The sequence below is a fragment of the Rhodococcus sp. NPDC057529 genome (genome assembly GCF_042802055.1).
Taxonomy (GTDB): Bacteria; Actinomycetota; Actinomycetes; order Mycobacteriales; family Mycobacteriaceae; genus Rhodococcus_F.
In genome coordinates this window covers 103,922-160,568 of the sequence record NZ_JBHVEY010000018.1, presented here as the reverse complement: position 1 = coordinate 160,568, position 56,647 = coordinate 103,922, and the positions used below count along the sequence as shown (strand labels likewise).

Annotated in this window: 53 protein-coding genes (1 of these 53 only partly in view); 37 read left to right on the top strand and 16 right to left on the bottom strand. The window is 69.5% G+C overall.

What is annotated here, in order from left to right:
• Positions 1-447, bottom strand: the start of a protein-coding gene (locus ACFU5V_RS30590) for a TIGR03619 family F420-dependent LLM class oxidoreductase (RefSeq protein WP_378703577.1). The gene continues 450 nt to the left of window position 1, outside the view; the window shows 447 of its 897 coding nt (coding positions 1-447); it begins with the start codon at positions 445-447; its stop codon lies beyond the left edge, outside the window.
• A gap of 201 nt (positions 448-648) precedes the next feature.
• Between ACFU5V_RS30590 and ACFU5V_RS30585 the strand changes: the two genes are divergently transcribed.
• Complete coding sequence (locus ACFU5V_RS30585; protein WP_378433047.1) at positions 649-1,542, top strand: IclR family transcriptional regulator; 894 nt, start codon at positions 649-651, stop codon at positions 1,540-1,542.
• A gap of 33 nt (positions 1,543-1,575) precedes the next feature.
• Here ACFU5V_RS30585 and ACFU5V_RS30580 read toward each other — a convergent pair whose 3' ends face one another.
• A complete protein-coding gene (locus tag ACFU5V_RS30580) occupies positions 1,576-2,112 on the bottom strand; it encodes a flavin reductase family protein (RefSeq protein ID WP_378703576.1) in 537 nt (178 codons plus the stop codon).
• A gap of 196 nt (positions 2,113-2,308) precedes the next feature.
• Here ACFU5V_RS30580 and ACFU5V_RS30575 point away from each other — a divergent pair, with 196 nt between their 5' ends.
• From ACFU5V_RS30575 to ACFU5V_RS30525, 11 genes are all read left to right on the top strand, one after another.
• The gene (locus ACFU5V_RS30575; protein WP_378703575.1) at positions 2,309-3,184 is read left to right on the top strand and encodes an alpha/beta fold hydrolase; all 876 of its coding nucleotides are present in this window, start codon (positions 2,309-2,311) and stop codon (positions 3,182-3,184) included.
• Positions 3,181-4,893 (top strand): FAD-binding protein, encoded by a 1,713-nt coding sequence (locus ACFU5V_RS30570; RefSeq protein WP_378703573.1) that lies wholly within the window; start codon positions 3,181-3,183, stop codon positions 4,891-4,893. Before ACFU5V_RS30575 ends, ACFU5V_RS30570 begins: the two co-directional genes overlap by 4 nt.
• A complete protein-coding gene (locus ACFU5V_RS30565) occupies positions 4,893-5,678 on the top strand; it encodes a 2-keto-4-pentenoate hydratase (protein ID WP_378703572.1) in 786 nt (261 codons plus the stop codon). Before ACFU5V_RS30570 ends, ACFU5V_RS30565 begins: the two co-directional genes overlap by 1 nt.
• Positions 5,679-5,685: 7 nt before the next feature.
• Positions 5,686-6,591 carry an acetaldehyde dehydrogenase (acetylating) gene (locus ACFU5V_RS30560; RefSeq protein ID WP_208613740.1) on the top strand — a complete coding sequence of 302 codons (906 nt, stop codon included), beginning with the start codon at positions 5,686-5,688 and terminating at the stop codon, positions 6,589-6,591.
• A gap of 38 nt (positions 6,592-6,629) precedes the next feature.
• Positions 6,630-7,688, top strand: coding sequence for a 4-hydroxy-2-oxovalerate aldolase (gene dmpG / locus ACFU5V_RS30555; RefSeq protein ID WP_378703570.1), 1,059 nt, complete (start codon positions 6,630-6,632; stop codon positions 7,686-7,688).
• A 40-nt stretch (positions 7,689-7,728) separates the two neighbouring features.
• On the top strand, positions 7,729-8,907 hold the full coding sequence (locus ACFU5V_RS30550; RefSeq protein ID WP_378437814.1) for an acyl-CoA dehydrogenase family protein: 1,179 nt from the start codon (positions 7,729-7,731) through the stop codon (positions 8,905-8,907).
• Between the two features lie 87 nt (positions 8,908-8,994).
• Positions 8,995-9,906 carry a biphenyl-2,3-diol 1,2-dioxygenase gene (gene bphC / locus ACFU5V_RS30545; protein WP_378703569.1) on the top strand — a complete coding sequence of 304 codons (912 nt, stop codon included), beginning with the start codon at positions 8,995-8,997 and terminating at the stop codon, positions 9,904-9,906.
• On the top strand, positions 9,903-11,054 hold the full coding sequence (locus ACFU5V_RS30540; protein WP_378437810.1) for an alpha/beta hydrolase family protein: 1,152 nt from the start codon (positions 9,903-9,905) through the stop codon (positions 11,052-11,054). The genes bphC and ACFU5V_RS30540 overlap by 4 nt, the downstream gene beginning before the upstream one ends.
• A 57-nt stretch (positions 11,055-11,111) precedes the next feature.
• On the top strand, positions 11,112-11,459 hold the full coding sequence (locus tag ACFU5V_RS30535; RefSeq protein ID WP_378703567.1) for a PEP-utilizing enzyme: 348 nt from the start codon (positions 11,112-11,114) through the stop codon (positions 11,457-11,459).
• Positions 11,459-12,058, top strand: coding sequence for a hypothetical protein (locus ACFU5V_RS30530; protein ID WP_378703566.1), 600 nt, complete (start codon positions 11,459-11,461; stop codon positions 12,056-12,058). The genes ACFU5V_RS30535 and ACFU5V_RS30530 overlap by 1 nt, the downstream gene beginning before the upstream one ends.
• Before the next feature lie 18 nt (positions 12,059-12,076).
• Entirely contained in the window at positions 12,077-12,913 is an 837-nt protein-coding gene (locus tag ACFU5V_RS30525) for a DUF427 domain-containing protein (protein ID WP_378437806.1), read from the top strand.
• On the opposite strand, the gene ACFU5V_RS30520 is transcribed toward ACFU5V_RS30525, so the two are convergent.
• Together ACFU5V_RS30520 and ACFU5V_RS30515 are read right to left on the bottom strand one after the other, a co-directional pair.
• On the bottom strand, positions 12,910-14,145 hold the full coding sequence (locus tag ACFU5V_RS30520; protein WP_378437827.1) for a low temperature requirement protein A: 1,236 nt from the start codon (positions 14,143-14,145) through the stop codon (positions 12,910-12,912). The genes ACFU5V_RS30525 and ACFU5V_RS30520 overlap by 4 nt on opposite strands.
• 70 nt (positions 14,146-14,215) lie before the next feature.
• Positions 14,216-15,031, bottom strand: a complete 816-nt coding sequence (locus ACFU5V_RS30515; protein ID WP_378437804.1) for an alpha/beta fold hydrolase — start codon at positions 15,029-15,031, stop codon at positions 14,216-14,218.
• A 231-nt stretch (positions 15,032-15,262) separates the two neighbouring features.
• Here ACFU5V_RS30515 and ACFU5V_RS30510 point away from each other — a divergent pair, with 231 nt between their 5' ends.
• Positions 15,263-16,048 (top strand): oxidoreductase, encoded by a 786-nt coding sequence (locus ACFU5V_RS30510; RefSeq protein ID WP_378703565.1) that lies wholly within the window; start codon positions 15,263-15,265, stop codon positions 16,046-16,048.
• Between the two features lie 11 nt (positions 16,049-16,059).
• Here the strand turns inward: ACFU5V_RS30510 and ACFU5V_RS30505 are convergent, their stop codons facing one another.
• Genes ACFU5V_RS30505 through ACFU5V_RS30495 form a run of 3 tightly spaced genes read right to left on the bottom strand, consistent with a single transcriptional unit; the run spans position 16,060 to position 18,270 of the window.
• A complete protein-coding gene (locus ACFU5V_RS30505) occupies positions 16,060-16,851 on the bottom strand; it encodes an SDR family NAD(P)-dependent oxidoreductase (protein ID WP_378703563.1) in 792 nt (263 codons plus the stop codon).
• A gap of 23 nt (positions 16,852-16,874) precedes the next feature.
• The gene (locus ACFU5V_RS30500) at positions 16,875-17,129 is read right to left on the bottom strand and encodes a hypothetical protein (RefSeq protein WP_378437043.1); all 255 of its coding nucleotides are present in this window, start codon (positions 17,127-17,129) and stop codon (positions 16,875-16,877) included.
• A complete protein-coding gene (locus ACFU5V_RS30495) occupies positions 17,107-18,270 on the bottom strand; it encodes a Rieske 2Fe-2S domain-containing protein (RefSeq protein WP_378437044.1) in 1,164 nt (387 codons plus the stop codon). The genes ACFU5V_RS30500 and ACFU5V_RS30495 overlap by 23 nt, the downstream gene beginning before the upstream one ends.
• 166 nt (positions 18,271-18,436) lie before the next feature.
• Here ACFU5V_RS30495 and hsaA point away from each other — a divergent pair, with 166 nt between their 5' ends.
• Positions 18,437-19,603: a 3-hydroxy-9,10-secoandrosta-1,3,5(10)-triene-9,17-dione monooxygenase oxygenase subunit gene (hsaA, locus tag ACFU5V_RS30490; protein ID WP_378703562.1), complete on the top strand. Its 1,167-nt coding sequence runs from the start codon at positions 18,437-18,439 to the stop codon at positions 19,601-19,603.
• Here the strand turns inward: hsaA and ACFU5V_RS30485 are convergent, their stop codons facing one another.
• A complete protein-coding gene (locus ACFU5V_RS30485) occupies positions 19,604-21,142 on the bottom strand; it encodes an FAD-dependent oxidoreductase (protein ID WP_378703561.1) in 1,539 nt (512 codons plus the stop codon). It lies immediately after the preceding gene.
• A 183-nt stretch (positions 21,143-21,325) separates the two neighbouring features.
• On the opposite strand from ACFU5V_RS30485, the gene ACFU5V_RS30480 reads away from it, so the two are divergent.
• From ACFU5V_RS30480 to ACFU5V_RS30455, 6 genes are all read left to right on the top strand, one after another.
• Positions 21,326-21,937 carry a TetR family transcriptional regulator gene (locus tag ACFU5V_RS30480; RefSeq protein WP_072940808.1) on the top strand — a complete coding sequence of 204 codons (612 nt, stop codon included), beginning with the start codon at positions 21,326-21,328 and terminating at the stop codon, positions 21,935-21,937.
• 185 nt (positions 21,938-22,122) lie between these two features.
• Positions 22,123-23,286, top strand: coding sequence for a steroid 3-ketoacyl-CoA thiolase (locus ACFU5V_RS30475; protein WP_378703560.1), 1,164 nt, complete (start codon positions 22,123-22,125; stop codon positions 23,284-23,286).
• A 23-nt stretch (positions 23,287-23,309) separates the two neighbouring features.
• On the top strand, positions 23,310-25,511 hold the full coding sequence (locus tag ACFU5V_RS30470) for an acyl-CoA dehydrogenase (RefSeq protein ID WP_378703559.1): 2,202 nt from the start codon (positions 23,310-23,312) through the stop codon (positions 25,509-25,511).
• Between the two features lies 1 nt (position 25,512).
• A complete protein-coding gene (locus tag ACFU5V_RS30465) occupies positions 25,513-26,385 on the top strand; it encodes a MaoC/PaaZ C-terminal domain-containing protein (protein ID WP_378703558.1) in 873 nt (290 codons plus the stop codon).
• The gene (locus ACFU5V_RS30460; RefSeq protein WP_378703557.1) at positions 26,382-27,032 is read left to right on the top strand and encodes a PaaI family thioesterase; all 651 of its coding nucleotides are present in this window, start codon (positions 26,382-26,384) and stop codon (positions 27,030-27,032) included. Before ACFU5V_RS30465 ends, ACFU5V_RS30460 begins: the two co-directional genes overlap by 4 nt.
• Before the next feature lie 20 nt (positions 27,033-27,052).
• Positions 27,053-27,868, top strand: a complete 816-nt coding sequence (locus tag ACFU5V_RS30455) for a mycofactocin-coupled SDR family oxidoreductase (RefSeq protein WP_378703555.1) — start codon at positions 27,053-27,055, stop codon at positions 27,866-27,868.
• Between the two features lie 72 nt (positions 27,869-27,940).
• Here the strand turns inward: ACFU5V_RS30455 and ACFU5V_RS30450 are convergent, their stop codons facing one another.
• Positions 27,941-29,602, bottom strand: coding sequence for a class I adenylate-forming enzyme family protein (locus ACFU5V_RS30450; RefSeq protein WP_378703554.1), 1,662 nt, complete (start codon positions 29,600-29,602; stop codon positions 27,941-27,943).
• Positions 29,603-29,756: 154 nt separating this feature from the next.
• Here ACFU5V_RS30450 and ACFU5V_RS30445 point away from each other — a divergent pair, with 154 nt between their 5' ends.
• From ACFU5V_RS30445 to ACFU5V_RS30435, 3 genes are read left to right on the top strand one after another with little or no spacing between them, the layout of a single operon-like run.
• Positions 29,757-30,950 carry an NADH:flavin oxidoreductase gene (locus tag ACFU5V_RS30445; RefSeq protein ID WP_378703553.1) on the top strand — a complete coding sequence of 398 codons (1,194 nt, stop codon included), beginning with the start codon at positions 29,757-29,759 and terminating at the stop codon, positions 30,948-30,950.
• A 26-nt stretch (positions 30,951-30,976) separates the two neighbouring features.
• Positions 30,977-32,644 (top strand): AMP-binding protein, encoded by a 1,668-nt coding sequence (locus ACFU5V_RS30440; RefSeq protein ID WP_378703607.1) that lies wholly within the window; start codon positions 30,977-30,979, stop codon positions 32,642-32,644.
• A gap of 13 nt (positions 32,645-32,657) precedes the next feature.
• Complete coding sequence (locus ACFU5V_RS30435) at positions 32,658-33,545, top strand: LLM class F420-dependent oxidoreductase (protein ID WP_378703551.1); 888 nt, start codon at positions 32,658-32,660, stop codon at positions 33,543-33,545.
• Here ACFU5V_RS30435 and ACFU5V_RS30430 read toward each other — a convergent pair.
• Complete coding sequence (locus ACFU5V_RS30430) at positions 33,529-33,969, bottom strand: nuclear transport factor 2 family protein (RefSeq protein WP_378703549.1); 441 nt, start codon at positions 33,967-33,969, stop codon at positions 33,529-33,531. The two genes, ACFU5V_RS30435 and ACFU5V_RS30430, sit on opposite strands and share 17 nt — an antisense overlap.
• Before the next feature lie 139 nt (positions 33,970-34,108).
• On the opposite strand from ACFU5V_RS30430, the gene ACFU5V_RS30425 reads away from it, so the two are divergent.
• The 6 genes from ACFU5V_RS30425 to ACFU5V_RS30400 are packed head-to-tail and all read left to right on the top strand — an operon-like array spanning position 34,109 to position 39,737.
• On the top strand, positions 34,109-35,275 hold the full coding sequence (locus tag ACFU5V_RS30425; protein ID WP_378703547.1) for an acyl-CoA dehydrogenase family protein: 1,167 nt from the start codon (positions 34,109-34,111) through the stop codon (positions 35,273-35,275).
• Complete coding sequence (locus tag ACFU5V_RS30420) at positions 35,272-36,207, top strand: bifunctional MaoC family dehydratase N-terminal/OB-fold nucleic acid binding domain-containing protein (protein WP_378703545.1); 936 nt, start codon at positions 35,272-35,274, stop codon at positions 36,205-36,207. The genes ACFU5V_RS30425 and ACFU5V_RS30420 overlap by 4 nt, the downstream gene beginning before the upstream one ends.
• On the top strand, positions 36,207-37,319 hold the full coding sequence (locus ACFU5V_RS30415; RefSeq protein WP_378703544.1) for an acyl-CoA dehydrogenase family protein: 1,113 nt from the start codon (positions 36,207-36,209) through the stop codon (positions 37,317-37,319). The genes ACFU5V_RS30420 and ACFU5V_RS30415 overlap by 1 nt, the downstream gene beginning before the upstream one ends.
• A complete protein-coding gene (locus tag ACFU5V_RS30410) occupies positions 37,316-37,747 on the top strand; it encodes a MaoC family dehydratase (protein WP_378703542.1) in 432 nt (143 codons plus the stop codon). The genes ACFU5V_RS30415 and ACFU5V_RS30410 overlap by 4 nt, the downstream gene beginning before the upstream one ends.
• The gene (locus ACFU5V_RS30405) at positions 37,744-38,922 is read left to right on the top strand and encodes a lipid-transfer protein (RefSeq protein WP_378703541.1); all 1,179 of its coding nucleotides are present in this window, start codon (positions 37,744-37,746) and stop codon (positions 38,920-38,922) included. Before ACFU5V_RS30410 ends, ACFU5V_RS30405 begins: the two co-directional genes overlap by 4 nt.
• Before the next feature lie 2 nt (positions 38,923-38,924).
• Positions 38,925-39,737 carry a MaoC/PaaZ C-terminal domain-containing protein gene (locus ACFU5V_RS30400; protein WP_378703539.1) on the top strand — a complete coding sequence of 271 codons (813 nt, stop codon included), beginning with the start codon at positions 38,925-38,927 and terminating at the stop codon, positions 39,735-39,737.
• A gap of 76 nt (positions 39,738-39,813) precedes the next feature.
• Here the strand turns inward: ACFU5V_RS30400 and ACFU5V_RS30395 are convergent, their stop codons facing one another.
• On the bottom strand, positions 39,814-40,587 hold the full coding sequence (locus ACFU5V_RS30395; RefSeq protein ID WP_378703538.1) for an SDR family oxidoreductase: 774 nt from the start codon (positions 40,585-40,587) through the stop codon (positions 39,814-39,816).
• Positions 40,588-40,701: 114 nt separating this feature from the next.
• Here ACFU5V_RS30395 and ACFU5V_RS30390 point away from each other — a divergent pair, with 114 nt between their 5' ends.
• Together ACFU5V_RS30390 and ACFU5V_RS30385 are read left to right on the top strand one after the other, a co-directional pair.
• On the top strand, positions 40,702-41,463 hold the full coding sequence (locus tag ACFU5V_RS30390) for an SDR family NAD(P)-dependent oxidoreductase (protein WP_378703536.1): 762 nt from the start codon (positions 40,702-40,704) through the stop codon (positions 41,461-41,463).
• Positions 41,464-41,569: 106 nt separating this feature from the next.
• Complete coding sequence (locus tag ACFU5V_RS30385) at positions 41,570-42,619, top strand: 2Fe-2S iron-sulfur cluster-binding protein (RefSeq protein ID WP_378703534.1); 1,050 nt, start codon at positions 41,570-41,572, stop codon at positions 42,617-42,619.
• A gap of 10 nt (positions 42,620-42,629) precedes the next feature.
• On the opposite strand, the gene ACFU5V_RS30380 is transcribed toward ACFU5V_RS30385, so the two are convergent.
• The 3 genes from ACFU5V_RS30380 to ACFU5V_RS30370 are packed head-to-tail and all read right to left on the bottom strand — an operon-like array spanning position 42,630 to position 47,808.
• Entirely contained in the window at positions 42,630-43,499 is an 870-nt protein-coding gene (locus ACFU5V_RS30380; RefSeq protein WP_378441180.1) for a class II glutamine amidotransferase, read from the bottom strand.
• Between the two features lie 24 nt (positions 43,500-43,523).
• Positions 43,524-44,252 carry a flavodoxin family protein gene (locus tag ACFU5V_RS30375; protein WP_378703532.1) on the bottom strand — a complete coding sequence of 243 codons (729 nt, stop codon included), beginning with the start codon at positions 44,250-44,252 and terminating at the stop codon, positions 43,524-43,526.
• Positions 44,253-44,310: 58 nt separating this feature from the next.
• Positions 44,311-47,808: a protein kinase gene (locus tag ACFU5V_RS30370; protein WP_378703606.1), complete on the bottom strand. Its 3,498-nt coding sequence runs from the start codon at positions 47,806-47,808 to the stop codon at positions 44,311-44,313.
• A 103-nt stretch (positions 47,809-47,911) separates the two neighbouring features.
• Between ACFU5V_RS30370 and ACFU5V_RS30365 the strand changes: the two genes are divergently transcribed.
• The 3 genes from ACFU5V_RS30365 to ACFU5V_RS30355 all read left to right on the top strand — a co-directional run bounded on the left by ACFU5V_RS30365 (position 47,912) and on the right by ACFU5V_RS30355 (position 50,781).
• The gene (locus ACFU5V_RS30365) at positions 47,912-48,619 is read left to right on the top strand and encodes a nitroreductase (protein ID WP_378441943.1); all 708 of its coding nucleotides are present in this window, start codon (positions 47,912-47,914) and stop codon (positions 48,617-48,619) included.
• Position 48,620: 1 nt separating this feature from the next.
• Positions 48,621-49,763, top strand: a complete 1,143-nt coding sequence (locus ACFU5V_RS30360; protein ID WP_378441941.1) for a class I SAM-dependent methyltransferase — start codon at positions 48,621-48,623, stop codon at positions 49,761-49,763.
• A gap of 163 nt (positions 49,764-49,926) precedes the next feature.
• Positions 49,927-50,781: a Bax inhibitor-1/YccA family protein gene (locus tag ACFU5V_RS30355; protein ID WP_378703530.1), complete on the top strand. Its 855-nt coding sequence runs from the start codon at positions 49,927-49,929 to the stop codon at positions 50,779-50,781.
• A gap of 68 nt (positions 50,782-50,849) precedes the next feature.
• Here ACFU5V_RS30355 and ACFU5V_RS30350 read toward each other — a convergent pair whose 3' ends face one another.
• Both ACFU5V_RS30350 and ACFU5V_RS30345 read right to left on the bottom strand, forming a co-directional pair.
• Positions 50,850-52,067 carry an acetyl-CoA C-acetyltransferase gene (locus ACFU5V_RS30350; RefSeq protein ID WP_378437133.1) on the bottom strand — a complete coding sequence of 406 codons (1,218 nt, stop codon included), beginning with the start codon at positions 52,065-52,067 and terminating at the stop codon, positions 50,850-50,852.
• A gap of 107 nt (positions 52,068-52,174) precedes the next feature.
• Positions 52,175-53,197: an SGNH/GDSL hydrolase family protein gene (locus tag ACFU5V_RS30345; RefSeq protein ID WP_378703528.1), complete on the bottom strand. Its 1,023-nt coding sequence runs from the start codon at positions 53,195-53,197 to the stop codon at positions 52,175-52,177.
• Between the two features lie 135 nt (positions 53,198-53,332).
• On the opposite strand from ACFU5V_RS30345, the gene ACFU5V_RS30340 reads away from it, so the two are divergent.
• The 3 genes from ACFU5V_RS30340 (at position 53,333) to ACFU5V_RS30330 (ending at position 56,550) form a co-directional block, all read left to right on the top strand.
• The gene (locus ACFU5V_RS30340; protein WP_005255744.1) at positions 53,333-54,718 is read left to right on the top strand and encodes a cystathionine beta-synthase; all 1,386 of its coding nucleotides are present in this window, start codon (positions 53,333-53,335) and stop codon (positions 54,716-54,718) included.
• A 104-nt stretch (positions 54,719-54,822) separates the two neighbouring features.
• Complete coding sequence (locus ACFU5V_RS30335; RefSeq protein ID WP_378703527.1) at positions 54,823-55,356, top strand: hypothetical protein; 534 nt, start codon at positions 54,823-54,825, stop codon at positions 55,354-55,356.
• Positions 55,357-55,377: 21 nt separating this feature from the next.
• Positions 55,378-56,550 (top strand): cystathionine gamma-synthase, encoded by a 1,173-nt coding sequence (locus ACFU5V_RS30330; protein ID WP_378703525.1) that lies wholly within the window; start codon positions 55,378-55,380, stop codon positions 56,548-56,550.
• The last annotated feature ends 97 nt before the right edge of the window (positions 56,551-56,647 follow it).

Here is a 56,647-nt window from a genome sequence, read left to right as displayed (position 1 = left end):
CGCCCGGAGCGCCGCGAGGGCGTCGTCGGCGCGGGCGCCGCGGTCGTCGAAGTGGGCGCCGAGCAGGTCGAATTCCTCGCGCAGGCTGCCCACGCCCAGCCCCAGCACGAGCCGGCCGCCGCTGACGACGTCGAGCGTGCCGTAGCGTTTCGCGATCTCGAGCGGGTGGTGATAACCGAGCACCAGGACCTGGGTGGCCAGGCGGATGCCGGTGGTCTGTGCGGCGAGGAACCCGAGGGTCGCGAGCGGGTCCCAGTAGGTGCCGCCGCGCTCGACCGCGACGTCGGTGGGGACGGCGACGTGCTCGCTGCACGTGAGGTGGTGGTAGCCGAGGCGGTCGGCCGTGCGGGCGATCGCGGTCAACTCCGCGATGCCGGCGCCGAGTTCCCAGTCCGCGCGGACGGCGGGGTGCGCGATGACGATGGGCGGGGCGATTCCTATGTGCATCAGTTGGTTACTCCGCTGTCGGGGTTCGGTCTGTCGTCACCGTTGTAGTGGAGGCACCCGCGGGGTGCGCGGACATTCCCGGTGACCGGACGCGGCGGTTGTCCGATTCCTTCCCCGCGGCGGGCGCGGCTGGTACATTTTAAGAATTCATTTCAGTTTTTGTCGGACGTATGCGTGTGACCAGGATATTTGGAGGCGTCGATGACTGTCGTCGATTCGGATGATGCACTGTCGGTACCCGCTGCGAAGAAGGATCTACCGCCGTCGATGGTCGAGCGGATGACGCTGATCCTCGACGCGTTCGACGGCCGCACGTCGCGCCTGACCCTCGAGGAGGTGGCGTGCCGCACCCGGCTGCCACGGTCCACGGTTCACCGCATCCTCGACCAACTGGTTCGCCTCGACTGGGTCGACCACGCCAGCTTCGGCTACTGCCTCGGGCGGCGGGCGATGGGACTCGGCGGCGGCGACAACGGACACGGTCAGGTTCGGGCCGCGGCCGCGCCGCTGCTGCACGAACTGCACATGCAGACCGGAATGGTCGTGCACCTGGCCGTGCTGGACGGCGCGGAGAGCGTGTACCTGGACAAGGTGGGCGGGCGGATGGCCGCGAGCCTACCGTCGCGGGTGGGTGGGCGCGTGCCCGCCTACACGACGGCGGGCGGCAAGGCGATGCTCGCGTGGGTCGACCCGGAACAGGTCGATGGCATGTACGGGCCGCGGCTCAGCCGGAGCACCGACCGCACGATCACCGAACTGTCCACACTGCACCAGGAACTCAACCGGATCCGGCAGCGCCGCGGTCTCGCCTTCGAGCGCGGGGAGGCGGTGCGCGGAATCGGATGCGTCGGTGTCGCGGTCCGCAGCGCCGACGGGCCGGTCGCCGGCATCTCGCTGTGCGGAGACGCGCGCACCGTCCAACTCGAGCGCGTCGCCCCGCTCGTCGTCGACGCCGCCCGGGAAGTCACCCGGACGCTGCACCCCGAACTGGGAACGCCCCGCCGCGGCCGCCGGACCCCGGAGATCCCGGACAGCTCGTGGTCGACCGAGACCCTCGACCAGCTGCTCGCGGTGCAGTCGGGGCAATGGCTGTAGCGCCCGTGCGTGCGTGACGAGTCCCTGGACTCTTTACGCACGCACGGGGCGCGGGGCGGCATCGAGGCCGAAACCGCCCCGGAAGAACACCATCGGCCGCTCCTCACACACCGATTCCAGTTCCCGGACACGTCCGATCACGACGTCGTGATCGCCGGCGGTGTGCACGGACTGCACGTCCGCGTGCACGCGCAGAAGGACCCCCGGCAGCGACGGCGTCGACCACCGCGACGGCTCCCACGCGAGCCCGTCGAACTTGGCGCCCCGGCTCGACCCGAACCGGGCGCAGAGGTCCGTCTGGTCCTCGTGCAGCACGTTGATCGTGAACCGCCCCGACCGCCGGATGCGCGGCCATGCCCGGCCGCGGTGATCGGCGCAGAACAGGATCAGCGGCGGCTCCAGAGACACCGACGCGAACGACTGGCATGTGAAACCCACCGGGCCCTCCGTGTCGAGTCCCGTCACGACCGTGACCCCGCTGGCGAATTGTCCTAGGGCTCGGCGCATCTCGTCCGGTGGCGGTGCGTCCGGGTGTGCCGCGGGCTTGCTTCCGGCCGGCTCGGTTGCCATCAGACCGCCTCCGATTGCTCTTGCGTCGCCGACCGATTCGGCGATCGACCCCGAGGCTAGGGACGCCCCGAACGGTCACGAGATTCCGTCTCGGTCAGTGGAAGTCCTCGCCCGGACGGTGCCGGGGCGGGGCGGTGTCTCGCTGACCGGGATCGCTCCTGTCCGAGCCGGGAACACGCTGGCAACGTGATCGAGCATGACGACTGACTCGAGTTACGAGGGCACCCTGAAGGAGCTGAAGACCGACCTCGGCGTGCTTCGCTACCACGAGGCCGGCGACGGCCCGCCACTTCTGCTGCTGCACGGCTCCGGCCCCGGCGTGACGGGATGGCGCAACTTCCGCGGCAACCTCGGCGTCTTCGCCGAGCACTTCCGCACCTTCGTCCTGGAGTTCCCGGGATTCGGGGTCAGCGACGACTTCGGCGGTCATCCGATGCTCACCGCGGGCGACGCGGTGCTCCGTTTCCTCGACGGGCTCGGACTCGACGAGGTGGCGATGCTCGGAAACTCGATGGGCGGCATCGTCGCCACCCAGTTCGCGATCGCACACCCCGACCGGGTTTCCAAGCTGATCACCATCGGCGGCGTCGGCAGGAACCTCTTCAGCCCCGGCCCCGGCGAGGGCATCAATCTCCTGATGGAGTTCACGGACGACCCCACCCGGGAACGACTGATCGCGTGGCTGCACTCGATGGTGTTCGACCCCGCGATGGTCACCGAGGAACTGATCGAGGAACGCTGGACGCAGGCCACCGACCCCGAGACCCTCGCCAGCGCCCGCAAGATGTACAGCAAGGCCGCGTTCGAGGCCGGCGCCAAGGCCGCACTCGAATCCGACGCCACCCCGTACTGGGCCCAGCTGCACAAGGTGACGGCGCCGACGCTGCTCACCTGGGGCCGCGACGACCGGGTCAGCCCGCTGGACATGGCGATCATCCCGATGCGGTCGATCCCGCGGGCGGAACTGCACGTGTTCCCGAACTGCGGGCACTGGGCGATGATCGAGCAGAAGACGGCGTTCGAGAGCGCCGTCCTCGCGTTCCTCCTCCGCAAGGACGGCAGCGGACGATGAGCGCCGCCGCAGAAACCTTCGACACCACGGTCGATTTCCTCGTCGTCGGCAGCGGTGGCGGCGGCATGGCCGCGGCGATCACCGCGGCCCACCGCGGGATCGACACCCTCGTCATCGACAAGGGTGCGACGTTCGGCGGATCCACCGCCATCTCCGGCGGCGGCATCTGGATACCCAACGCCCCGACACTGCGGGAGAAGGGTGTGATCGACTCGAGGGAGTCGATCCGCCGCTACCTCGACATCATCACCGAGGGCACCGTCGCCGCCGACCGGCTCGACGCGTTCGTCGACAAGGGGCCCGAGCTGATGGAACTCCTCGACCGCAGCCCGCACATGAAGCTGTACTGGGTGAAGGGCTACTCCGACTACCACCCGGAATACGAGGGCGGGCGGCCGCTCGGGCGCACCATCGAATGCATCCCGTTCGACACCCGGGCGCTGAAGGAGGACGAGCAGTTCCAGCGCCCCAACAGCATGAAGGGTCCGCTGGGCCTGTGGGTCACCTCGAAGGACTACCACGACCTCGCGATGGTCAAGCGTACGTGGAAGGGCCGCAAGGCGTCGCTGGTGGCGGCGTGGCGGGTGGCGTCCAACATGGTCCGCCGACGCCACATGGCGACCGGCGGACGCGCACTGGTGGCGCGGATGCGGATGATCCTCAAGGACGCCGGGGTGCCGCTGTGGCTGAAGACGTCGATGACGGAACTGATCGTCGACGGCACCGGCGCGGTCGTGGGTGTGCTCGCCGAGCGCGACGGACAGACGGTCCGGATCGGCGCCCGCCGCGGCGTGCTGCTCGCGACCGGCGGGTTCGACCACAACCAGGACATGCGGGCCAAGTACCTGCCCCGGCACGGCGTTCCGGACGTCAGCGCCGGCGCCCGTGAGAACACCGGCGACGGCATCGTCGCCGGCCAGAAGCTCGGCGCCGCAGTCGACCTCATGGACGACGCCTGGTGGATGCCGTCGGTGCTGCACCCGATGGGCGCTGTGATCCCGCTCGTCTCGGAGCGGTGCATTCCGCCGTCCGTCATCGTGAACGGCCGCGGCGAACGCTTCACCAACGAGTCGTCGCCGTACGTGAACTTCGTCCACGACCAACTCGACGGCGGCCACGTCCCGGCGTGGTTCGTCATGGACACCAAGGCGAAGTCGCGGTACCCGTTCGCGCAGGTGCTGCCGGGTGTGCCGTTCCCGCAGGGGTTCTACGACTCCGGAGTCGTGCACAAGGCCGACACGTTGCGTGACCTCGCGGAGAAGATCGGCGTCCGAGCCGACACCCTCGTCGCCACCGTCGACCGGTTCAACGGCTTCGCCCGCAGCGGCACCGACGAGGACTTCGGCCGCGGCGACAGCGCGTACGACCGGTACTACGGCGACCCGACGATGAAGAACCCGTGCCTCGACGAGATCACGCAGGGGCCGTTCTACGCGATCCGCTGCGAGGCAGGCGACCTGGGCACGAAGGGCGGACTCGTCACCGACGCCGACGCCCGGGTGCTCCGCGCGGACGGGACCGTCATCGACGGCCTGTACGCCACCGGCAACACGTCGGCATCGGTGATGGGCAACGAATACGCAGGCGCGGGCGCGACCATCGGTCCCGCCATGGTGTTCGGCTACATCGCCGCGCAGCACGTCGCCCACGTGAGTGGCAAAGAGTCCCGGAACACACGACAGCACTCACGTGCGGGAGAGGTGGCGTGATGCTGAGCGACGCGCAGCGACTGTCCGCCGCCCACCTCCTGCGGAACGCCGAACAGAACCGCGCCCCCATCGATCCGCTGACCACCGTGTTCCCGGGCATCGACGTCGTCGACGCCTACGAGATCGCGCTGCTCAACATCCGGGCACGGCTGGCGGCGGGGGAGACGGTGTACGGCCACAAAGTCGGACTGTCCTCCGAGGTCATGCAGAAGATGATGGGCGTCGACGAACCCGACTACGGACATCTGCTGTCGAGCATGGTGTACGCAGAGGGGACGCCGATCGACACCGCGCGGTTCTGCTACCCGCGCATCGAGGTGGAGATCGGGTACGTCCTCGGCGAAACACTGCCGGGCGAGGGGTGCACCGAGGCCGACGTGCTCGCGGCCACCGAATACATCGTTCCCAGTATCGAACTGATCGACTCCCGCATCACGGACTGGAAGATCGGGCTCGCCGACACCATCGCCGACAACGCGTCCTCGGCCGGAGTGATCCTCGGCGCCGGACGGGTGGAACCGGCGAACGTCGACATCGGAGCGATCTCCGCGGTGCTCTACCAGGGCGAGGACGAGATCGCGCGGGGCGAGGCGTCGGCGGTGCTCGGCAATCCCACGAAGGCCGTGGCCTGGCTGGCGCGGAAGGTCGCGAGCTTCGGAGTGCGGCTCGAGGCCGGGCACGTGATCCTGCCCGGCTCCTGCACCCGCGCGATCGACGCCCGCCCCGGCGACGTGTTCCGCGCCGACTTCAGTGACATCGGTTCCGTATCAGTAGAATTCAAGTAAGGCGACAATTGTGACCAAGGCTCTCGCCGCGATCGTCGGATCCGGCAACATCGGCACCGACCTGATGTACAAACTCCTCCGCTCGGAGATCATCGAGCCCCGCTGGATGATCGGCGTCGACCCCGACAGCGAGGGACTGAAGCGCGCCGCCGACCGGGGTGTGATCGCCAGCGCCGAGGGCGTCGACTGGCTGCTCGCCCAGGACGAGCGCCCCGACATCGTCTTCGAGGCCACCTCGGCCTACGTGCACCGGGCGAACGCGCCCCGCTACCGGGAACTCGGCATCCAGGCCGTCGACCTCACCCCCGCCGCGCTCGGACCCGCGGTCGTGCCCGCCGTGAACATGGGCGAGCACCGCACCGCTCCGAACGTCAACCTCATCACGTGCGGCGGCCAGGCGACCATCCCCATGGTCCATGCCGTCTCGCGGATCACCGACGTCGCGTACGCCGAGATCGTCGCCAGCGTGGCCTCGCCGTCCGCGGGCCCGGGTACCCGCGCGAACATCGACGAGTTCACGATCACCACGAGCCGCGGCATCGAGACGATCGGCGGGGCGAAGAAGGGCAAGGCGATCATCATCCTGAACCCGGCCGAACCGCCGATGTTCATGAAGGACACCGTGTTCTGCTCCATTCCCGCCGACGCCGACCGCGGCGCCATCACCGCGTCCATCCACGACGTCGCGGCATCCGTGCAGGCGTACGTCCCCGGATACCGTCTGCGCGCCGAACCGCAATTCGACGACCCGACGCCGATCAGTGGAGGACTGGCCCGCGTCGGCATCTTCCTCGAGGTCGAGGGCGCCGGGGACTTCCTGCCGCCATACTCCGGCAACCTCGACATCATGACCGCCGCCGCCACCAAGGTCGGCGAGAGCTTCGCGACGCAGATCCTCGGCGCAAGCGTCTGAGCGCGTCCGCCCCACATTCACTCTTCGAAGGACTACCGATGCCTTACAGTGCCGAACTCGACATCCGGGTGACGGACTCGTCGCTGCGCGACGGCTCCCACGCCAAGCGACACCAGTTCACCGTCGACCACGTCCGCTCGATCGTCGGGGCTCTCGACGCCGCCGGGGTCCCGGTCATCGAGGTCACGCACGGCGACGGACTCGGCGGTTCCTCGTTCAACTACGGCTTCAGCCACACCCCGGAACAGGAACTGATCAAGGCCGCGGTGGAGACGGCGGAACGGGCGAGGATCGCGTTCCTCATGCTCCCCGGACTGGGTGTCCAGTCCGACATCCGGGAGGCCGCGGACAACGGCGCGAGCATCTGCCGCATCGCCACGCACTGCACCGAAGCCGACATCTCCGTGCAACATTTCGGGCTCGCCCGCGAACTCGGGCTGGAGACGGTCGGGTTCCTGATGATGTCCCATAGCCAGCCGCCGGAGGTTCTCGCGCAGCAGGCGCGGATCATGGCGGATGCCGGCTGCCAGTGCGTGTACGTGGTGGACTCGGCCGGAGCGCTGATCCTGAACGCCGTCAGCGACCGTGTGTCCGCCTTGGTGACCGAACTCGGCGACGACGCGCAGGTCGGTTTCCACGGGCACGAGAACCTCGGCCTCGGTGTCGCCAACTCGGTGCTTGCCGTCGAGGCGGGCGCCTTGCAGATCGACGGCTCCACCCGGCGTTTCGGCGCCGGCGCGGGCAACACCCCGGTCGAGGCGTTCGCGGCAGTCGCCGAGAAGCTCGGAATCCGCACCGGCATCGACACTCTGAAGATCATCGACGCCGCCGAGGACGTCGTCCGGCCGATCATGGACGGCGACTGCCTGCTCGACCGGCTGTCGCTGACCATGGGCTACGCGGGCGTGTACTCCAGCTTCCTCAAGCACGCCGACTCCCACGCCCGCCGGTACGGCGTGTCCGGTGCGGAAATCCTCATCGAGGCCGGCAGGCGCAAGCTCGTCGGCGGTCAGGAAGACCAGCTGATCGAGATCGCCCTCGGACTCGCAGGCCGGAAGTCCGCGAGTTCCGCAGTCGCCGAGAAGAAGTCCGCCTAGGCGTTCCGCCGGGTACCGACACCAGAAAGCCGAGATCATCATGGGCCAGGTTCTTGACAGGATCGAACAGTACGCGGACGAGATCCGCGCGGAGGGCGTCGAGGGCGACAAGCTGATGCGCCTGTCGGACACGTCCGCGAAGAGGCTGCGCGACTCCGGGGTGATGCGGATGCTGCAGCCCAAGGAGTACGGCGGATACGAATCGCATCCGCGTGAATTCGCGGAGACCGCGATGGGCATCGGCGCCATCGACGGAGCCGCGGGCTGGGTCAGCGGCATCGTCGGCGTCCACCCGTGGGAGCTGGCGTTCTTCGACCGCACCGCGCAGGACGAGGTGTGGGGCGAGGACTCCGACATGTGGATGGCGTCGCCGTACGCCCCGATGGGGGTGGCCGTGCCCGTGGACGGCGGCTACGTCCTCAACGGACGGTGGTCGTTCTCCTCGGGCACCGACCACTGCGGGTGGGTCATGATCGGCGCCGCCGTCGGCGACCAGGACGGCAACCGGGTGATGCCCCCGAAGATCCTGCACGTGCTGCTGCCGCGCTCGGACTACGACATCGACCAGGACAGCTGGAACGTCGTCGGACTACGCGGCACCGGGTCCAAGGACCTGATCGTCAAGGACGCATTCATCCCGCAGCACCGGACGCTGCAGGCCGACAAGGTCTTCGACGGTTCCGCGCCGAAGGAGTTCGGCCGCACCCAGACGCTCTACAACTTCCCGTTCTCGTGCATCTTCCCGCTCGGCATCACGTCCTCGCTCATCGGCATCGCCGAGGGCGCGCTGGCCTGCCACCTCAACGCGCAACGCGAACGCGTCACCGTCTCCGGCACCCCGATCAAGGACGACCCCTACGTGCTGTTCGCGATCGGCGAGGCGGCCGCGGAGATCGCGGCGTCGCGGGCGGCGATCCTGGAGACGGTCGACCGGTTCTGGGACATGACCGAGAAGGGGCAGGACATCTCGTTCGAACTCCGCTCCATCGGTCGGCGCACCCAGACGGCCGCCGCCTGGCGGGCGGTGCGCGCCGTGGACGAGATCTTCGCGCGCTCCGGCGGCGGTGCGCTCCAACTGAAGACGCCCATGCAGCGTTTCTGGCGGGACGCCCACGCCGGCCTGTCCCACGCCATCCACGTGCCGGGATCGATCTTCCACTCGTCGGCCCTCACCCAGCTCGGTGGCGAACCCCAGGGCATCCACCGCTCCATGATCTAGGCGCTTCGCGCCCGTGAGTGGTTAAGGAGTCCAGGGACTCGTCAACCACGCACGGGCGGCGGAGCCGCCTCCAGGAAAGGACTTCACATGACCGACATCCGAGGGCTCGGCTATCTGCGGATCCAGACGAAGGACGTGCCACGCTGGCGGGAGCTGGTGGTGGACGGGCTGGGCATGGCCGAGGGGTCGGGCCCCGAGCCCGGCGGCCTGTACCTGCGCGTCGACGAGCGGCGGTCACGGCTGATCGTCCTGCCCGGCGACACGGACAAGGCGCTCGCCGTGGGGTGGGAGGTGCGCGACCAGTTCGCACTCCAGCGAGTGCGGGAGCAGGTGGAGAAGTCGGGCGTCGCGGTCGACGTCCTGTCCGAGGAGGAGTCGCGCTACCGCGACGCCGAACAGGTGATCGCGTTCGACGATCCGTCCGGCACCCGGGTGGAGGTGTTCTTCGGGCCGGTGCTCGACCACAGTCCCGTCGTCACCCCGCACGGAGGCCGCTTCGTCACCGGCGCGCAGGGGCTGGGCCACGTGGTCCTCCCGACGCCGGCGTTCGAGGAGGCCTACACGTTCTACACCGAGATGCTCGGGTTCCTGCCCCGCGGCGCGATCCGCCTCGGACCGGCCGACGCCCCGGGACCGGCCCGCCGCGTGCGGTTCATGGGCGTCAACCAGCGCCATCACAGCCTCGCGTTGTGCCCCGCACCGCACAGCGGCGAACCCGGGATGGTGCACCTGATGACGGAGGTCGACTCCCTCGACGCCGTCGGGCAGGCCCTCGACCGGCTCGGCACGCTCGGCTTCTCCATCTCGTCGACCCTCGGCCGTCACACCAACGACCGCATGGTGTCGTTCTACGTGCGCGCCCCCGGCGGCTGGGACCTCGAATTCGGCACGGAGGGCATGCTCGTCGACGAGGCGCACTACACCGCCGAGGAGATCACCGCGGACAGTTACTGGGGCCACGACTGGTCGGGTTCCGAGCCGCTGGCGGCGTTCTCATGACGGTCTCGCGCGCCCGGATCGGCGCGGTGGCCGCGCTCGTCCTCCTCGGTGGAAGTGCCTGTTCCAGTGCGGCTTCCGAGACTGTCACCGACACGTCGCCCCGGCCGGGTCAGCTACTCTCGTCCCGCGCCGTCGATGACGGTCCGGCATTGCCGAGCGCCGCGCGGACCGAGGTGATCACCTATGCGTCGCAGGACGGCAACGGTGACCCGGTCGTGGTGTCGGGCACCGTGGCGATTCCCCGCACGCCGGCACCCGACGGCGGGTATCCGGTGATCAGCTGGGCGCACGGCACCACCGGCGTCGCGGACGCTTGCGCCCCGTCCGCGGATTTCGCGGGCGGCCCCGCCCACAGTTACCTCTCCGGGGTCAATGCGTCCCTCGACGACTGGGTGGCGAAGGGGTACGCGGTGGTGAGCACGGACTACCAGGGTCTGGGGACGCCGGGAATCCATCCGTACATCAACGGTGACACGGAGGTGAACGCCGTCGTGGACATCGTTCGCGCCGCCCGCGACGTGGATCCGGCGGTCGGCTCGACGTGGTTCGTGATCGGGCACAGCCAGGGTGGGCAGGCGGCGCTGTTCACCGCCGCGCAGGCAGGGGAGCGCGCCCCGGAACTCGACCTCGGAGGTGCCGTGGCGATCGCCCCGGGCAGCGGACTCGACCAGACGCCGCAGTACTTCCGCTCGGGTGTGCCGGGTATCGAAGCGGCCGAGGCGTTCCTCCCGCTGATCCTCCTCGGCGCGCAGGCCGCCGATCCCGCGATCGACCCGTCGGCGTTGCTGACGGAGCAGGCGCAACCGCTGCTCACGGCGGCGCGGACCGGGTGCATCGACGACATCCGGAAGGTGCCGCCCATGCCCGCGGGTCAGGTCTTCCGCCCCGACGCCGACCTGGGGCCGCTGACGGAGTACCTGGGCCGCCAGGAGCCGTCGAGGGTTCACGTGCAGGTCCCGACGCTGGTCGCGCAGAGTTCCGGTGACGTGGTGGTGAGCAAACCGTCGACGGATCTGATGGTGAAGACGTTGCAGGACAACGGGAACGAACTCACGTATCGGACGTACGAGGGTGCGGACCATCGCGGGACGATCGGGGCGTCGCAGCAGGACGCGCAGGATTTCGTCGCCGGCATTCTTGCTCGCTGAGAATGCACCCGTCAACTGTGTGTTGACAACAGGCCGTTGATGGCTTGAAGTGGTCGGGTGAATTACGGTAACACCCTGCTGACGGGCGTCGCAGCCAGCCCGGGAACCGCCGTCGGTCCTGCGCGGATCATCGTCGGCCTGGACCACTTCGCTCGCTTCCGCCCGGGCGACGTCCTCGTCTGCCGTACGACGTCGCCGGCCTGGACCCCGCTGCTGGCATGCGCCTGTGCCGTGGTCACCGAGACCGGCGGGGTGCTGGCGCACGCCGCGATCGTGGCCCGCGAGTTCGGCATCCCCGCCGTCCTGGCCGCGCCGATGGCCATGACCACCCTGACCGACGGCCTGCTGGTCCGCGTGGACGGCACGCACGGGCACGTCGCGGTTCCGAACGCCGGGAGGAACTGATGCCGCACCGCACTCCGACGGACATTCTGGTGTTGCATTCCGTGCGGATCCTGGGCTACGCCGAGACCGCGCGCATCGCCGCCCGTTTCGACCTGCCTGTCGAGGAGACCGTCGAGCACCTGCTCGATGCCCAGGCCCGTGGGTGGGTCACCCGCACCACCTTCGCCGAGGACAGCGGTTGGTCCCTGACCGATCTCGGGAAGGTGCACGGCGAAAGGCTGCTCGCCGCCGACCTCGACCGGTGCGGGAGTCGGACCGTGGTGGTGCAGGTCCACCGGGAGTTCCTGCCGCACAACGTCGCCGTCGCGGACGCGTGCACCGCCTGGCAGTTGGCCGAGCTGGGTATCGGCGAGGCCACCGTGACCCTCGACGAGACCACCACCCGCCTGGGAATCGCGGCGGACGCCCTGGCCGGATTCGAGGCGCGCCTGGTCGCGGGCACGGACCGATTCGCCGGCTACCACCAGCGGTTCGCCGGCGCCGTCGAGCGGGCGAGCACCGATCCGGTCTGGATCAGCGCGACCGACCGCGACTCCTGCCACCGCGTCTGGTTCGAGTTCCACGAGGACCTCATCGCGTCCCTCGGCCTCGCCCGGTAAGAGGCCTACTCTCAACTCATGGGCCTGCGACTGCGCGACACCGTCGGACGTCAGCTACGCGAGCTGCGCTACGAGCCGACGGCGAAGCGGATCCGTGCCGAGCTGAACGGGACCACGGTGGTCGACAGTGACCGTGCGGTCCTGGTCTGGGAACCACGGCGCGTCGTTCCCACCTACGCGGTGCCGGCGGAGGACATCGACGCGGAGTTGTCGCCGGAGCCACCGGGTTCGGTGCAGGCCGAGGGCGACGTCGGCTTCGCCCTGCCGGACGTGACGACGATGCCGGTGCTCGATCCCCGGATACCGTTCTCGGTGCACAGTGCGGAGGGCGAGCCCGTCGCGATCCGTATCGACGGAGCACGGTACGCCCTGGGGTTCCGGCCCGTCGACGCAGACCTGGCCGGATACGTGGTTCTCGACTTCGACGGCTTCGACCGCTGGCTGGAGGAGGACGACGAGATCGTCGGCCATCCGCACGACCCGTTCCAGCGCATCGATGTTCGCCGCACGTCCCGCCACATCCGGATGTCGCTGGGCGACACCCTCCTCGCCGACACTCGGCGTGCGAAAATGCTGTTCGAAACGCTGCTTCCGGTGCGGTACTACCTGCCGCCCGACGACGTCGTCGCGGAACTGCAACCGAGTGCGACGACGACGTACTGCGCCTACAAGGGCAAGGCCGCCTACCGGTCCGCGGTCACCGCCGGCGGCGTGCTCCACGACATCGCGTGGCGATACGACGAGCCCCTCGTCGACGCGTCGGAAGTCCGGGGACTCGTGGCGTTCTTCGACGAGCGGCTCGATCTGGTCGTCGACGGTGTGGCCCGGCCGCGGCCGGAAACGCCCTGGTCCTAGTACTCCTCGCGGGCGCCGGGATCGGCGCGCCCGAGTGCGATCGCGAGTGCCCGGGCCTCGTGAGCATGCCCGAGCAACTCGTATCCGACGACGGTGACGACCGGTGCCAGCATCACCACGATCAGGCACCACGCCATCGACACACCCTGCGCCGCCAGCACGAGTGCGAGCGCGATCGTCGCCGCGGTCAGGACGAGGAGCAGGATGTGGAACGGGTCGGGAACCCGCAGCAGATACGTGTACAGCAGGTACACGGCCGCGAGGTAGATCGCGACGGGGACGGCGACGGAGACCACCGTCGCGGTCGCGCCGATGTGGGAGGCGTGTTCGATGTAGTACGCCGCCACGTGCAACCCGGCCCCCACGGCGGCCAGTGCGGCGAAGACCACGATGTGGCTGTACCCCCAGACGAACGAGCGGCGGCGATACACCGCGAGCACCTCGGCCGACGGCAGAGTGTAGTACACCCACCACAATCCGAACGTGAGTCCGATGCCCGCGACGGCGACGAGTACCGCGTCGAGCGACCACCCCTGGTGTTCGACGACGGCGGACAGTGAGGCGACCGTGCCGATCACACCCTCGCCGAGCGTGATGATCACGAGCAGGCCGTGACGCTCGACGATGTGGTGTGCGTGCCAGGGTGTTCCGCCCTTGTACCGTTCGGCGATGACGGGGCTGCTCATCTCGACGAGGATGAGGACGGCGCCGAGGCCGAACGCGTACTCGACGGTGAGGGGTGCGATCGCCAGCGTCACCCAGCCGATCTGTGCGAGAACGAGCGCCGTGGCGTACGTCAGCGACGCCGAGCGGTGGTCGGGGTCGTGTCTGGCGGCGCGCAACCACTGGAACACCATGGCGACCCGCATGACGATGTACCCGGACACCATGACGGTGTTGTCGAGTTCGACTCCGCGGTCGATGGATGCGAACATCTGCGGCATGCCGAGCGCCAGGACGATGACGCCGATCATCTGGACCATGGTGGTGACGCGGTAGATCCAGTCGTCGGTGTCGTAGGCCGAGGCGAACCAGGAGAAGTTGATCCAGGCCCAGATGATCGAGAACATCGCGAACGAGAAACCCGCCAGCCCGGCGCCGACGTGTCCTTCGGCGAGGAGGTGGGCGAACTGATTGCCTGCGACACCGAACGCGACGACGAACGTCAGGTCGAACAGCAACTCCAACGGCGTTGCCGCACGGTGTTCCTCGTCCGGGTCGCGTCCAACCATCTTCTGGACGCGGTGGGCGAGGCTCCCGCCGTTCGATGCCGATTCTTCGGGCGCGTTCACGGCTGCGCCGTTACGGCGTCGCCTGGTCTGCCTGCACCACGAGGTCGGCGACAGCGACGGGCTGGGACACCAGGACGGCGTGCGACGCGGGGATCTCCGTGATCTGCGCCCCCGCCCGGGTGGCCATGAACCGCTCGGACGCCGCCGGAATCACCAGATCGTTCTGAGCGACCATGGCCCAGCTGGGAGTCGACGCCCACGACGGCGCACCGCTGGGTTCGAGGTTCGCGACCAGCGCGGCGGACCGCTGGTGCGCGAGCATGTCGGCGGCCGTCGCGTCGGACACGTCCGGCGCGAACACCCGATGGAAGTCGGCCGGGTTGATGTAGCCGTCGAGGTTTCTGCCCGCGATCCCGGTGGGATCGTTCTCGACGACCTTCACCTGCAGCACCGGCGGCAGCAGCTGGCTGCCGGGGAACCGGATCGGGTCGAGGTTCAGCATCACCGGCTCGCCCTGCGCCGGGGCGAATGCCGCCACGTAGACGAGGGCCTCGACGTTCGGCGAGTGCACATTGGTGATGACGGCGCCGCCGTACGAGTGACCGACGAGCACCACCGGTCCCGGGATGTCCGCGAGCACCTTCTCGATGGCGGCGGAATCGTACGCCGGTCCGCGTAGCGGGTTGTCCGGGACGACGACGTCGTACCCGCGACCACGCAGGTCCGCGGCCACCGCGTCCCAACTGGTCGTGTCGGCGAACGCGCCGTGGACCAGCACCACCGTCGGCAGATCCTGGGCGAGGGCCGGTCCGGCCCCGACGGTGAGCGTGCCGGCCGCGGCGATCGCGCACGCGGCGACGGCGGTTCGAAGTCGAAGAAGTCGCATCACTCGTCTCCCGGATCGGGGCGGAACACAGTGGTCAGGGGCGAAGGGGACTGTGCGGCAGGAGCAGTCGTGCGACGAGTAGCAGTGTCGTACGACGGACGACGCCGTGGCCTGGCCCTTCGTCGCTGAGATTACTCGCCCGCAGCGCGGTCGGCATCATTTCGGCTAGCGTGAGCGGAGGGGGACATTCCGCTCGTCCATGCACGCTCCGCCGTCGTCAGGAGGAACCCCGTGGATCTCGCATTGCGCGGCACCGTCGCCGTGGTCACCGGAGCCAGCAAGGGTATCGGGCTCGCCATCACCCGGGCACTCGCCGCGGAAGGTGCCTTCGTGGTGGCGGGGGCGCGTTCGCCCGGCCCGGAACTGGAAGAACTGGTCCACAGCGGAAACGTGGAGGCGGTGAGCGTCGACCTGTCGACCCCCACCGGCCCGGGCGAACTCGTTGCCGCCGCCGCTGCCCGTGGCAGACTCGGCGTCGTCGTCAACAACGTCGGCGCCGCCCACCCCAGGCTGACCGGGTTCCTCGACGTGACCGACGACGACTGGATCACGACGATGAATCTCAACCTGATGTCGGCGGTGCGGACGATCCGGGCCGCGCTGCCCGCGATGATCGCCGCGGGCCGGGGCAGCATCGTGACCACGAGTTCGGTCAACAGTTTCCTGCCCGACCCCACCGTCATCGACTACTGCGCGTCCAAGGCCGCGCTCACCAACTTCTCGAAAGCTCTGTCGAAAGAGATGGGACCGTTGGGCGTTCGGGTGAACACCGTCAGCCCCGGCCCGGTGTCGACCGCCCTGTGGCTCGGTGACGACGGGGTGGCCGCGACGGTGGCGCGCGCGGCGGGCGGCGACGCGGAGTCGGTGGCGGAGAATGTCGCGAAACAGGCGGTCACGGGCCGGTTCACCCGCCCGGACGAGGTGGCGGATCTGGTCGTGTTCCTCGCGAGCGACCGGGCGGGCAACGTGACGGGATCCGATTTCGTGATCGACGGCGGACTCGTCACCACCCTCTGACCGCCCGCGGACTACCGGCGACCCAGAAGTTTCCGCATGCCCTCGGCCGCGCCGCGCACGAGTGCGTCGCGGGGGAACCCGCTGCGCTTCTGCGCCGCGTCGTAGTTGCCGCCGGCCACCCAGACCGGGCCGTCGGCGAGGTGCGCGAGTCCCTCCCGGGCAACGTCTTCGGGCTCGGCGACCTTCATCCCCGGCAGATCGAAGTTCAGGCCTGCCCGGACCATTGCCGGCGTGCGGGTGACGCCGAGAACGAGTTCGACCACGTGAACCCCGAACGGCGCCAGTTCGAGCCAGAGGCTTTCCGCGAAGATCCGGCCGAATGCCTTCGATGCGGCGTAGATGCTCTGGTCTTCCGACCCCAGATAGCCGGCCAGCGAACCGACCAGCACGACCGCGCCCCGGCCGCGGTCCTTCATCCTCGCGCCGAAGTGCTGCGACAGGTGCAGTTGAGAGGTGATGTTCAGGTCGATGACTCGCTGGAAGCCGGCGAGGTCTCCGCTGACGAATTCGTGCCCGTAGCTGTTGGCTCCGGCGTTGAAGATCAGCAGCCCGACCTCGACGTCGTCGGTGGCCGTGCGGATCCGGTCGAGGGCGTCCCGGTCGAGGAGATCGAGCGCGAGGGTGCGCACCAGGACGCCGTGCGCGCGCACCTTGCCGGCGGTCTCCTCGAGGGGGCCGGGCTTGCGGGCGATCAGCACGAGGTTGATTCCCGCTCGGCCGAGTTCCTCCGCGAAGCTCGCTCCCACGCCCTCGGAGCCGCCTGCGATCACCGCCCACGGTCCGTAGTGATCGATGTCGATCATGATGTGTCCCTTCGGGAATGGTGTCAGTGGACAACGACGGGAGTCGGTACGGGGTCGGGATCGCGCACCGGGACGGCACCCGCCTGCGCGGCCCGGGCGATCGACGCGGTCAGCGCCGCGCACCCTTCCCGGGGAGCGCCGGGGCGTCCCGGTCCGGAGCCGCCGATCTCACGGCACCGGGAGCGGGCCGCGTCGTCCCACTGAATGGAGGTGTGCTCCCAGCTGTTCTTCCGGACCAGGACCCGCGCGCCGCACTCAGTGCACTGCAGCGGCTGCATCGGCTGCGCGCGCCTTCCGTGCGAGGTTCTCGTCCACTTCCCGCTTCCACGATTCCACGGGCCGGGTGGTGTCGAGTTCGAACTCGAACCGCTCGGTCATCTGCGGGGTCACCGCGGCGACGTCGACGTAGAACTGCTCGTACCACCGCCGCAGCTGGTAGACCGGACCGTCCTCCTCGCACAGCAGCGGATTCTCGATGCGGGTCTTGTTCTTCCAGATCTCGATGTCCTGTTCGAAGCCCTTCGCGATGAACGTGCCGAAATTCTTCGCCATCGCGGTGGCCGCGTCGCCGTCGAGTTCCTGGGACTTCTTGACGATGATGCCGTACTGCAGCACGAACTTGTCGGCGCTGACGGGGTAGTGGCAGTTGATCAGCACGGAGTCGACGTCGTGCGTTTCGTACCGGTACGTCAGGTCGTCGACCATGAACGACGGTCCGAAATAGGTCGCGTCCGAGCGGCTTCCGACCATCTTCGGCTGACCGGACGCGTGCGGGCGCATGTCCTCACGGGCCTGCCCGCGCATGAACTGGCTGGCGACGTGGCCCTCGAAGACGTTCTTGAAGTAGGTGGGGAACGAGAAGTGCACGTAGAAGAAGTGCGCCATGTCGACGATGTTGTCGACCACCTCGCGGCAGTTCGTGTCGACGGTGGTGCGGTACCAGACCCAGTCCGTCCACTCGTCGTCGAGGGCGCCCTCGATGCGGGGAATCGTGACGTCGGCGGGCGGCGGATTGCCTTCCGGATCGTTCCACACGAACAGCATCCCGTCCTGGTCGAGCGCGTGCCACGACCGGGTCCGCGCGAGCGGCGGCACCCGGCGCGCGTACGGAATCTTCTTGCACCGGCCGTTGCTTCCCCACCGCCAGTCGTGGAACGGGCACGCCACTTCGTCGCCCTTCACGGTGCCCTGGCTCAGATCGCCGCCCATGTGCCGGCAGTAGCCGTCGAGCACGGCGAGGTCGCCGGCACTGTCGGCGAAGACGACGAGTTTGGTGCCGAACGCCTCGACGGAGTGCGGCTTGCCGTCCCGGAAGGCCTCGGACAATCCGATGCAGTGCCATCCACGGGCGAATCGGGTGGGCGCTGCGCCGGCGTCGATCTCGCGTACCTCGACTGTCTCGGACTGTTGGGTGGTCACGATGCGTCCCGTCCTCTCCTGGGCTTGTGCGGTGCCCTGCACGCTAAGTGAGCGTGAACGGCCCGCATCGCGTGGTCCCACTGGACGGGACCGCGCGGGCGGCGGCGTTTCCCGTTGAGCGAGATGCATATCCACGCGCGGGTGCGATCGCCCTACCCTCCGACAGATGACGAACGAGGTCCTCAGATCGGTCCGCGGGCTGCTGCCGACGATCGCGGAGTGCGCGGACAAGGTCGACGAGTCGCGGCGGGTGTCCGAGCAGGTGATCCGTGAACTCGGCGACACGGGATTGTTCAAGATGCTGCAGCCCCGGCGGTACGGCGGCACAGAGAGCAATCCGGTGCACTTCTACGAGGTGGTGCGCGCCGTGTCCGGGGTGTGCGGCTCGACGGGCTGGCTGGCGTCCGTGCTCGGGGTGCACCCCTGGCATCTGGCCCTGTTCGACGACCGGGCGCAACGCGACGTGTGGGGCCACGACGATTCGGTGCTCGTGTCGTCGGCCTACGCACCCGTCGGGCGGCTCGTCCCGGTCGACGGCGGCTACCGGCTGACGGGGGAGTGGGGCTTCTCCTCGGGCTGCGAGCACGCGTCGTGGGCGCTGCTCGGCGCGATGGTCGTCGGAACCCAGGGCCGCCCGGTCGATTTCGTGACCGCGCTGGTGCCGCGGTCGGACTACCGCATCCACGACGTGTGGGACGTGGTGGGGATGCGCGGCACCGCCAGCAACGAGATCAGCGCCCGGGACGTGTTCGTTCCCGATTACCGGATCAAGAGGAACTACGAGACGGCGCAACTGCGCGGACCCGGGCAGAAGGTGAACCGCGGACCCCTGTACCGGCTGCCGTTCGCCACCCTCTTCACCACTGCCGTCGCGGCGCCCGGGGTCGGCATCGTCGCAGGATGCTACGAGCGGTATCTCACGGTCATGCGGGACCGGGTGCGGCTCAGCCTCGGTGGCGGCCGATTCGTCGACGACCAGTTCGCCCAGGTCGCGGTCGCCCGGGCGGCGTCCGAGATCGATGCCGCAATCCTGCAGATGGATCGCAACGTGCGGGAACTGTGGGAGTTGGCCGAGGCCGGTGAGGAACTCCCCATGGGCCTGCGCCTGCGGGTGCGCCGCGATCAGGTTCGCGCCACCGAGCGTGCCCTCGAGGCGATCGACCTGCTGGTCAAGACGGCCGGCGGGAGTTCGCTGTTCCGCGGCAACGCGATCGAACGGTCGTGGCGCGACGCCCACGCGGGCAGCGCGCACGTGGCCAACGAGCCCGAACGCGCCCTCGCCCTGTTCGGCAGGGGTGCGTTCGGGCTCCCGGTGGAGGACAACCTCGTGTAGTCAGCCCCGCATGTGCTGAACTGCCCGGTAGGAGAACACCATCGCAGTGCCGAGCGGCACGCCGGGACCCGGGTAGAACCGGCCGCTGAGCGATGCACTGGTGTTGCCCGCCGCGTACAGCCCGTCGATGGGGGAGCCGTCGGCGCGCAGGACGCGGGCGTCGGCGTCGGTCCGGACGCCGCCCTTGGTGCCGAGGTCGCTGAGCACGATGCGGGCCGCATGGAACGGGCCCTGCGACACCGGGCTCAGCGCCGGGTTGGGCGGGGCGTCCGCACCCGTGCCGGGCGGGCAGAAGAAGTTGTCGTACGGATCCTCTCCCCGGTGGAACGCCTCGTCGACGCCGTGCTTGGCGAAGTCGTTGAATTGTTCGACGGTGCGGCGCAGAGCGTCTGCGGGAACGCCGATCTTCTCCGCGAGCTCCTCGACCGTGTCCGCCGACACCCAAGTGCCCGCCGCGTGATGCTTCTCGGCGGAGATCTGCGGAATGGAGATGGCAGGCAACACGGGCCCGCCCTCCTTCGAATCGAAGACGAGGTAGGACGCGGCGCTGCCGTGTTCGATCATCGCGCGGCCGAACTGGTCGTACGGCAGCGACTCGTTGAGGTACCGCTCTCCGGACGTGTCGACCAGAATTCCGCCGCGCACACCCACCATGAAAGCGCCGGAGCCGTCCGGAAGTTCGACGCCGGGGCACCACCACGCCTCGTCGAGCAGCGCGGTGTCCGCGCCGACCTCCACCGCCGCCTGCAGGAGGTCACCGGTGTTCGCGCCGCGCGGGCCCATGCTCCACTCCGCCCGGCCGGGCGTTCCGTTCTCGGTGCGCAGGGCCGCGCTGCCCTCGATGCCGCCCGCCGCGAGCAGCACGCCGCGCGTCGCCCGGATGCGGAACGTCTCACCGGCCGCGTCCGTCGCCAGGACTCCGACGACCCGGCCGTCCTCGACGATGAGCGAGCGGGCCGCGGTCTCCGTGCGCAGTTCCGCGTGCCCGGTGCCGTACAGGGCCATGAGGAGACGGCCGATCAGGGCACGGCCCCCGTTCAGCGTTCCCTCGGGATGCGGTTCGCCGGCCCGGTCGACGTCGGCCTCCGGCCGGATGACCTCACGAAGTTCCCCGACCTCGTCGCCCGGCAGGTCGAGCGGGTTGATCGCGCGACCGTAGTCCATGCGGCCGGGCGCCTTGTAGTAGTCGGGGAATGCGCGCCACTCGAACTCGATGTGGGGATCGCGTTCGAGGAGGTCGACGACCTCGGGGGCGGTGCTGACGTACGCCTCCTGGCGGTCGATCTCCTCGTCTCCCACCACCGCGCGCAGGTACGTGCGCGCCTTGTCCGTGGAGTCGCCGATCCCGGCGCGCTCCTGCACCGCGGTGCCCGGCAGCCACACCGCGGCCCCCGAGTACGCGGACGTGCCGCCGAACAGTGGGGTCTTCTCGAGGACGAGGGTGCGCAAACCCTGCGAAGCGGCCGTGTACGCGCCGGTCAGGGCGCCGCCCCCCGAACCGACCACCAGCACGTCGCACTCGGTTGTCCAGTCCTGCATCGTCGTTTCCTCCGTTGATGGTCTGTGGTGACTGACGGTCCAGTCGCGGGGTTCACGCAATCGCATCCGGGCGGCGTGCGGCACGTGCGGTCCCACTCACCGGACGAAATTCGAAGCTTTGCCGATCCGGTGCGAGAATCGACACCGGATCCGGGGCTGTTGCGGAGTGAAGGGGGATCGAGGGTGCCGAGAATCGCCGAAGTGCGGGACGCTGCCGAACCGAGTTCGGAGGAACAGCGGGCCCGCCACGTCCGCATGCTCGAGGCCGCCGTCGAACTGGCGACCGAGAAGGAACTCGCCCGCGTCCAGATGCACGAGGTGGCCAAACGCGCCGGCGTCGCGATCGGGACGCTGTACCGCTACTTTCCGTCGAAGACGCACCTGTTCGTCGCGGTGATGGTCGATCAGATCGACCGGATGGGTGCCGGTTTCAAGAAGAGCGCGCCGCCGGGGGAATCGCCGCAGGACGCGGTGTACAACGTGCTCGTCCGGGCCACCCGCGGTCTGCTGCGCCGCCCGGCGCTGTCCACGGCGATGATCCAGTCCACGAGCACCGCCAACGTGGCGTCCGTGCCGGACGCGGGGAAGGTCGACCGCGCGTTCCGGCAGATCATGCTGGACGCCGCCGGGATCGAACACCCGACGGAGGAGGATCTGACGGCGTTGCGCCTGCTGGTGCAGTTGTGGTTCGGCGTGATCCAGTCCTGCCTCAACGGCCGGGTCACCATCCCCGACGCCGAATCGGACATCCGCAAGGCGTGCGACCTGCTGCTGGTCGGTCTGTCGCACCGCTGACCGGTTGCCAGGCCGGGGCCGCCTCCCCGGCGCCCCCGAAGTGACATTCATTCCTGACTGCTGAGTCGAGTCGGAATCCGTCCTTCGCATGACTAAGGGCATCGCTGTCTTCCAAGAAATAGAATAAATTCCAAAAATGAGCCGCGGACGTGTCCGCGAGCCAGAAGAACCCAAGGGAGCGGAACATGGGCAACGCCGTCATCGTCGACGCGGCACGGACACCGATCGGGCGCCGGCGCGGCGCGCTGTCCGGACTGCACCCGGCCGAACTGCTCGGCGCCGCGCAGCGGGGCGTCCTCGAACGGGCCGGTGTCGCCCCGCAGGACGTCGGGCAGATCGTCGGCGGATGCGTCACCCAGGCCGGCGAGCAGTCCAACAACGTGACCCGGCAGGCGTGGCTGCACGCCGGACTGCCGTACACGACGGCGGCCACGTCGATCGACTGCGCCTGCGGATCGTCCCAGCAGGCCGTACACGTCGTGGCGGGTCTCATCGCGTCCGGCCAGATCTCCGCCGGAATCGGGTGCGGTGTCGAGGCGATGAGCCGGGTGTTCCTCGGCCAGGCCGCCACGCCGGAGACGGGCAACCCGTACCCCGGCGACTGGTCGATCGACATGGGCGACCAGTTCACCTCCGCCCAGCGGATCGCCGACCTGCGCGGGATCAAGCGCGGCGACGTCGACGCCCTCGGCCTCGAATCGCAACGACGCGCCGCACAGGCCTGGGCGGAAGGACGATTCGACCGCGAGATCGTGCCGGTCACCGCCCCCGTCGTGGACAAGGCGGGCACACCCACCGGTGAATCCGCGGTCGTCACCCGGGACGGCGGGCTGCGGGAGACGACGGCCGACGCCCTGGCCGCACTGAAGCCGGTGATCGACGGCCACATCCACACCGCGGGCAACTCGTCCCAGATCAGCGACGGCGCCGCCGCGGTCCTGCTCATGGACGAGGATCGTGCCCGCGAACTCGGACTTCGGCCGCGGGCGAGGATCGTCGCGTCCGGCATGGTCGGCTCCGACCCCTACTACCACCTCGACGGACCGATCGACTCGACACGGATGGTCCTCGATCGCGCCGGAATGGCGCTGGGCGACATCGATCTCGTCGAGATCAACGAGGCGTTCGCGTCCGTCGTGCTGTCGTGGGCGCAGGTACACGGCGCCGACCTGTCGAAGGTCAACGTCAACGGCGGCGCCATCGCCCTCGGACATCCGGTGGGCTCCACCGGGGCCCGGCTGATCACCACCGCCCTGCACGAACTGGAACGCTCCGACAACGAAACCGCACTCGTCACGATGTGCGCCGGCGGGGCGCTGTCCACCGCCACCATCATCGAACGCATCTGAACCCCCGAACGATCGAGGCCGACATGACAATGGGATTGACCGAAGAAGAGCGCGACCTGCGCGACTCGGTGCGAGGCTGGGCCACGCGGACCGTGACCCCGGCCGTGCTCCGGCAGGCCGTCGAGGCCAAGACCGAGCAGCGACCGCTGTTCTGGAAGTCGTTGGCGGAACTGGGCGTACTGGGATTGCACCTGCCGGAGGACGTGGGCGGTGCGGGCTGCGGGCTGGTGGGCCTGGCCGTGGTCACCGAGGAACTCGGCCGGGTCCTGCTGCCCGGGCCGTTCCTGCCGACCGTGCTGCTCGGCGCCGTCCTGCACGAGTCCGGCCGCACGGGTGAGCTGTCCGGACTGGCCGACGGTACGACACTCGGCGCGGTGGCGCTGCAGCCGGGTTCGCTGCGCCTCGCCCGGGACGGCGGAACGGTGACCCTGGACGGCGAGTCGGGGTACGTCCTCGGCGGGCAGGTGGGAGACCTGTTCCTGCTCGCGGCCGCGGACGGCGACGACACCGTGTTCGTGGCGCTCACCCGCGACCGGCTCGACGTGACCGACCTGCCCAGCCACGACGTGGTGCGCCGCAACGCGACCGCGGCGGTGACCGGCCTCGAGATCACCGAGGCCGACGTCCTGCGGATCGATGCGCAGCGCGTCCTCGACTTGGCCGCGACGTTGTTCGCCGCGGAGGCGTCGGGCGTCGCCGACTGGGCCGTGACCACCGCCGCCGACTACGCCAGGGTGCGTCGGCAGTTCGGCCGTCCCATCGGCCAGTTCCAGGGCGTGAAGCACCGGGTGGCGCGGATGCTCGGCCTCGCGGAGCAGGCCCGCGTCTGCGCGTGGGACGCCGCCCGCGCGATGAGTCCCGGAACAGGTACGGCGGAGGCGTCACTCGCCGCCGCGGTCGCCGGCGCCACCGGACCCGACGCGGCGTTCTCCGTGACCAAGGACTGCATCCAGGTGCTCGGGGGCATCGGCTACACCTGGGAACACGACGCGCACCTGTACCTGCGCCGCGCGCAGTCGCTGCGGATCCTGCTGGGATCCACCGCATTCTGGCGGCGGCGCGTCGCCCGCGCGACGCTGGGCGGTGCCCGCCGGGTGCTCGGCGTCGATCTGCCGCCGGAGGCCGCGGGCATCCGAGCGGGCGTCCGCGCGGAACTCGCGGCCGCCGCGTCGATGGGCGAGACGGAACGCAGAACGCACCTCGCCGAGAAGGGGTACACCGCACCGCACCTGCCCGCACCGTGGGGCAGGGGAGCGGGTGCCGTGGAACAGCTCGTGATCGCCGAGGAACTGCGCACGGCCGCGCTGAAGCCGCACGACATGATCATCGGCAACTGGGTGGTGCCCACGCTCATCGCGCACGGCAGCGCAGTCCAGTTGCAGCGCTTCGTTCCGCCGTCGCTGCGCGGCGACCTCGTCTGGTGCCAGCTGTTCTCCGAACCCGGCGCCGGATCGGACCTGGCCGGCCTGAACACCAGGGCAACCAAGGTGGACGGCGGCTGGATGCTGCAGGGGCAGAAAGTGTGGACGTCGATGGCCCGGGACGCGGACTGGGGCATCTGCCTCGCCCGCACCGACACGACGGTCCCCAAACACAAGGGATTGTCGTACTTCCTGATCGACATGAAGGCGAGCGAGGGCCTCGACATCCGGCCGCTGCGCGAGATCACCGGCGAGGCCCTGTTCAACGAGGTGTTCCTCGACGACGTCTTCGTCCCCGACGAACTCCTCGTGGGCGAACCGGGCGACGGCTGGAAGCTGGCCCGCACCACCCTCGCCAACGAACGCGTGTCGCTGTCGCACGACTCCTCGCTGGGTTCCGGTGGGGAGGCGTTGCTGACCCTGGCCGGTGAACTGCCCGGCGGCATCGACGACGAACAGCTGACCGTGCTCGGCAAGGTCCTCTGCGACGCGCAGTCCGGCGGGCTGATGGCACTGCGCACCACCCTGCGCTCGATCGCGGGCGGGCAACCCGGCGCCGAATCGTCGATCGCGAAACTGCTCGGCGTCGAACACATCCAGCAGGTGTGGGAGGTGGCGATGGACTGGGCGGGACCGCGGGCCCTGCTCGGCGACCGGCCCCGCACGTCGGACACACAGATGTTCCTGAATTCGCAGTGCATGTCGATCGCAGGCGGCACCACCAACGTTCAGCTCAACATCATCGGCGAACGGCTGCTGGGGTTGCCCCGCGACCCGGAGCCCGGACAGGGAGCGGTGGCCTGACATGGCGATCGACGTGACGACGGCGCTGGCCGCGGACCCGACCGTGCGCGACCTGTCGTGGACCGAACGCGACGTGATGCTCTACCACCTCGGTCTCGGCGCCGGCGAAAACACCCGGGACTCCGCGGAACTGCGCTGGGTGTACGAGAAGGACCTGCGGGTGCTGCCGACATTCGCGCTCGTCGCGGGGCAGGGCATCTCGGCGGGCGACGTGCCCGCGGCCGGGCTGAGCCTGCCCGGCATCGACATCGACCTGCGCAAGATCCTGCACGGCGGCCAGTCGCTCACCGTGCACGCCCCGATCCCCACCTCGGGCGGCGCCCGGGTGTCCTCGCGGGTGGCCGACGTGTGGGACAAGGGCAAGGCCGCCGTCATCGTGCTCGAACAGACGGCCACCGACTCGGGCGGGAACCCGTTGTGGACCACGGGGATGCAGATCTGGGCCCGTGATGAGGGCGGGTTCGGCGGCTCCCCGGGACCCGAGTCGGTGGCCACGATCCCCGAACGGGAGCCCGACACGGTGCTCGTGTCCCGCACCGGGACGGCGCAGGCGCTGCTGTACCGGCTCAGCGGCGACCTCAACCCGCTGCACGCGGACCCCGAGTTCGCCGCCGCGGCCGGGTTCGAAAGGCCGATCCTGCACGGGCTCGCGTCGTACGGTGTGGTGTGCAAGGCCGTCGTCGACGGAATGCTGGACGGCGATCCCACGCGACTGCGCCACTACGCGGTGCGGTTCGCGGGCTCGGTGTACCCCGGCGACACCGTCGAGACCGCGGTCTGGCAGGAGGGCGACCGGCTCACCCTCCGCGCGACGTGCCCCGACCGGGCCGGGCAGCCGGTGCTGACCCAGGCGACGATGGAGGTGACAGGATGAGCGTCGGAACGCACCCCACGTTCGAGAACAGTCCGCCGGGAACGGTGCTCACGTCGCCACCCGACGGTTCCGCCGTCGACCGGGCGACCGGGGCCGCCCGGCGCGTGGTCGACACGCTGCTGCGCACCGACCGCGGCAACGCCAACCTCGAGCGCGTCGCGGAGGAGTTGAACAGCATCGCCGAGCACCTCGAGGAACACGCGCCCGCCGTCGCGGAGCGGCTCATCGACATGTGGAACGGCGAGGGCGTCACCCGGCACGACCCCGTCACCGGACCCGAGAACGCACTCGCACCGCCCCTGGTCCTCGAGGGACTGTCCGATGGATCGGTACAGGGCACCGTCACATTGACCATCCCGTACCAGGGGCCGCCCGGGCACGTCCACGGCGGCGTGTCCGCGCTGCTGCTCGACCACGTCCTCGGCGTCGCCAACGCCTGGGCTGGAAAGGCGGGCATGACAGCGCAGTTGAGCACCCGCTACCACCGCCCGACGCCGCTGTTCGAACCGCTCACCCTGACCGGGAAGCTGATCTCGGTCGACGGCCGCAAGATCACCACCGCCGGCGACATCCGGACCGCGGACGGCCAGGTGTGCGTCTCCGTCGAGGGACTGTTCGTCGACAAGACCGTGCCCCGCCCACGATGACCCCGTTAGAGGAGCAGACCGTGACGTCACCGCAGCGTTTCGAGAACAAGGTCGTCTTCGTCACCGGCGCCGCACGCGGGCAGGGTCGCGCCGAAGCCGTGCGGTTCGCGTCCGAGGGCGCCGACGTCATCGCGATCGATGCCTGCACCGAATTCGCGTCCACGCCCTATCCCGGCGCCACCCGGGACGACCTGGCCGAGACGGTTCGGCTCGTCGAGTCGACGGGCAGGCGGATCGTCGCGGCCACCGCCGACGTGCGCGACTTCGACGGCCTCTCGCGGGCACTGGCCGACGGCATCGACCGGCTGGGCCGCCTCGACGTCGTGATCGCAAACGCGGGCATCTGCTCGGGGGCGCTGTCGTGGGAGATCACCGCCGAGCAGTGGCAGGAGACGGTCGACGTCAATCTCACGGGAACATTCCACACCGCGAAGGCGGCGATTCCGTACCTGATCGAACAGGGTGAGGGCGGCGCCGTCGTCTTCACCAGTTCGGTGTCCGGGTTGAAGGGCACCCCGTTCACCGGGCACTACGTCGCCACCAAGCACGGCATCACCGGGCTCGCCAAGACGATGGCGAACGAACTCGGCGAGCACCGCATCCGCGTCAACACCGTGCACCCGGCCGGGGTCGACACCGGCATGAAGATGCGCGACCTGCACCCGCTCATCACGAAGTACGCGTCGACTCTCGGCTCGATCTACCAGAACACGCTGCCCTACACCATCACCCAGCCGGAAGACGTCGCCGCCGTCGTCGCCTGGGTGTGTTCCGACGAAGCGAAGTACATCACCGGGGCGCAGATCCCCGTCGATCTCGGCAACCTCATCCGCTGACGTTCGCCCCGTCCTTCCTCGCCCGAATGCCGCGCGGGTGCAGTTCGACTGCACCCCCGCGGCATTCGGCTGTCAGACGGTGATGTCGCGGCGGATCATCTTGCCGGTCGCGTTGCGGGGCAGCAGGTCCGTGCTGATCCGCCAGCGGGTCGGGACCTTGAAATACGACAGGCGATCAGCCGCGTAGTCCCGCAGTTCCGCCTCGGTGGCCGCAGCACCCGGTCGCAACACCACCACGGCGGCCACCTCCTGCCCCAGATCCTCGTGGGGTGTCCCGATCACCGCGCACTCGAGCACGTCGGGGTGCTCGTCGAGGCACTGCTCGATCTCGATGGGATACACGTTTTCGCCGCCGCGCAGGATCAGATCCGAGCGACGTCCGGTCAGCCGGAGGCGGCCGTTCTCGACGATCCCGAAGTCGCCGGTCCGGAGCCACCGGCCCGGGGCGATCGCGGCGGCGGTGGCGGCCTCGTCCTCCCAGTAGCCGAGCATCACGAACGGGCTGCGCACGCACACCTCACCCTCGACGCCGTCGGGCAGCCACTCTCCAAACGGGTCGCGGATCTCCATGCTCACGGTGATGATAGGCCGCCCCAGGGTGCCCGGGAACTGCTCGAGTTCGGGGGCGGTGGCCACGGCGATCGCGGTACTGCACTCGGTGAGCCCGTAGCTGTCGACGAGCGCGTTGCGCGCGAACGGCACCCTCTCGCGAAGACGTCCCTGGAACGCGACCGACGACGGCGCGGAGGCCAGTGAGAACGACGTGAGCGACGACAGGTCGTACCTGCCCAGGTTCTCGTGCTCCACCAGTCGGGACGCCATGGTGGGCACCGCGCCCCAGTTGGTGACGCGTTCCCGCTCGACGAGACGGAGCACGGCGTCGACGTCGAATCTGCCCTCGTGCATGACGACCGCCCCGCCCGTCGCCAGCCGCGGAATCACCAGATTGTGCAGGCTCGCGATGTGGAACAGGGGCGACGTCAGAAGGTAGCGGAGCGGACTCGGCACGTCGGGATCGACGGGCCGTCCACTGAATTCCCCGACCACGGCGTCGCTGAAGCGGTGGTAGTCGACGACGGCCAGGATGTTGCGCTGCGAGTGCAACGCCCCCTTGGGCCTGCCGCTCGTGCCGCTGGTGTAGAGGATGGCGGCGGGATCGTCCTCGTCGACGTCCGTGTGCGGCATCGGTGAACCTGCGTACCGCGCGAAGATCGCGGGTAGGTCCTCCTCCATCGTGAGGACCGGGACGTCGGCGCCGACCGCCGCGAGCGTCGCGGCGCGTTTCGCGTCGGCGATCACCACGGTGGGGCGACTGTGTGTCAGCCCGTACTCGACCTCCCGTGGAACCCACCAGCCGTTCAATCCGACGCTGATGGCGCCGAGCACCTGGGTGGCCCAGAACGCGACCACCCACTCGGGGGTGTTCGCGGCGAGGATCGCCACCCGGTCACCCTTGCCGACGCCGTGGTCCTCGCGCAGCGCTGTGGCCAGGGCCGCGACCGCGGCGGCGTGCTCGGTGTAGGACATCCGGCGCTCGGCGGTCACGACGTAGTCGCGGTCGCCCCACCTCAGTGACGTGGTGAGGAGTTCGCCGACCGAGCGTCCACGGTTCTTCATCACCGGCATCCGGGTGCCGAGCACCGGTTCCTCGACGAGCTCGAACCGTCCACCGGGTCCGGTGAGACGCGACATCACCTGATCCAGGTGCAACTGTGGATCTGTAGGGGCAGTCATCGGGTCGACCTTTCGTCCTCGGGCACTCGTACCGACACAAGATGGCACGCCGTGACGGGCGCCCGGACGTGGTTACCACTCAGCGAGACTGCCGCGATCCGTGCCGTCCCGGCGCCGTTACGTTCGACAGCGAATCGCAGCTGGAGGAACTCATATGACGATAGATCTCGACCCGCCCACCGTGAAGGTCGATCCGCTCGCCCCCGCCAAGCTCGGACCGATCACTCTGCGCAATCGTGTGATCAAGGCGGCGACGTTCGAGGGCCTGACACCGAAGGGTCTGGTCACCGACGAACTCATCGAATTCCACCGGCGGCCCGCCGCCGGAGGCGTCGGCATGACGACCGTCGCGTACTGCGCGGTCGCCCCGGACGGACGGACGTCGCCCGGCCAGATCCAGTGGACCGACGAGACGATGCCGGGCCTGCGGAAGCTGACCGACGCCATCCACGCCGAGGGCGCGGCCGTGTCCGCGCAGATCGGTCACGCGGGACCGGTCGCGGCCGCGAAGTACATCGGGTACCCCGCATTGGGCCCGTCCCGTGCCTTTCGGATGACGACGCAGAACTTCTCCACGCCGGCGTCGACGGCCGATATCGCCCGGATCGTCGAGGCGCACGCGAACGCGGCCCGCCGCGCGGTGGAGGCGGGATTCGACGCCGTGGAGATCCATTTCGGCCACAACTACCTGATCAGCTCCTTCCTCAGCCCGAAGGTCAACAGGCGCACCGACGAGTACGGCGGATCCCTGGCGAACCGCGCCCGATTCGCGCTCGAGACCGCCCGGGCCGTGCGGGACGCGGTGGGTGGCCGGATCGCGATCCTCGCGAAGCTGAACATGGACGACGGTGTGCCCGGCGGGTTCTGGGTGGACGAGGCCATTCAGGTGGCGCAGTGGCTCGAACGGGACGGTTCACTCGACGCGCTCGAGCTCACCGCGGGCAGTTCGCTGCTGAATCCGATGTACCTGTTCAAAGGCGACGCGCCGCTCCGCGAGTTCGCCGCCGTCATGCCGCAGCCGACGAAACTGGGAATCCGGTTGGTCGGCAAGCATTTCCTGAAGGAATACCCCTACCGCGACGCCTACCTCCTCGAGGACGCCCGGCAGATCAGGGCGGCCGTGACGATGCCGCTCGTGCTGCTCGGCGGCATCACCGGCAAGGCGACCATGGACCTGGCGATGGAGGAAGGCTTCCAGTTCGTGGCGGTCGCACGGGCACTGCTGCGGGAACCCGATCTCGTCAACCGGATCACGGACGAGACCCACAACCCCGGACTGTGCATTCACTGCAACAAGTGCATGACGGCGATCTACGGTGGCACCCACTGCGTGCTCCGCGTGCCGTGAACGTGACCACCGTGTCGACAGGAGAGCTGGAGTTGGAACGCACCACGATCGCCCGCATGCTGCTCGACCGGCTGGGCGACGACAGGCTGGGAATCCGCACCCGGGAACAGGATTGGACGTGGGACCAGGTGGTGCGCGAGAGCGCGGCCCGCGGGGCCGTCGCGTCCTCGCTGCGCCGCGGCGGACCGTTCCACGTCGGTGTCCTGCTGGATAACACCCCCGAGTTTCTGTTCTGGCTGGGCGGCGCGGCGCTCGCAGGCGCCACCGTCGTCGGCATCAATCCGACCCGCCGGGGGGCGGAACTCGCGGCGGAGATCCGGTACGTCGACTGCCAGCTGATCGTCACGGACACCGCGGGGAGGGCGCAGCTGGCGGGTCTCGACCTCGGGCTGTCCGAGGACCGGTTCCTGCTGGTCGACGATCCGGCCTACAGCGACCTCGTCGCGGCCCGTGCCGTGGAGAGTCCGGCCGAGGGTCCGGGGGTCGACCCGTCGACGCTGTTCCTGCTGCTCTTCACGTCCGGCACCACCGGCACGTCGAAGGCGGTGCGGTGCAGCCAGGGCCGCCTCGCCCGGCTGGCGTACGCGAACATCGCCAAGTATGGGCACGTGCGCGAGGACGTCGACTACTGCTGCATGCCGCTGTTCCACGGCAACGCGCTGATGGCGCTGTGGGCGCCCGCGCTCGCCAACGGCGCCACCGTCTGCCTGCCGCGCAAGTTCTCCGCGTCCGGATTCCTGCCCGACGTCCGGTTCTTCGGCGCCACGTTCTTCACCTACGTCGGCAAGGCGCTGGCGTATCTGATGGCCACACCCGAGCAGCCCGACGACCGGGACAACACGCTCGTCCGCGGTTTCGGGACCGAGGCGTCCCCGGAGGACAAGGCCGAATTCGTCCGCCGGTTCGGCGCCGAACTGTACGAGGGATACGGCTCGAGCGAGGGCGCCGGTTCGGTGACGCTCGACCCCCACGCCCCCGAGGGCGCGCTCGGCAGGCCCGCGAACGAGAACATCGTCATCGTCGACCCCGACACGCTTGCGGAGAAGGCCCGGGCGCGGATCGACGAGCACGGCCGGGTGCTCAACCCGGACGAGGCGATCGGCGAGATGGTCGACAAGGCGGGCGCGGCACGGTTCGAGGGTTACTACAAGAACGAGGACGCGATCGCCGACCGGATCAGGCACGGCTGGTACTGGACGGGCGACCTCGGGTACGTCGACGAGGCCGGCTTCATCTACTTCGCAGGCAGGAAGGGCGACTGGATCCGGGTGGACGGCGAGAACACGTCGGCGCTGATGGTGGAGCGGATTCTGCGCCGCCACCCGAAAGTGATCGCCACCGGCGTGTACGCCGTCCCCGATCCGAGGTCGGGGGATCAGGTGATGGCGGCCGTCGAGGTGTCGGACCCGGCCGATTTCGATCCGGTCGAGTTCGCCGCGTTCCTCGGCGGCCAGGACGACCTGGGCACGAAGGCGGCCCCACGATTCGTCCGGGTGTCGACGGACCTGCCGGTGACGGGATCGAACAAGGTGCTCAAGCGGACCCTGCAGGAACAGCGCTGGCGGTGCGACGATCCGATCTTCCGGTGGGTGGGACGCGGTGTTCCCGAGTACCACGAGATGACCGACAGTGAGAAGGCCGCGCTGGAGCAGGAGTTCCACACGCACGGCCGGCAACGATTCCTGCACGTGTGACGGTGAGGGTGACATGAAACTGGGTGTGGTGATTCCCGTCGAGCTGGGACGGGCCGGTGAGCCCGAGTGGATACTCGAATTCGCCAGGGCTGCCGAATCACTCGGATTCGACGAGATCTCCGCCGTCGAGCACTCGGTCGTCATCGCGGACACGGCGAGCGAATACCCGTACTCGCCCACCGGAAAGTCGCATCTGCCCGACGACTGCAGCCTCCCCGACCCCCTGGAACTGCTGTCGTTCGTCGCCGGTGCCACGACGACCCTGGGTCTCGCGACGGGAGTACTGGTACTGCCCAACCATCACCCGGTGGTGCTGGCGAAACGCCTCGCCACCCTGGACCGGCTGTCGGCGGGACGCCTCCGCATCTGCCTCGGTGTCGGCTGGATGCGCGAGGAGATCGAAGCCTGCGGGGGCGATTTCGACCGGCGGGGCGCGATCGCCGACGAGGCGATCGCGGTGATGCGGGCCCTGTGGTCGGGCACCGCCGCGGTCGACTTCGAGGGTGAGCACTTCTCCTTCCGCGGCGCCCAGAGCTGGCCCAAACCGCACCGGGACTCGGGAGTCCCGCTCTACATCGGTGGACACAGCCCGGCGGCCGCGCGGCGTGCCGGGCGGCTGGGCGACGGGTTCCAGCCGCTCGGCCTGGCCGGCGACGACCTCGACCGGGCGATCGCCCGGATGCGGGCGGCGGCAGCGGACGCCGGCCGCGATTCCGCCGACGTCGAACTCGTGCTGGGTGCCACGCTGCCGAGGCTGGACGAGGCCAAGCTCGCGCGGTCCCGGGACCTGGGCGCGAACCGGCTCGTGCTGTCGGCGTCCCGGCATGCGCAGTCCCTGGACCAGGTCGTCGACGAGATGGCCGTCTGCTCGGCCCGCCTGGGACTCAGTCCGGCACGGTGACCGGTACGTCCTCGCTGAAGTCGACGATCAGTTCGCGCCGGGCGAACCGCCAGCCGGAGTCGCCGAGCACGTATCGGTCGTGGTAGCGCAGCGCGATCCGGTTGTCACGGAATCCGTTCCGGCCGGAGTAGACATGGTGCGCGGTGCAGTACGTCTCGCCCGACGCCATCGGCCCGTCCACGTCGATCACCTGCTGGTGGACGACGTGCCGGGTGGCCTGCAGAGGGGAGACCGCGTCCACGACGGCGGACGCGAGCACGTCACTGCCGCGCAGTTCCGTCGCCGTCCCGGTGCCGGTCAACGCGGGCGGAAGGACGAACGTCGCGTCCGGGTCGAACAATGCCGCGAGCGTTGCCGCCTCGCGCCGGTCGACGGCCCGCGCGTAACGGGCGGTGAGTTCGGTGAGAGCGAATCCGGTGGCCATTGCACCATTTCAGCGGACGTGCGGCCTCCGCGACAGCCGCCTCCCGCTGACCGAGACAGCGGCTGTGCGGCGTGGGAGGCCTGGTTAGCGTCCAGAACACACGTGGCGACAGCCACGCACAGGCATGAGGAGATCGCCGATGGACTTGAGGGAATCGCCCGCGCAGCGGGAACTCCGGCGGGAATTGCGCACCTACTTCGCGGCGCTGCTGCCGGAGGAGACACGGCGGATTGCGGGTGAGGAGGGTGTCGGCGGCGAACACTTCCGCGACATCGTGCGGCTGCTGGGCAAGGACGGCTGGCTCGGTGTCGGCTGGCCGGTCGAGTACGGCGGGCAGGGCCGGTCGATCGAAGACCAGTTCGTGTTCTTCGACGAGGTGCAGCGGGCCGGGTTGCCGTTCCCGTTCGTCACCGTCAACACCGTCGGGCCCACGCTGATGAAGTACGGCACCGAGGAGCAGAAGGCGCGGTTCCTGCCCGGAATCCTGGCCGGCGACATCGTCTTCGCCATCGGCTACACCGAACCGGAAGCCGGCACCGACCTTGCCTCGCTGCAGACCCGGGCCGTGCGCGACGGGGACTCGTGGATCGTGGACGGCAACAAGATCTTCACCAGCGGCGCCAACACCGCCGACTACGTGTGGCTGGCGTGTCGCACCGATGCGGACGCCCCGAAACACAAGGGAATCTCGATCCTCATCGTGCCCACCGACGACCCCGGGTTCAGCTGGTCGCCCATCCACACCGTGGGAGGGCTGACGGTCACGTCGACGTACTACAGCGGGATCCGGGTCGGCGATCAGGACGTCGTGGGAGACGTCCACGGCGGGTGGCAGCTGATCACCGCGCAACTCAACCACGAACGGATCGGGCTCGCGGCGCTCGGCGGCCGCGCACTCGGCTTGTGGCACCAGGTTCTCGACTGGGCGCGGGAGAACGGCGCACTCGACATCCCCTGGGTACGGATGGACTTCGCGCGCACGCACGCGAAGCTCGAGGCGATGCGACTGCTGAACTGGAAGATGACCGCCGCCGTCGCTCGGGATCAGTTGTCGGGCGCCGACGCCGGCGCCACCAAGACGTACGGCACCGAAACCCACGTCGACGTCTACCGCACGCTGCTCGGGATCCTCGGCGCCGCGGGACGGTTGCGGCCGGGTTCGCCGGGCGCGATTCTCGCCGGCCAGATCGAACAGATCTCCCGGCAGAGCGTGGTGAACACGTTCGGCGGCGGCGTCAACGAGGTGCTCCGCGACATGGTCGGCACCCTCGGCCTCGGGCTCGTCCGCGAGAAGAGGGTGAAATGAGCGAACTCCTCACCCGGCTCCGCGCCTTCGAGGGGCGGACGATCGTCCCGGCCACCTGGGGTCCCGACCCGGTGAACACCCCCATGATCCGGCATTGGGCCGAGGCGATGGGCGACACGAACCCCGTCTACCTCGACGACGACGCCGCACGCGCCACCGGCCGCGGCGGTGCCGTCGCGCCGGCTCAGATGCTGCAGGTGTGGACGATGCGCACGTACGCCGACAGGATGTCCGGCGCCGACCCGTCACCGGTCTGGACGGAACTGATCGACACACTCGACGAGGCGGGATTCACGTCCGTCGTCGCCACGGATTCGGACCAGGAATTCTTCGCCGAACTGCGCCCCGGCGACAGGGTCAGCACGGCCGAGGTGGTCGAGTCCGTGTCCGTGGAGAAGCAGACCGGGCTCGGCGCCGGACATTTCGTCACGACCCTCAAGACGTACCGCAACGGCGACGGTGAGATCGTCGGCACCCAGCGGTGGCGGACACTCCGCTTCCGGCCCGCCGAACGGCCGGCCCCACGCCCCTTGCGCCCGCGGCCCGCCCTGAACGACGACAACGCCTTCTGGTTCGCGGCCGCCCGCGAGCACCGCCTGGTCATCCAGCGGTGCACGGGCTGCGGGGTGTTGCGGCACCCGACCGGACCGATGTGCGGCGAGTGCCGCTCCACCGACTGGGACACCGTCGATGCGTCGGGACGGGGCACTGTCTACACGTTCGTCGTCAACCACCACCCGAAGATCGACGCCTTCGACTACCCCCTGATCGTCGCGGTGATCGAACTCGAGGAGGGCACCCGGCTGATCGCCAACATGACTTGTGTCGAACCGGGGGACGTGCACATCGGAATGCCGGTGGAACTGGACTGGATCGACGCCGACCCCGAACTCACCCTTCCCGCATTCCGGCCTGTATTGGAGGACCACTGATGGATTTCACCTTCAGCGAGGAGCAGGAGGCGGTGCGCGGACTGGCCGCGGACGTGTTCGCCGCCAAGTCGCGACCCGAGCGACTCGAGGAGATCGAGTCGACCGCCGACCGGATCGACCGGGAACTGTGGCGCGAACTGGCCACCACAGGTCTGCTCGGCATCGCCCTGCCCGAGAACCTCGGGGGCGGCGGCGCGGGACTCGCCGAACTGTACGTGCTGCTCGAGGAGCAGGGCCGGACCGTCGCGCCGGTTCCGTTGTGGCCGCACGTGCTCGGCGCACTCGCGATCGCCGAGTTCGGGACGCCGGACCAACGGGGCGCACTGGTCCCCGCGGCGGCCGACGGCAGCGTGATCCTCACCGTCGGGCTCGAGGAGTTCGGACCCTGTGCGGACGGTGAACCGGCGACGGCGGCCCGCGAGGTGGACGGCCGGTGGCAGCTGCACGGAGCCAAGGCGGCGGTGCCGGTGGTCCACCTCGCCGAACACGTCCTCGTGTCGGCGACCACCCCGACCGGTCCGGCGCTGTTCCTGGTGGATCCGGGGACCGCGGGAGTGACTGCGCAGCAGGCGGAGTCGACGACCCGCGAGATCTGCGCGAATCTCGCATTCGACGCGGCACCGGCGGAAGCGGTCGGCCCGGCGGACGGCACCGCGGTGCGATGGCTGCTCGAACGGGCGGAACTCGCGGTCGCCGCCCTGCAACTGGGCGTGGGAGAAGGCGCGGTGCGCCAGGCCGTCACATACCTCAACGGGCGCACCCAGTTCGGTCGCCCGCTCGCGACATTCCAGGCCGTCACCCATCAGCTCGCGGACTGCTACATCGACCTCGAAGCCATGCGGGTGACGCTGTGGCAGGCCGTCTGGCTCCTCGGGAGCGGGGACGACCCGGGGACCGCCGTGACGGTGGCGAAATGGTGGGCCACCGACGGCGGCCAGCGGGTCGTCCACCGCACGCAGCACGTACACGGCGGAATCGGCGTCGACACCGGCTACCCGGTGCACCGGCACCTGCTGTGGGGCAAACAGCTCGCCGCGACGTTCGGCGGCGCCGGCTCCGACCTGGCACGTCTGGGCGCGCAGCTGGCGTCCGGGGCGCGGGTGGTCGCATGACCGCGACCGTGGGCGCCACGACCTACGAGACCGTGCAGATCGGCGACCGGCTGCCGGAACTGGTGATTCCGCTGACCCGCACCCTGATCGTCGCCACCGCGCTCGCCACCCGCGACTTCCAGGACGTCCACCACGACCCGGACCTCGCCGTGGAGCGGGGATCGAAGGACGTGTTCATGAACATCCTCACCACCAACGGGCTGGTGGGTCGGTTCGTCACCGACTGGGCCGGCCCGCACGCGTCACTGCGCCGCATCGCGGTGCGGCTCGGCGCCCCCAACTACCCCGGCGACGCGATGACCCTGACCGGTGAGGTGGTCGCGAAGGACGACGGCCTCGTCACCGTGAAGATCCGCGGCACGAACAGCCTCGGCGATCACGCCACCGGCACCGTCGTCGTCGCCTTCCCTGCGGGAGGAGACCGGTGACCAGCCCCCTGTCGGGCGCCGCCGCCATCGTCGGCATCGGCGCGACCGAATTCTCCAAACATTCCGGACGAAGCGAACTGCAACTGGCGTGCGAGGCGATCGTCGCCGCGCTCGCCGACGCGGGCATCGACCCGTCCGAAGTGGACGGACTGTCCACGTACACCGCCGAGACGAACGGTGAGGTACTCGTCGCCCGCAACACGGGCATCGGTGAGCTGAAGTTCTTCTCCCGCATCGGCTACGGCGGCGGCGCCGCGTGCGCCACCGTCCAGCAGGCGGCCATGGCCGTGGCAACGGGCATCGCGGACGTCGTCGTCTGCTACCGCGCGTTCAACGAACGGTCCGGTGTGCGTTACGGACTCGGGCAGCACGACCGACCGATGGACAGCACCGCGGACCGGGCCGCGTACGCCTGGCTCACGCCGCAGGGACTGTCGACCCCCGCCCAGTGGGTGGCGATGTTCGCCCGCCGGTACATGCACCGGTACGGCGCCACGAGCGAGGACTTCGGCCGGGTCGCGGTCGTCGCCCGCAAGCACGCCGCCGTCAACCCCGCCGCCTGGTTCCACGGGAGGCCCATCACCCTCCACGACCATCAGCAGTCGCGGTGGATCGCCGAACCGCTGCACCTGCTGGACTGCTGCCAGGAAACCGACGGCGGCCAGGCGCTCGTCGTGGTCTCCGCCGAACGCGCCAAGGATCTGCGCACCACCCCGGCGATGATCAAGGCCGCCGCGCAGGGGTCCGGGAAGGACCAGCACATGATGGCCAGCTACTACCGGCCCGACATCACCGGGATACCCGAAATGGGTCTCGTCGGCAGGCAACTCTACGGGCAGAGCGGTCTCGCGCCGGGCGACATCACGGCGGCGATCCTCTACGACCACTTCACCCCGCTCGTCCTGCCGCAACTCGAGGAACTCGGGTTCTGCGACCCCGGCGAGGCGAACGACTTCATCCGGGACGGCAACCTCGAGGTCGGCGGCCGCCTCCCGGCGAACACGCACGGCGGCCAGATCGGCGAGGCCTACCTGCACGGGGTCAACGGCATCGCCGAGGCGGTACGCCTGATCCGCGGAACGTCGACCACACAACCGGACGGCATCGGCAACGTGCTGGTGACCGCGGGCACCGCCGTGCCCACCAGCGGCCTGATCCTGGGCAGAGAGGACTGATCATGACGACAACCGAGCGCACGACGGCAGGAGCGTGGCGAGGCGCGGACCTCGGCACCCGCACCGTGAGGTACGACGAACGCGACGCCATCCTGTACGCACTGGCGGTGGGCGGGCGGGCCACCGAACTGGACCTCGTCTTCGAGGAGCGTCTGCGGGTGCTGCCCACGTTCGCTCTGACGCTCGCCCAGTGGGCGCCCGACGAACTGGGGTCGCGGGGCGCCTTCGACACGAAGACCGCGCTGCACGGCTCGCAGGAACTGACGGTGCTCGCGCCACTTCCGCGTCGCGGCGAGATCGAGTTGTCGGCGTCGGTCGGCGAGGTGTGGGACAAGGGCTCGGCGGCCGTGTTCGAGGTGCGCGTCGAGTCCGAGTTCTTCGTCGCCACCTGGTCGCTGTTCGCGCCGGGCGCCGGGGGTTTCGGTGGCGATCGAGGCCCCGCGAAACCGGCTCGGCCCGAGGACGAACCGGCTGTGGACGCTGTGCTGCAGACCGCGGAGAACCAAGCGGCGCTGTACCGGCTCACCGGCGACCGGCACCACATCCACATCGACCCGGCGGCGGCGGAGCGGATCGGCCAGCCCCGGCCGATCATGCACGGCCTGTGCACCCTCGCCGCGAGCGCATTGGAACTTGCGCGGGCGCTGGACGTCCACCCGGCCGACCTCGTCCGCCTGGAAGGGCGGTTCGCCGCACCGGTCTACCCGGGCGATGCGCCGACATTGCGAGCCTGGGGTGATCCGGGTGACGCGTCGTTCGAACTCGTCCAGGGCGACCGGCCGGTGATCGCCGGCGCCCGCGCCGCGTTCGGCTGACCGCACGGTCGTCTTCCGACGCCGAATGTCGCACCGGTGCGGGTCAACTGAACCGGTGCGACATTCGGTGTCGAGGTCAGGGGTGGGTCGCCAGGTACCGCGCCGGGTACTCGCCGCCGCCGTGGACGGCGAGATCGGCACCGTTCACGTACGACGCCTGCGGGCTCGCCAGGAACAGGCAGGCGTCCGCGATGTCGGACGGCACCGCCATCCGCCCCATCGGCAGGGTCCGGGTGACGGCGGCGCCACCGTCGTCACCGTAGACGGCCGCCGCGCCCGCCGTCCGGATCAGGCCCGTGGTGATGTGGTTGATCCGGACCTTCGGAGCCCATTCGAGCGCAAGCGCTTTCGTGAGAACCAGCAGTCCGGCCTTCGCGGCGCTGTACGCGGCGGTGCCGGGTTGCGGATCGTGGGCCGAGACGCTGCCGATGTTGACGATCGCGCCGCCGTCGGACTGCTGCTGCATCACCGCGTTGGCGGCCTGGGCGACGGTGAAGGGAGCCAGCAAGTTCAGCGCGACGATCTTCTCGACGAAGCGCGGCGACACGGTGGCGGCGTCGGCGTCGGGCGACCCGCCCGCGTTGTTGACGAGGACGTCGAGGCGGCCGAATCGTGCGACGGCGTCGTCTATCAGTCCGGCGGCGTCGGCGTGGTCGCGAACGTCGGTGGCGCGGAACGCGGCGGTGCGATCGCCGTGTGCGGGCAGGGTGTCCGGCACGGACCGTCCGCACACGAGCACGTTCGCACCCGCGGCGAGAAACGATTCGGCGACGACGAAACCGATGCCCTTGGTGCCGCCGGTGACGACGACGGAGCGGCCGGTGAAATCGAGAGGACGGGGATGTGTCACGGCGGAGACCTTCGGAGTGAGGAGCGCGGGGGAGACCCGGCGCTCGGCGGTGATCAGTGAATATGCACGACCAAGCAATTGCTTGGTCTCGATGGTAGGGGAACGGGAGCGAACATGAACACACTTGACGGCAAGGTGGCACTGATCACGGGTGCCGGCCAGGGGATCGGGCAGGGCATCGCCCTCGCCCTCGCGCGGGAAGGGGCGGCGATCGCGGTCGCCGGACGCACGGAATCGAAACTGCACGACACGTGCGAGCAACTGTCCGCGATCGGCGCCCGCAGCGCACCCGTGGTGTGCGACGTCAGCAGGCGCGAGGACATCACGTCCGCCGTCGAGCGGACCGTGGATCTGTTCGGCGGCGTCGACATCCTGGTCAACAACGCCAACGACTGCTCACCGGGACCGATCCTGTCGGTGATCGACGAGGAGTACGAGCGGTCGTTCGCGACGGGACCGCTCGCGACGCTGCGCATGATGCAGTCGTGCCACCCGCACATGGTCTCGCGCGGCGGCGGCGTGATCGTCAACCTCGTCACGTCGGCGGCCGTGCGCTGGGACGCCAGCAACTACGGCGCCTACGGTTCGATCAAGGAGGGCATGCGTTCGCTGACCAGGTCGGCGGCCTGCGAATGGGGCCGGGACGGCATCCGCGTGCTGTCCGTCGCCCCGCACGCCAAGAGTCCGGCCCTCGCCCGGTGGATGGACCGGAACCCGGACGAGGCGGCGGAGTTCGTGGCGGGCATCCCCCTCGGACGCGTCGGTGATGCGGAGACCGACATCGGGCGGGCCGTCGTGTTCCTCGTGAGCGAGGACGCCGGCTATCTCACCGGGGCGACCATCCCCCTGGACGGCGGGCAGTCCCGGTGGGGCTGAGGGCGAGAATCCGGGTCCCGCCCAGCGGGAAGGGCTGAGGCCACCGCTGTCGAACTGCACTAGTTTCGGCAGGATCGAATTACCGTAGCGAGAGGGCACCGTCGCGATGACGACCGTTGAAACACCACGCAGTTCGCGATCAGTAGTGGTCACCGTGGCCGCCGTCGTGGAGGAGACGTCCGACGCCCGGTCGCTGGTGTTCGACGTGCCCGACGAGCGCAGGCACGAATTCGCCTACAAGCCGGGTCAGTTCCTGACGCTGCGCATTCCGAGCGATCGGACGGGATCCGTCGCTCGGTGCTACTCGCTGGCCAGTTCGCCGTTCACCGACGACCTGCCGAAGGTGACGATCAAGCGCACCGCGGGCGGGTACGGTTCGCACTGGTTGTGCGACAACGTCGGCGTCGGTGACCGCATCGAGGTGCTGCCGCCCGCCGGAGTGTTCACCCCGGCGAGCCTGGACGAGGACCTGATCCTGTTCGCCGCGGGCAGCGGAATCACCCCGGTGATGTCGATCCTCAAGTCGGCGCTGAGCGAGGGGAGCGGGAAAGTCGTTCTCGTGTACGCGAACCGGGACGAGAAGTCGGTGATCTTCGCCGACGAATTGCGGGACCTCGCCGCCCGCCACGAACACCGGCTGACCGTCGTGCACTGGCTCGAGAGCGTGCAGGGCCTGCCGACGCCGCGGCAGCTGGCGAACCTGTCGGACCGGTTCCGGGACCACCGGGCGTACCTGTGCGGACCGCGTCCGTTCATGGAGGCGATCCACGAGTCGCTCGCACTCGCCGGCGTCCCCCGGGACCGCGTGCACGCCGAAGTGTTCATCTCACTGACGGGGGATCCGTTCGCGGACGTCGTGGTCGAGGACCTGCCGGAAGCGGGAGCGGCGTCGACGGTCGAGGTGCGCCTCGACGGTGAGGCGCACACCCTCACCTGGCCGCGCCGGGCGACGCTCGTCGACGTCATGCTGTCCAAGGGCCTCGATGTCCCGTACTCGTGCCGTGAAGGCGAATGCGGTTCCTGCGCATGCACGGTCGTCGAGGGTGAAGTGGACATGGACAACGCGTCGATCCTCGACCCCGAGGACATCGCGAGCGGCTACATCCTCGCGTGCCAGGCCCGTCCCGTCAGTGGGCACGTGCGGGTCGAGTTCTGACTGGTGCCGGCTACTTCTCGGTCTGCGCGGCCGCCGCGCGGGCGTTCAGGTCGGCGAGGCGGATCGGGTACCGCGGCGGGCGATCGACGATCACATCGCGGGTGACGCCGAGGTCGCGGCCGACGTGGAGCAGTTCGCCCGGCTGCAGCGGCGTCCATCCGGGGTCCTCGTCCATCTGCTCACTGGCGACGACCACCGCGGGACGCTCGGCCAGATGTTCGGACCTGGCTCGGATCCGGCCGGGGGTGCTCGCGTGCTGGAGGTGGCGTCCGCCGCTCGGACCGCCCGCGCGCCGCTCGAGGAAGAGCAGATCGTGCGTGTCCGGGTAGCGCAGCGCCCACAACTCGCCGGGGGTGGTGAGCAGGATGTTGAGCGCGTAGATCGGCACGTTGTCGGCCAGCCACCGCGCGGCCGACGTGATCCCTGCCGTGACGTCGCCGCCGTTCCTGCCGATGTGACTGGTCACGAGCGCGAAGACGCGTTCCGAATCGGTGTCGCCGTGAACGAGCGCGAGATCGGAGCCCAGTTCCGCCTCGAGCTTCGGCAGATCCTCGACCACGCCGTTGTGGGCGAACACGCGACCGTTCTGGGCGAACGGATGCGTGTTCTGCGGAAGCAGTTCGCCCGTGGTCGCGAAACGGATGTGCGCGACGAATGTGGCCGAGTACCGGTGCTTCGCCTCCTGCGCGAACTCCGCGTCCTCGTAGGCGGCGAGCGGTTGCTTCTCGACCACTGGCGTCCCGTCCTCCGCGAACGTGCCGAGGCCGGTGCCGTCCGGCTCGCGGTGACTCTGCTGCGCCAGGCTGTCCGGGGCGTCGAGCAGCCAGAACGACGCGCGGACGCGGTGCGGGGCGGCGGACAGCCCGAACAATCGGCACATGGCTTCCCTCTCGGGTGGGACGGTTCAGCGGTAGTCCGGGTTGGCGAAGTCGGGGCGGCAACCGGCGTCCCACTCCGAGCGTTGATTGCCGTACACGGGGAACCCGCCTGCCTTCTTCAGCATCGCGGCGACGTGCATCAGGTTGTACGTCATGAACGTGGTGTTGCGGTTGGTGAAATCGTTCTCCGGGCCGCCCGACCCCTCGTCGAGATACGACGGGCCGGGGCCCGCTTCACCGATCCATCCGGCGTCGGCCTGCGGCGGGATCACGTATCCGAGATGCTGGAGGCTGTAGAGGATGTTCATCGCGCAATGCTTGACCCCGTCCTCGTTGCCCGTGATCAGGCAACCGCCGGTCCGCCCGTAGTACGCGTACTGGCCGTGGTCGTTGAGCAGCGAAGAACACCCGTACAGCCGCTCGATCACCTGCTTCGTGACGGAACCGTTGTCGCCCAGCCAGATCGGGCCCGCCAGCACCAGGATGTCGGCGTCCAGGACACGCCGGAACAGTTCCGGCCATTCGTCGCTCGGCCACCCGTGCTCGGTCATGTCCGGGTAGACGCCGGTCGCGATGTCGTGGTCCACCGCCCGGAACTGGTCGACCGACACTCCTTCCTTCTCCATCAGCCCGACACTGCGGTCGATCAACCCCTGGGTGTTGCTCACATCGGGTGACCGCTTGAGGGTGCAGTTGACGAACAGGGCACGCAGCCCGCTGAACCGTGGTCCGTCCTGCGGCGATGGATCGGTCATCAGTCCACGATATGCCGCGGCGGTTCCTGTTCGTGGCGGAAGTGGCGACAGGGCACGGCTAGCTCTCGATCGGCGTCGCCGTCTCCAGTGCCGCGGCCAGGAACTCCGCCGGAACATCCGGCCAGTCGGACGACCACCGGCCCGCTCGCCTGTCCTCGAGGAGTGCCGTCAGGGCGGGCACCATGCGCGGACCGCCGTCGATGAGGTAGCGCACGAAGCCGATTCGCACACACGTCGCGGCGATGGACGCCAGCACCGGCTTCGCTTCGTCGACCCGTCCCGCGGCCACCAGGCACGCGACGAGCAGGCGATTGGCCTGCATCGCCGCCCTCGGCCTGCGCTCCTGCTCGACCCGGCGCACCCACTCCTGCGCGCGACGACATGCGACGTCGGGCTCGACCGCCGACTGCTTCCGGATCTCGGTGGCGTCGTCGAGCTGCGCGATGATCTCGGCGAAACCGAAATCGGGTTCCCGGGTGGGTTTCCCGGCAGTGGGCGGCGGCTGCGGCGAGGCGGGCAGGCCGAGCCGGACCCGCTCGTTCTCGACCCGGGCCCGCAGCCTGGGCAGTCCCAGCGACGCCGCCGCGGACGCTCCCTCGTCGAGGTGCCGGGCAGCGGACACGACGTCGCCGCGGGCCGCCTTCAGCCGGGCGCCCGTCACGAACCGGGCGATCATGAAATCGACTATGCCCGCCTCGGGTCCGAGTTCGTAGCTCTCGTCGAGAAGTCGCTCGGCTTCGTCGAGACGGCCGAGCTCGTACATCAGCTCGCCCAGGAGCGCCCCCGCGAGACGTGCGGCGTGCGAGTGCGAGCCGATCGATTTCGTCGCGGTCTGCACGGCCAGCCGGAAGTTGTCCTCGGCGGCCGTGATGTCGAGTTGCTCCCACGCGGCGATTCCGGCGAAACAGTAGCCGTACATCTTGCTGAACGGTCCGATGGTCCGCTGGTGGTAGCCGGTGGCCCACTCCTGCAGGCGGCGGGCCTCCACGAAGTCGAACTGGGCGATCGCGACCGCGGAGGCGAGATTGGCCCCCGCCGAGACCACCCACGCGCGTAGTGTTTCCGGCCGGGCCAGACATTCCGCGATGAGGTCGGGTACTCCGGCGATGCGATCGGACGACACCGCGATCACGGCGCGGACGATGTCGCCCTCCACCCGGATGTCGGCCTGCTCGGACTCGCTCAGCGACGAGGACTCGAGGCTCGACGCGACCAGCGACAGGGCCTTCAGCGCCGGCGACACCCGCTGCAGCAGGATGTTCGCCCACGCCACCGCGATCTGGATGCGCGGACTGGACTCGACCAGCGTCTGCGGCAGCTTGTCGACCAGGCCGAGCAGCGCGACCATCCGTGAATGCTCCACCAGATACATGCCCTGTTCCTCGACCACCACGACGGCCACGTCGCGGTCGCCCGCCGCCAGCGCGTGATCCACTGCGTCGCTGACGTAGTGGTGGTCGGCGAACCAGTGCGCGGCCGCACGGTGCAGATCCGCGACGCGCGACGGATGATCGCGCTCGAGCCGTCGGCGGAGATATTCGGCGAACAGGTGGTGGTACTCGAACCACTCGCGGTCCTCGTCGAGGCTGCGCAGGAACAGGTCGCGCGATTCGACCTGCTCGAGAAGGGCCTGACCGCGGGTCACGTTCGCCAGCACGCCCGCGAGTTCACCGCACACCCGCTCGGTGATCGACGTGGCCAGCATGAAGTCGAGCAGCGCGGGCTCGAGGGTGCTGAGCACGTTCTCCGCCAGGTACTCGCCGATCGCGTGGTGGCGGCCCGACATGTGCCGGATGAGGTCGCCGGGGTCGTCGCGGTCGCGCAGCGACAGCGACGCCAGTTGCAGCGCCGCCACCCACCCGTCCGTGGTCTCCTCCAGCGCCTCCACGTCGGAGTCGTCGAGGTGCAGTCCGCCGAGGTCGACGAGGAACCGCTGCGATTCCGTCAGGTCGAAACGCAAAGCCACGGAGTCGATTTCGACCAGCTCGTCGCGCACCCGCATCTTGGCGAGCGGAAGTCCCGCCTGGCTTCGGCTGCTCACCACCATCTGCAGGTGGTGGCAGCCGTTCTCCAGGATGAAGTCCATCGCCGCGATCGTGTCCGATGACGTCACACGGTGCCAGTCGTCGATCATCACCACCACGTGCCGCCTGCTGTCGTGGACCTGATTCACCAGCGACGTCAGCACGAACCGTTCCGCGTCGGCGCCGTTCTCGTCGAGCGCCTGGCCCAGTTCGTCGGCCAGCGTCGGCTCGGCGCGGCGGATCGCCTCGACGAGGTGCGACAGGAACCACACGACGTTGTTGTCGTCGTTGTCCACCGTCAACCAGGCGACGGCGGCGCCGTCCTCGATGAGGACGTCGCGCCATTGGGCCGCGACGGTACTCTTCCCGAAACCGGCGGGGGCGTGGATGAGCGTCAACCGCCTCCGCTGACCCAGCCGCAGTAGATCCAGGAGGCGGGTGCGCTCCACCAGCGAACGCATCGGGGTCGGCGGCCGGAACCGGGCGGCGGCGCTCGGCGGGGTGGCACCGGACCGGCGCCGGTAGCTGCGACTGCGCCCGGACTGCGAGGACTGCGTGGTCGGCGTCGAGGTGTGCTCGGCGCGCGGGAACTCGTCGGCCGCGGCGGGGAGCGCCATCTCGTCGACGTCGAGGCCGTGCCTGCGCTCGATGTCGCGGAGTTCCTGCCCGAATTCCGCTGCAGATGCGGGGCGGTCGGTCGGTTCCTCGGACATGGCCCGCTCGATGGCAGTGCACACGTCGTCGGGAATGTCCTCGCCCCGCAGATCCGGAACGGGTTGGGTGGCGATGCGGAGAAACTGCGCGACGAGCCGCTCCCCGCTCCGCCGCTCGAACGCGGCATGCCCGGTCAGCAGGCAGAACAGGGCGGCGCCCAGGCTGTACACGTCGGAGGACGCGGACGGCGGGTCGCCGCGCAGGACCTCCGGCGCCGTGAACGCCGGCGAACCGGTGATCATGCTCGACGTGGTCTCGAAGCCCCCCGACACGCGTGCGATGCCGAAGTCCGTGAGCTGCGGTTCGCCGTAACCGGTGAGCAGGATGTTCGCGGGCTTCACGTCGCGGTGCAGCGTGCCGAGGCGGTGCGCCGTCTCGAGGGCGCCCGCCAGCTTCACGCCGATGCGCAGCGTGTCACTCCACGGCAGCGGCCCTTCGCGGCGGATCCAGGCGTCCAGCGAGTTGCGCTGGTGATACGGCATCACGATGTACGGCCTGCCACTGCGCGTCACCCCGGACTGCAGGATGTCGACCACGTGCGGATGCCCCGACAATTTTCCCATCGCACGCTGCTCGCGCAGGAAACGTTCCCGGTCTTCGCCGTCCAGATCGGAGGACAGCACTTTGATCGCGACCGTGCGGTCGAGGGCCGTCTGGAGGCAGCGGTACACGACCCCGAACCCTCCCCGGCCGATCTCGCGGGCGTCGTCGAATCCTTCCGAAGACAGCTCCGCGACGATGTCGGTCACGACGATCCGCTTGGTAGCCTGCGGATCCGAGTCGGTCGGCCCGGAACTGCTTTCCGGGTGTCGTGGCACACTCAATGAAATCACCTTCTCGGTGCACTGACGCCAGCATATCGCGGTCGTGCGACACGGAGAGCGGTGTTCGAGAACGAGTAGACCCGAGGAGAATTCGACGGTGACGGATACCGGCATTGCGACAGCGCGCACGACCCCGGCCGAGCGCACCCTGGCCCAGCTCCTCGACGCGCGAATCAGTTGCCGGGCATACCTGCCCGAGCAGGTGCCGCGCGACGTGATCGCGAGGATCCTCGAACTCGCCCAGCAGACGCCGTCGTGGTGCAACACGCAGCCGTGGCAGGTCGCGATCACCGAGGGGGAGGGCACCGAGCGGTTCCGCGCCGGACTGGCGGACTACGTCCGCACCCATCCGCAGGAATCCGACTTCGACTGGCCCCGCGAATACGTGGGCGAGCACAAACTGCGCCGCCGCGAGTGCGCCATGCAGCTGTACGCCAGCGTCGGGATCGCCCCCGGCGACCGGGCCGCGTCCGCCGAGCAGACGATGAAGAACTTCGACCTGTTCGGGGCGCCGCACGTCGCGATCGTCACCACCCACGAAGCGCTCGGCACCTACGGCGCCGTGGACTGCGGCCTGTACGTCGAAACATTCCTGCTCGCCGCGCAGAGCCTCGGGGTGGCGACCATCCCGCAGGCCGCCGTCGCGGGAAGCTCGCGGTTCATCCATGACTTCTTCGCGCTCGAGGAGGACCGCCGGGTGGTGTGCGCCATCTCGTTCGGGTACCCCGACACCGAGAACCCCGTCAACGGATTCCGCACCCACCGGGAACCCGTCGCCCACGTCGCGCAGTGGGTGTCCCGGTAACGTGCTCGACTCCGAAGTGTTCGACCGGGACGACCTGTTCTCCCGGCTGCGCCGCCGCCCCGACGTCGAGGCCCCCAACCTGACGGCCGTCGACGCCGCCGACCGGCTGATCCTCGACGAGGCCGCGGCCGCCCTGTCCGCCGCGCCTCCCGGGACGCTCACCGTGATCGGCGACCACTACGGCGCGCTCACCCTCGGCGCCGCGGCGGCGCACGGTGCCACCGGAATCCGCGTGCACCAGGACCCGCTGACCGGCGAACGGGCCCTGGCCGCCAACGCCGCGACCGTCGGGCTCGCCGACCGGTACCGGTCGTGCGCGCTCGGCGAGGAACTGCTCGCGGGGGCGACGGTCGTGCTGATGCAGCTGCCGCGGAGCCTCGGCGAACTCACCGAGGTCGCCGAGGCGATCGCCCGCCACGCCGACCCGTCCGTCGTCGTCTACGCGGGCGGACGCAACAAGCACATCTCCACCGCCATGAACGACGTGCTCGGGCGGTCGTTCGCCGACGTCCGCGCCACCCTCGGCAGGCAGAAGTCGCGGGTGCTGATCGCGAGCGGACCGCGGGACTCGGCGCAGCAGACGTACCCCGTCACCGATCATCTCGCCGAGATCGGGCTGGACGTCGTCTCCTACGGGGCGGCGTTCGCCGGCCCCAAACTGGACATCGGGACCCGATACCTCCTCGACTTCCTGCCCCGGGTGAACCCCCGGGCACGGGACGCCGTGGACCTCGGCTGCGGAACCGGCATCCTCGCCGTCAGCCTGGCCCGGCTCCTCCCGGAGGTGTCGGTGATCGCGACGGACCAGTCGTCGGCGGCGGTGGCGTCGGCCGCCGCGACCGCCCGCGCCAACGGTCTCGACGGGCGGGTGTCCACCCTGCGCGACGACGCCATGTCCACCCTCGCGACCGACAGCCAGGACGTCGTCCTGTGCAACCCGCCGTTCCACGTGGGCGCGGCCGTCCACACCGGTGGGGCGTCGAAGATGTTCGCCGAAGCCGGCCGCGTGCTCCGGCCCGGTGGCGAGTTGTGGACCGTGTACAACTCCCACCTCGGATACCGCGGCCGGTTGCAGCGGCTCGTCGGCAGAACCGACGTGGTCGGGCGGAATCCCAAATTCACGGTCACCCGGTCGGTGGCCTGACCGCCACGCCGACCGGCCTCGTCTGGCGAGTGTCCCGGCGGCACCGGTAGAGTCCGAATTGTCCGACCCGAAAGCGACGAACGGGAACTTGCGTCGGGTGCCGGACGTTCAACGTACAAGACACCCGGATCCACCCGGCGAGCCACGAGAAGGGATGTGCACGGTGCGCACCACCAGTAACCCGGTGTTCCGCAACCTGCCCAAACAAGAGGGCAGCGGCGGATACGCCTCGTTCGGATCTACGACGGCCGGCGCCGCGCAGGTCACGCAGCAGTTCGGTCAGCCGCAGTACACGCAGGCCGAGCCCTACCGGACGGGTCCCGACCACCGTTCGATGACCATCGACGACGTCGTCACCAAGACGGGCGTCACGCTCGGCGTGCTCACGGTGTCGGCGATCATCTCCTACTTCCTGGTGAGCAACGACGCGAACCTCGCGGCCCCGCTCGTCATCGGCGGCGGCCTCGTCGGTCTCGTACTGGTCCTCGTGGCCACGTTCGGCCGCAAGATGGACAACCCGGGCATCGTCCTCGCCTACGCGGTCGCGGAGGGCCTGTTCCTCGGCGCGCTGTCGTTCATGTTCACCGACGTCACCTTCGGCGGAGTCGGCGGTGCGGCGCTCATCGGGCAGGCCGTGCTCGGCACGTTCGGTGTGTTCTTCGGCATGCTCGTCGTCTACAAGACCGGCGCCATCCGGGTCACTCCCCGCCTGACGCGGATGATCATCGGCGCCCTCATCGGTGTCGTCGTCCTCGCCCTCGGCAACCTGATCGCCAGCTTCTTCACCGAAGGCGGCCTCGGCCTCCGCGACGGCGGTCCCGTGGCGATCATCTTCAGCCTCGTCTGCATCGGCATCGCCGCGTTCAGCTTCCTGCTGGACTTCGACGCCGCCGACCAGCTGATCCGCGCCCAGGCGCCGGAGAAGGCAGCGTGGGGCGTCGCCTTCGGCCTCACCGTCACCCTGGTGTGGCTGTACGTCGAGATCCTGCGACTGCTGAGCTACTTCAACAGCGACTAGGCGCTTCGCGCCCGTGCGTGGTTAGCGAGTCTCTGCACTCGTCAACCACGCACAGGCGGCGGAGCCGCCTAGCTCAGGCGCTCCAGGACCATCGCCATGCCCTGACCGCCGCCGACGCACATGGTCTCGACGCCGAACGTCTTGTCCTGCTCGCGGAGGTTGTTCAGCAGGGTGTTGGTGATGCGGGCGCCGGTCATGCCGAACGGGTGGCCGAGGGCGATGGCGCCGCCGGAGATGTTCAGCTTGTCCTCGTCGATGTTCAGTTCGCGGGCGGAACCGAGAACCTGCACCGCGAACGCCTCGTTGATCTCGAACAGGTCGATGTCGGAGATGGACTTGCCTGCGATGGCGAGTGCCTTCTTGACGGCCTCGATGGGGCCGAGACCCATGATCTCCGGCGACAGGCCGGACACCCCGGTGGACACGATGCGCGCCAGCGGGGTGAGGCCGAGGGCCTTCGCCTTCGTGTCGGACATGATCACGAGCGCGGCGGCGCCGTCGTTGAGGGGGCACGCGTTGCCCGCGGTGACGGTGCCGTCGGGCCGGAACACCGGCTTCAGCTGGCTGATGCCCTCGTACGTGGTGCCGGCGCGGGGGCCGTCGTCGGTGCTGACGACGGTGCCGTCGGGCAGGGTGACCGGGGTGATCTCCCGCTCGAAGAAGCCGTTCTTGATCGCTTCCTCCGCGCGGTTCTGCGAGCGGACGCCCCAGCGGTCCTGCTCCTCGCGGGTGATGCCGGTGGCCGAAGCGACGTTCTCGGCGGTCTGCCCCATGGCGATGTAGACGTCGGGGATCTGGTCGTTCTCACGCGGGTCGGTCCACGCGACACCGCCCTCGGCGAGCTTCGCGGTGCGCGCCTCGGCGTCGGCGAACCTCGCGTTCTTGGTGTTCGGCAGGCCGTCGGCGTTGCCGGTGACGAAGCTGGACACCGACTCGACACCGGCGGAGACGAAGACGTCGCCCTCGCCGGCCTTGATCGCGTGCAGCGCCATCCGGGTGGTCTGCAGCGAGGACGAACAGTAGCGGTTGACGGTGACGCCGGGCAGGAAGTCGTAACCCAGTTCCACCGCGACGACGCGGGCGATGTTGAAGCCCGACTGTCCGGCGGGCTGGCCGCAGCCGAGGAGCAGGTCGTCGATCTCGGTGGGGTCGAGTTCGGGGATCTTTGCCAGCGCCGCGGCCACCATCTGCGTCGTCAGATCATCCGGGCGGATGGTCTTGAGCGAGCCCTTCATGGCTCGGCCGATCGGTGAGCGTACTGCGGAGACGATGACTGCCTCGGGCATGAAAACTCCTTTGTCAACTGCGGGTGCCTGCACTGTGTTTCAGACCACCCGTTCTGTGGCCTTCCCGACAACTTACGTTGCCGGAGCCCGCCGGGGTCGCCGCCATCTCACTCAGCGACCCGTCGCGTCCCGGACGCCGACGCCTCCTCGATCGCGAGGAGTTCGTCGAGGCGGGCGGGTGCGCGTCGCCGGACGTCGCGTCGCCACAGGAAACGGTTGAGCGAGGCCGTCATCCGGGTCGACAGCTTGCGTGATTCCGCGGCCTCCGACACCTCCGGCAGATCGGGCAGGGGGCCGCCGTGCCACACGCCCAGGGCCGTCGCGAGTACGGGCACGATCTGGATCGCCGCCAATTCGTAGCCGGCCGCCGACGGGTGGAAGTGGTCGGAGGAGAACATCCGGTCGGGCGCCGCCAGGAACTCGGGGGCCAGCAGGTCGGCGAGTGCCACCGGGTGGCCGCCCGCCGCGCTGGTCGCGGCCGCCTGCGCCCGGGCCAGTCGCAGCCCCCAGGTCCGGACCACGGTCCGCAGGGGCTGCGGAATCGCCGTCACCACCCCCAGGTCGGGGCACGTTCCGACGACGACGGCGCAGTCGTGGGCGCGGAGCCGTTCGACGGCCTCCCCGAGCCTGCGCGCCGACGCCCGGATGGAGTTCTTGCTCGTCACATCGTTGGCGCCGACCAGGATCACCGCGGCATCCGGCGGCGGCCCGGCGACGAACATCGCGTCCACCTGCCCGCTGAGCCCGCGGGACGTGGCGCCGCCGATGGCCTTGGTGCTCAGCCGGATCCGCTTCCCGGTCTCGTCGGCGAGGCGTCGTGCGATCTGCACGCCGGGCACCTCCGCCGCCGACAGGCACCCCACCCCGGCGGCCGTGGAGTCGCCGAAGATCATCAGGTGGATGTCGTAGGGGGTGGTCCGCAGCCACCGGTCGGGCACCGCGGCGCCGGGGGAGTAGACGCCGTCGGCCTCCGGCGGCTTGGCGACGTTGCGCCCGATCACCCCGCGGGCCGCCGTCGCCTGCGACATCAGATACGAGTACGCCGCCCACGACAGCGTGCCTGCGCTCGAACCTGCCACGACAGCCGCGGCGCCGGCCTTCACTCCGGTCTGCCAGGTCCTCTTGGGCACTGGTCTCACCTTTCCGCTACGTGGTGCTCATCTCACGGGTTCCAGCGGACTGCGTCGGCACCAATCTAGTCGGATCGGGGCCCCCGTGCCGGACGTCTGTGGGCATCGGATCAGGGCATCTGGGAGCATGGAGGCATGCGCATCGCGGAACACGTCGTCGACCTGATCGGCAACACCCCTCTCGTCAAGCTCTCTTCCGTCATCGGTGAGAACCACGGGACCGTTGCAGCCAAGATCGAATACCTCAACCCGGGGGGAAGCTCGAAGGACCGCATCGCGGTCAAGATGATCGACGCCGCGGAGGCGTCGGGCGAGCTGAAACCGGGTGGGACCATCGTCGAACCCACGTCCGGCAACACCGGCATCGGCCTCGCGCTGGTCGCCCAGAAGCGCGGATACAAGTGCGTGTTCGTCTGCCCCGACAAGGTCAGCGAAGACAAGCGGAACGTCCTCAAGGCGTACGGCGCCGAGGTCGTGGTGTGCCCCACCGCGGTCGCGCCCGAGCACCCGGACAGCTACTACAGCGTCTCCGACCGCCTCGCCCGCGAACTCCCCGGCGGGTGGAAGCCCAACCAGTACTCCAACCCGGGCGGCCCGCAGAGCCACTACGAGACCACCGGCCCCGAGATCTGGGCCGACACCGACGGCAAGATCACCCACTTCGTCGCGGGCGTCGGCACCGGCGGCACCATCACCGGCACCGGTCGCTACCTCAAGGAGGTGTCCGGCGGCAAGGTCAAGGTCATCGGCGCCGACCCCGAGGGCTCCGTGTACTCGGGGGGCACCGGCCGTCCGTACCTGGTCGAGGGAGTGGGCGAGGACTTCTGGCCCAGCGCCTACGACCCGTCCATCCCCGACGAGATCATCGCCGTGTCCGACGCCGACTCCTTCGAGATGACCCGTCGTCTCGCCCGCGAGGAGGGCCTGCTGGTCGGTGGTTCCTGCGGCATGGCCGTCGTTGCCGCGCTCGAGGTCGCCAAGCGTGAGGGCCCCGACGCCGTCATCGTCGTCCTGCTGCCCGACGGTGGTCGTGGATACCTGTCGAAAATCTTCAACGACAAGTGGATGGCGTCCTACGGATTCCTCCGCACCCCGCTCGACGGCAAGCCCGACGAGAAGACCGTCGGCGACGTGCTGCGCGGCAAGTCCGGCGAACTTCCGGACCTCGTCCACACCCACCCGTCCGAGACGCTGCGCGACGCCATCGAGATCCTCCGCGAGTACGGGGTGTCCCAGATGCCCGTCGTCGGTGCCGAGCCGCCCGTCATGGCCGGTGAGGTCGCAGGCAGCGTCACCGAGCGCGACCTGCTCAGCGCGGTCTTCGAGGGCCGCGCACACCTCGCCGACCCGGTCGAGAAGCACATGAGCAAGCCGTTCCCGCTCATCGGTTCGGGCGAACCGGTGTCGGCTGCCACCAAGGCGCTCGGCGACACCGACGCGCTGATGGTCGTCGACGACGGAAAGCCCGCGGGCGTCATCACCCGTCACGACCTTCTCGGTTTCCTCAGCGCCGGCTCCTAGACGACACGCCTAGGTCAGGACGAGAAAAGACCGGCCCCCGCTGCGCACGGAACGTACGGTGCACAGCGGGGTGCCGGTCCGCTGTCCGTGAGGGGGAGTTCCCAGTGAGTGCTCGTCTGCGTCGTGTCCTGGTGGTTCCGGTCGCCCTGCTCGGGTTCGCCGCCGCCGGATGTGGGAACAGCATCGAGGGTGCCGCCGTCGCACAGCCGGAATCGTCCGGCGTCGGATCGGTGTCCTCGGGCACGTCGCCGTCCGAAGCGCCCGCCGACTGCGCCGCGCTGACGACGGCGCTCGGCCGGCTCGTCTCGGATCGGCCGCATCTCACCGAGGCCGTCCTCCCCGGATCGACCGATCCCACCTGCTCGTGGTCCAAGGGACCGACCAACGTGATGAGCACCATCACCGCATCGGTCAGGCCGCAGGTCACCGACCCTGCCGTCATCGTCGAGATGCGGAACGGGACGAACGTCGTCGCCGACCCCCGGTCCGCCGAGTTCGGCGGGGTGGTCCTCGACGTCGTGGCCATGGCCCTGCTCACACCCGAGCACAGCATCATCGTCAACGCGCTCGACCCGTCCGTCAGCGACGCGACCAAGCTCGACGTCGCCTTCGCCATCGCGGAGTATCTGGAGAATTAGGTCCCCACTAGGCTGGGGGCCATGAGTGAGCAGCGCAGCAAAGCGGACAACATCAGCTGGCAGGGGTTCTCCACCAAGGCCGTGCACGCAGGATTCGACCCCGACCCGCAGACGGGCGCCGTCAACGTCCCCATCTACGCGAGTTCGACGTTCGCACAGGACGGCGTCGGCGGCATGCGGAACGGATTCGAATACGCCCGCACCGGCAACCCCACCCGACGACCGCTCGAGGCCAACCTCGCCGCCCTGGAGTCGGGCACGTACGGTCGCGCCTTCGGGTCGGGTATGGCCGCCACCGACTGCCTGCTCCGTGCCGCGCTCCGCCCCGGCGACCACCTCGTCATCCCGAACGATGCCTACGGCGGAACGTTCCGCCTGATCGACAAGGTCTTCACCCAGTGGGGCATCGAGTACACGCCCGCCGCGGTGTCCGACGTGGACGCGGTCCGGGCCGCCATCCGGCCCAACACCAAGCTCGTGTGGGTCGAGACGCCCACCAACCCGCTCCTCAACATCGGTGACATCGAGGCGCTGTCCGACATCGCGCACGAGGCCGGCGCGAAGATCGTCGTCGACAACACGTTCGCGTCGCCGTACCTGCAGCAGCCGCTGCAACTCGGCGCCGACATCGCGCTGCACTCGACGACGAAGTACATCGGCGGGCACTCCGACGTCGTCGGCGGCGCACTCGTCACCAACGACGAAGAACTCGACACGGCGTTCGCGTTCCTGCAGAACGGTGCCGGCGCGGTCCCCGGACCGTTCGACGCGTTCCTCACCCTCCGCGGCATCAAGACCCTCTCGCTGCGCATGGAGCGGCACAGCGACAACGCCGAGAAGGTCGTCGAACTGCTCAGCGGGCACCCCGCGGTGTCGCAGGTCATCTACCCCGGGCTCGAGTCGCACCCCGGCCACAAGGTCGCGGAGAAGCAGATGCGCCGCTTCGGCGGCATGATCTCGGTCCGCCTCGCCGGCGGCAAGCAGGCCGCGCTGGACTTCTGCTCGCGCACCGAGATCTTCACGCTGGCCGAGTCGCTCGGCGGCGTCGAATCGCTGATCGAGCACCCGGGCGCCATGACCCACGCCTCGACCGCCGGCTCGCTCCTCGAGGTGCCGGACGACCTGGTGCGCCTGTCCGTCGGCATCGAGGACGCCGCCGATCTGGTGGGCGACATCGAGCAGGCGCTGAAGTAGGCGCCTCCGGCGCCCGTGTGTTGGTTGAGGGTCTTCCGGCCCCTCCACCCCCCCAAGGGGGCGGGGAGGTCCCTACTTAACCCCCCTGGGTTCTTTC

Bases quoted from the DNA above. Each gene is read 5' to 3' on its own strand.
- ACFU5V_RS30585 (WP_378433047.1), top strand. From the start codon at position 649: ATGACTGTCGTCGATTCGGATGATGCACTGTCGGTACCCGCTGCGAAG.
- ACFU5V_RS30580 (WP_378703576.1), bottom strand. From the start codon at position 2,112: ATGGCAACCGAGCCGGCCGGAAGCAAGCCCGCGGCACACCCGGACGCA.
- ACFU5V_RS30575 (WP_378703575.1), top strand. From the start codon at position 2,309: ATGACGACTGACTCGAGTTACGAGGGCACCCTGAAGGAGCTGAAGACC.
- ACFU5V_RS30570 (WP_378703573.1), top strand. From the start codon at position 3,181: ATGAGCGCCGCCGCAGAAACCTTCGACACCACGGTCGATTTCCTCGTC.
- ACFU5V_RS30565 (WP_378703572.1), top strand. From the start codon at position 4,893: ATGCTGAGCGACGCGCAGCGACTGTCCGCCGCCCACCTCCTGCGGAAC.
- dmpG (WP_378703570.1), top strand. From the start codon at position 6,630: ATGCCTTACAGTGCCGAACTCGACATCCGGGTGACGGACTCGTCGCTG.
- ACFU5V_RS30550 (WP_378437814.1), top strand. From the start codon at position 7,729: ATGGGCCAGGTTCTTGACAGGATCGAACAGTACGCGGACGAGATCCGC.
- bphC (WP_378703569.1), top strand. From the start codon at position 8,995: ATGACCGACATCCGAGGGCTCGGCTATCTGCGGATCCAGACGAAGGAC.
- ACFU5V_RS30540 (WP_378437810.1), top strand. From the start codon at position 9,903: ATGACGGTCTCGCGCGCCCGGATCGGCGCGGTGGCCGCGCTCGTCCTC.
- ACFU5V_RS30530 (WP_378703566.1), top strand. From the start codon at position 11,459: ATGCCGCACCGCACTCCGACGGACATTCTGGTGTTGCATTCCGTGCGG.
- ACFU5V_RS30525 (WP_378437806.1), top strand. From the start codon at position 12,077: ATGGGCCTGCGACTGCGCGACACCGTCGGACGTCAGCTACGCGAGCTG.
- ACFU5V_RS30520 (WP_378437827.1), bottom strand. From the start codon at position 14,145: ATGGTTGGACGCGACCCGGACGAGGAACACCGTGCGGCAACGCCGTTG.
- ACFU5V_RS30515 (WP_378437804.1), bottom strand. From the start codon at position 15,031: ATGCGACTTCTTCGACTTCGAACCGCCGTCGCCGCGTGCGCGATCGCC.
- ACFU5V_RS30505 (WP_378703563.1), bottom strand. From the start codon at position 16,851: ATGATCGACATCGATCACTACGGACCGTGGGCGGTGATCGCAGGCGGC.
- ACFU5V_RS30500 (WP_378437043.1), bottom strand. From the start codon at position 17,129: ATGCAGCCGCTGCAGTGCACTGAGTGCGGCGCGCGGGTCCTGGTCCGG.
- hsaA (WP_378703562.1), top strand. From the start codon at position 18,437: ATGACGAACGAGGTCCTCAGATCGGTCCGCGGGCTGCTGCCGACGATC.
- ACFU5V_RS30485 (WP_378703561.1), bottom strand. From the start codon at position 21,142: ATGCAGGACTGGACAACCGAGTGCGACGTGCTGGTGGTCGGTTCGGGG.
- ACFU5V_RS30475 (WP_378703560.1), top strand. From the start codon at position 22,123: ATGGGCAACGCCGTCATCGTCGACGCGGCACGGACACCGATCGGGCGC.
- ACFU5V_RS30470 (WP_378703559.1), top strand. From the start codon at position 23,310: ATGACAATGGGATTGACCGAAGAAGAGCGCGACCTGCGCGACTCGGTG.
- ACFU5V_RS30465 (WP_378703558.1), top strand. From the start codon at position 25,513: ATGGCGATCGACGTGACGACGGCGCTGGCCGCGGACCCGACCGTGCGC.
- ACFU5V_RS30460 (WP_378703557.1), top strand. From the start codon at position 26,382: ATGAGCGTCGGAACGCACCCCACGTTCGAGAACAGTCCGCCGGGAACG.
- ACFU5V_RS30450 (WP_378703554.1), bottom strand. From the start codon at position 29,602: ATGACTGCCCCTACAGATCCACAGTTGCACCTGGATCAGGTGATGTCG.
- ACFU5V_RS30445 (WP_378703553.1), top strand. From the start codon at position 29,757: ATGACGATAGATCTCGACCCGCCCACCGTGAAGGTCGATCCGCTCGCC.
- ACFU5V_RS30435 (WP_378703551.1), top strand. From the start codon at position 32,658: ATGAAACTGGGTGTGGTGATTCCCGTCGAGCTGGGACGGGCCGGTGAG.
- ACFU5V_RS30430 (WP_378703549.1), bottom strand. From the start codon at position 33,969: ATGGCCACCGGATTCGCTCTCACCGAACTCACCGCCCGTTACGCGCGG.
- ACFU5V_RS30425 (WP_378703547.1), top strand. From the start codon at position 34,109: ATGGACTTGAGGGAATCGCCCGCGCAGCGGGAACTCCGGCGGGAATTG.
- ACFU5V_RS30420 (WP_378703545.1), top strand. From the start codon at position 35,272: ATGAGCGAACTCCTCACCCGGCTCCGCGCCTTCGAGGGGCGGACGATC.
- ACFU5V_RS30415 (WP_378703544.1), top strand. From the start codon at position 36,207: ATGGATTTCACCTTCAGCGAGGAGCAGGAGGCGGTGCGCGGACTGGCC.
- ACFU5V_RS30410 (WP_378703542.1), top strand. From the start codon at position 37,316: ATGACCGCGACCGTGGGCGCCACGACCTACGAGACCGTGCAGATCGGC.
- ACFU5V_RS30400 (WP_378703539.1), top strand. From the start codon at position 38,925: ATGACGACAACCGAGCGCACGACGGCAGGAGCGTGGCGAGGCGCGGAC.
- ACFU5V_RS30390 (WP_378703536.1), top strand. From the start codon at position 40,702: ATGAACACACTTGACGGCAAGGTGGCACTGATCACGGGTGCCGGCCAG.
- ACFU5V_RS30385 (WP_378703534.1), top strand. From the start codon at position 41,570: ATGACGACCGTTGAAACACCACGCAGTTCGCGATCAGTAGTGGTCACC.
- ACFU5V_RS30380 (WP_378441180.1), bottom strand. From the start codon at position 43,499: ATGTGCCGATTGTTCGGGCTGTCCGCCGCCCCGCACCGCGTCCGCGCG.
- ACFU5V_RS30375 (WP_378703532.1), bottom strand. From the start codon at position 44,252: ATGACCGATCCATCGCCGCAGGACGGACCACGGTTCAGCGGGCTGCGT.
- ACFU5V_RS30350 (WP_378437133.1), bottom strand. From the start codon at position 52,067: ATGCCCGAGGCAGTCATCGTCTCCGCAGTACGCTCACCGATCGGCCGA.
- ACFU5V_RS30340 (WP_005255744.1), top strand. From the start codon at position 53,333: ATGCGCATCGCGGAACACGTCGTCGACCTGATCGGCAACACCCCTCTC.
- ACFU5V_RS30330 (WP_378703525.1), top strand. From the start codon at position 55,378: ATGAGTGAGCAGCGCAGCAAAGCGGACAACATCAGCTGGCAGGGGTTC.